At 41.2% G+C, this 57,013-nt stretch carries 57 protein-coding genes, 3 tRNA genes and 2 pseudogenes (1 of these 62 cut by a window edge); 31 read left to right on the top strand and 31 right to left on the bottom strand.

Annotated elements, in window-relative coordinates:
* On the bottom strand, positions 1-751 hold the 5' portion of the coding sequence (gene thiL / locus V7K45_RS28550) for a thiamine-phosphate kinase (RefSeq protein ID WP_335008667.1). It extends 272 nt beyond the left edge of the window; only the first 751 of its 1,023 coding nucleotides appear in the window; it begins with the start codon at positions 749-751; the stop codon falls past the left edge of the window.
* An 89-nt stretch (positions 752-840) separates the two neighbouring features.
* Between thiL and V7K45_RS28545 the strand changes: the two genes are divergently transcribed.
* Positions 841-1,422 (top strand): Uma2 family endonuclease, encoded by a 582-nt coding sequence (locus V7K45_RS28545; protein WP_335008665.1) that lies wholly within the window; start codon positions 841-843, stop codon positions 1,420-1,422.
* A gap of 80 nt (positions 1,423-1,502) precedes the next feature.
* Here the strand turns inward: V7K45_RS28545 and V7K45_RS28540 are convergent, their stop codons facing one another.
* The gene (locus V7K45_RS28540; protein WP_335008663.1) at positions 1,503-2,609 is read right to left on the bottom strand and encodes a peptidylprolyl isomerase; all 1,107 of its coding nucleotides are present in this window, start codon (positions 2,607-2,609) and stop codon (positions 1,503-1,505) included.
* A 232-nt stretch (positions 2,610-2,841) separates the two neighbouring features.
* Here V7K45_RS28540 and efp point away from each other — a divergent pair, with 232 nt between their 5' ends.
* From efp to V7K45_RS28525, 3 genes are all read left to right on the top strand, one after another.
* A complete protein-coding gene (efp, locus tag V7K45_RS28535; RefSeq protein WP_194042039.1) occupies positions 2,842-3,399 on the top strand; it encodes an elongation factor P in 558 nt (185 codons plus the stop codon).
* Positions 3,400-3,507: 108 nt separating this feature from the next.
* On the top strand, positions 3,508-4,065 hold the full coding sequence (gene accB, locus V7K45_RS28530; RefSeq protein WP_335008661.1) for an acetyl-CoA carboxylase biotin carboxyl carrier protein: 558 nt from the start codon (positions 3,508-3,510) through the stop codon (positions 4,063-4,065).
* A 62-nt stretch (positions 4,066-4,127) separates the two neighbouring features.
* Positions 4,128-4,475, top strand: coding sequence for an ArsR/SmtB family transcription factor (locus V7K45_RS28525; protein ID WP_094349905.1), 348 nt, complete (start codon positions 4,128-4,130; stop codon positions 4,473-4,475).
* A gap of 64 nt (positions 4,476-4,539) precedes the next feature.
* On the opposite strand, the gene V7K45_RS28520 is transcribed toward V7K45_RS28525, so the two are convergent.
* Entirely contained in the window at positions 4,540-5,151 is a 612-nt protein-coding gene (locus V7K45_RS28520) for a GerMN domain-containing protein (RefSeq protein WP_335008659.1), read from the bottom strand.
* 463 nt (positions 5,152-5,614) lie between these two features.
* Positions 5,615-7,429, bottom strand: coding sequence for a proline--tRNA ligase (locus V7K45_RS28515; RefSeq protein WP_335008657.1), 1,815 nt, complete (start codon positions 7,427-7,429; stop codon positions 5,615-5,617).
* 182 nt (positions 7,430-7,611) lie between these two features.
* On the opposite strand from V7K45_RS28515, the gene V7K45_RS28510 reads away from it, so the two are divergent.
* From V7K45_RS28510 to V7K45_RS28500, 3 genes are all read left to right on the top strand, one after another.
* On the top strand, positions 7,612-8,181 hold the full coding sequence (locus V7K45_RS28510) for a Uma2 family endonuclease (RefSeq protein WP_335008655.1): 570 nt from the start codon (positions 7,612-7,614) through the stop codon (positions 8,179-8,181).
* 186 nt (positions 8,182-8,367) lie between these two features.
* Positions 8,368-9,750, top strand: coding sequence for a 1-acyl-sn-glycerol-3-phosphate acyltransferase (locus V7K45_RS28505; protein ID WP_335008653.1), 1,383 nt, complete (start codon positions 8,368-8,370; stop codon positions 9,748-9,750).
* A 495-nt stretch (positions 9,751-10,245) separates the two neighbouring features.
* Entirely contained in the window at positions 10,246-11,175 is a 930-nt protein-coding gene (locus V7K45_RS28500; RefSeq protein ID WP_335008651.1) for an XDD3 family exosortase-dependent surface protein, read from the top strand.
* A 227-nt stretch (positions 11,176-11,402) separates the two neighbouring features.
* Here V7K45_RS28500 and V7K45_RS28495 read toward each other — a convergent pair.
* The 12 genes and pseudogenes from V7K45_RS28495 to V7K45_RS28440 all read right to left on the bottom strand — a co-directional run.
* Positions 11,403-11,597: pseudogene (locus tag V7K45_RS28495) on the bottom strand (Uma2 family endonuclease); the annotation flags it as partial.
* A 51-nt stretch (positions 11,598-11,648) separates the two neighbouring features.
* Positions 11,649-12,806, bottom strand: a complete 1,158-nt coding sequence (locus V7K45_RS28490) for a PD-(D/E)XK nuclease family protein (protein WP_335008649.1) — start codon at positions 12,804-12,806, stop codon at positions 11,649-11,651.
* A gap of 253 nt (positions 12,807-13,059) precedes the next feature.
* Complete coding sequence (locus V7K45_RS28485) at positions 13,060-13,605, bottom strand: (2Fe-2S) ferredoxin domain-containing protein (RefSeq protein WP_335008648.1); 546 nt, start codon at positions 13,603-13,605, stop codon at positions 13,060-13,062.
* Positions 13,606-13,707: 102 nt separating this feature from the next.
* Complete coding sequence (gene nifT / locus V7K45_RS28480; protein ID WP_069070440.1) at positions 13,708-13,911, bottom strand: putative nitrogen fixation protein NifT; 204 nt, start codon at positions 13,909-13,911, stop codon at positions 13,708-13,710.
* A complete protein-coding gene (locus V7K45_RS28475; RefSeq protein ID WP_069070441.1) occupies positions 13,886-14,173 on the bottom strand; it encodes a nitrogen fixation protein NifZ in 288 nt (95 codons plus the stop codon). The genes nifT and V7K45_RS28475 overlap by 26 nt, the downstream gene beginning before the upstream one ends.
* Positions 14,160-15,293 carry a homocitrate synthase gene (gene nifV, locus V7K45_RS28470; RefSeq protein ID WP_292816154.1) on the bottom strand — a complete coding sequence of 378 codons (1,134 nt, stop codon included), beginning with the start codon at positions 15,291-15,293 and terminating at the stop codon, positions 14,160-14,162. Before nifV ends, V7K45_RS28475 begins: the two co-directional genes overlap by 14 nt.
* Before the next feature lie 371 nt (positions 15,294-15,664).
* Positions 15,665-15,862 carry a DUF2949 domain-containing protein gene (locus V7K45_RS28465; RefSeq protein WP_094349915.1) on the bottom strand — a complete coding sequence of 66 codons (198 nt, stop codon included), beginning with the start codon at positions 15,860-15,862 and terminating at the stop codon, positions 15,665-15,667.
* Positions 15,863-16,158: 296 nt separating this feature from the next.
* Positions 16,159-16,404: an Asr1405/Asl0597 family protein gene (locus V7K45_RS28460; protein WP_335008646.1), complete on the bottom strand. Its 246-nt coding sequence runs from the start codon at positions 16,402-16,404 to the stop codon at positions 16,159-16,161.
* 104 nt (positions 16,405-16,508) lie between these two features.
* Positions 16,509-17,249, bottom strand: coding sequence for a serine O-acetyltransferase (gene cysE / locus V7K45_RS28455; protein WP_335008644.1), 741 nt, complete (start codon positions 17,247-17,249; stop codon positions 16,509-16,511).
* 1,050 nt (positions 17,250-18,299) lie between these two features.
* Positions 18,300-18,776 carry a hypothetical protein gene (locus tag V7K45_RS28450; protein ID WP_335008642.1) on the bottom strand — a complete coding sequence of 159 codons (477 nt, stop codon included), beginning with the start codon at positions 18,774-18,776 and terminating at the stop codon, positions 18,300-18,302.
* 90 nt (positions 18,777-18,866) lie between these two features.
* Positions 18,867-19,307: an HNH endonuclease gene (locus V7K45_RS28445; protein WP_335008640.1), complete on the bottom strand. Its 441-nt coding sequence runs from the start codon at positions 19,305-19,307 to the stop codon at positions 18,867-18,869.
* Positions 19,308-19,316: 9 nt separating this feature from the next.
* Positions 19,317-19,571 (bottom strand): hypothetical protein, encoded by a 255-nt coding sequence (locus V7K45_RS28440; protein WP_335008638.1) that lies wholly within the window; start codon positions 19,569-19,571, stop codon positions 19,317-19,319.
* A gap of 223 nt (positions 19,572-19,794) precedes the next feature.
* Between V7K45_RS28440 and V7K45_RS28435 the strand changes: the two genes are divergently transcribed.
* Both V7K45_RS28435 and V7K45_RS28430 read left to right on the top strand, forming a co-directional pair.
* Positions 19,795-20,022: a type II toxin-antitoxin system Phd/YefM family antitoxin gene (locus V7K45_RS28435; protein WP_335008636.1), complete on the top strand. Its 228-nt coding sequence runs from the start codon at positions 19,795-19,797 to the stop codon at positions 20,020-20,022.
* Positions 20,022-20,408: a type II toxin-antitoxin system VapC family toxin gene (locus tag V7K45_RS28430; protein WP_335008634.1), complete on the top strand. Its 387-nt coding sequence runs from the start codon at positions 20,022-20,024 to the stop codon at positions 20,406-20,408. The genes V7K45_RS28435 and V7K45_RS28430 overlap by 1 nt, the downstream gene beginning before the upstream one ends.
* A gap of 52 nt (positions 20,409-20,460) precedes the next feature.
* On the opposite strand, the gene V7K45_RS28425 is transcribed toward V7K45_RS28430, so the two are convergent.
* Together V7K45_RS28425 and V7K45_RS28420 are read right to left on the bottom strand one after the other, a co-directional pair.
* Positions 20,461-20,661: a hypothetical protein gene (locus tag V7K45_RS28425; protein ID WP_335008632.1), complete on the bottom strand. Its 201-nt coding sequence runs from the start codon at positions 20,659-20,661 to the stop codon at positions 20,461-20,463.
* A gap of 15 nt (positions 20,662-20,676) precedes the next feature.
* The gene (locus V7K45_RS28420; RefSeq protein WP_335008630.1) at positions 20,677-23,679 is read right to left on the bottom strand and encodes a HEAT repeat domain-containing protein; all 3,003 of its coding nucleotides are present in this window, start codon (positions 23,677-23,679) and stop codon (positions 20,677-20,679) included.
* A gap of 651 nt (positions 23,680-24,330) precedes the next feature.
* Here V7K45_RS28420 and V7K45_RS28415 point away from each other — a divergent pair.
* A complete protein-coding gene (locus V7K45_RS28415; protein WP_335008628.1) occupies positions 24,331-25,941 on the top strand; it encodes a PQQ-dependent sugar dehydrogenase in 1,611 nt (536 codons plus the stop codon).
* A gap of 291 nt (positions 25,942-26,232) precedes the next feature.
* On the opposite strand, the gene V7K45_RS28410 is transcribed toward V7K45_RS28415, so the two are convergent.
* Entirely contained in the window at positions 26,233-27,177 is a 945-nt protein-coding gene (locus tag V7K45_RS28410) for an NAD(P)-dependent alcohol dehydrogenase (RefSeq protein WP_335008626.1), read from the bottom strand.
* Positions 27,178-27,349: 172 nt separating this feature from the next.
* Here V7K45_RS28410 and V7K45_RS28405 point away from each other — a divergent pair, with 172 nt between their 5' ends.
* Positions 27,350-27,772 (top strand): XisH family protein, encoded by a 423-nt coding sequence (locus V7K45_RS28405; RefSeq protein WP_335008624.1) that lies wholly within the window; start codon positions 27,350-27,352, stop codon positions 27,770-27,772.
* Positions 27,754-28,095, top strand: coding sequence for a XisI protein (locus tag V7K45_RS28400; protein WP_335008622.1), 342 nt, complete (start codon positions 27,754-27,756; stop codon positions 28,093-28,095). The genes V7K45_RS28405 and V7K45_RS28400 overlap by 19 nt, the downstream gene beginning before the upstream one ends.
* Positions 28,096-28,156: 61 nt before the next feature.
* Here V7K45_RS28400 and V7K45_RS28395 read toward each other — a convergent pair whose 3' ends face one another.
* The gene (locus V7K45_RS28395) at positions 28,157-28,753 is read right to left on the bottom strand and encodes a Uma2 family endonuclease (protein WP_335008620.1); all 597 of its coding nucleotides are present in this window, start codon (positions 28,751-28,753) and stop codon (positions 28,157-28,159) included.
* A 1,117-nt stretch (positions 28,754-29,870) separates the two neighbouring features.
* Here V7K45_RS28395 and nifB point away from each other — a divergent pair.
* The 7 genes from nifB (at position 29,871) to nifD (ending at position 37,564) form a co-directional block, all read left to right on the top strand.
* The gene (gene nifB, locus V7K45_RS28390) at positions 29,871-31,322 is read left to right on the top strand and encodes a nitrogenase cofactor biosynthesis protein NifB (protein ID WP_335008618.1); all 1,452 of its coding nucleotides are present in this window, start codon (positions 29,871-29,873) and stop codon (positions 31,320-31,322) included.
* 140 nt (positions 31,323-31,462) lie between these two features.
* Positions 31,463-31,819, top strand: coding sequence for a 4Fe-4S binding protein (locus tag V7K45_RS28385; protein ID WP_335008616.1), 357 nt, complete (start codon positions 31,463-31,465; stop codon positions 31,817-31,819).
* Between the two features lie 34 nt (positions 31,820-31,853).
* Entirely contained in the window at positions 31,854-33,062 is a 1,209-nt protein-coding gene (gene nifS, locus V7K45_RS28380) for a cysteine desulfurase NifS (RefSeq protein ID WP_335008614.1), read from the top strand.
* A gap of 169 nt (positions 33,063-33,231) precedes the next feature.
* Positions 33,232-34,131: a Fe-S cluster assembly protein NifU gene (nifU, locus tag V7K45_RS28375; protein WP_335008612.1), complete on the top strand. Its 900-nt coding sequence runs from the start codon at positions 33,232-33,234 to the stop codon at positions 34,129-34,131.
* A gap of 223 nt (positions 34,132-34,354) precedes the next feature.
* Positions 34,355-34,711, top strand: coding sequence for a globin domain-containing protein (locus V7K45_RS28370; RefSeq protein ID WP_335008610.1), 357 nt, complete (start codon positions 34,355-34,357; stop codon positions 34,709-34,711).
* A gap of 348 nt (positions 34,712-35,059) precedes the next feature.
* Positions 35,060-35,953 (top strand): nitrogenase iron protein, encoded by an 894-nt coding sequence (gene nifH / locus V7K45_RS28365; protein WP_322639553.1) that lies wholly within the window; start codon positions 35,060-35,062, stop codon positions 35,951-35,953.
* 150 nt (positions 35,954-36,103) lie between these two features.
* On the top strand, positions 36,104-37,564 hold the full coding sequence (gene nifD / locus V7K45_RS28360; RefSeq protein WP_335008607.1) for a nitrogenase molybdenum-iron protein alpha chain: 1,461 nt from the start codon (positions 36,104-36,106) through the stop codon (positions 37,562-37,564).
* Between the two features lie 445 nt (positions 37,565-38,009).
* Here nifD and V7K45_RS28355 read toward each other — a convergent pair whose 3' ends face one another.
* Genes V7K45_RS28355 through V7K45_RS28345 form a run of 3 tightly spaced genes read right to left on the bottom strand, consistent with a single transcriptional unit; the run spans position 38,010 to position 39,692 of the window.
* Positions 38,010-38,924, bottom strand: coding sequence for a caspase family protein (locus V7K45_RS28355; protein WP_335008605.1), 915 nt, complete (start codon positions 38,922-38,924; stop codon positions 38,010-38,012).
* 37 nt (positions 38,925-38,961) lie between these two features.
* Positions 38,962-39,312 (bottom strand): caspase family protein, encoded by a 351-nt coding sequence (locus V7K45_RS28350; protein ID WP_335008603.1) that lies wholly within the window; start codon positions 39,310-39,312, stop codon positions 38,962-38,964.
* The gene (locus V7K45_RS28345) at positions 39,309-39,692 is read right to left on the bottom strand and encodes a sugar ABC transporter permease (RefSeq protein WP_335008601.1); all 384 of its coding nucleotides are present in this window, start codon (positions 39,690-39,692) and stop codon (positions 39,309-39,311) included. Before V7K45_RS28345 ends, V7K45_RS28350 begins: the two co-directional genes overlap by 4 nt.
* A gap of 189 nt (positions 39,693-39,881) precedes the next feature.
* Between V7K45_RS28345 and V7K45_RS28340 the strand changes: the two genes are divergently transcribed.
* From V7K45_RS28340 to V7K45_RS28330, 3 genes are all read left to right on the top strand, one after another.
* Positions 39,882-40,088 carry a hypothetical protein gene (locus tag V7K45_RS28340; protein ID WP_335008599.1) on the top strand — a complete coding sequence of 69 codons (207 nt, stop codon included), beginning with the start codon at positions 39,882-39,884 and terminating at the stop codon, positions 40,086-40,088.
* Between the two features lie 90 nt (positions 40,089-40,178).
* Positions 40,179-40,430 carry a DUF433 domain-containing protein gene (locus V7K45_RS28335; RefSeq protein ID WP_094349937.1) on the top strand — a complete coding sequence of 84 codons (252 nt, stop codon included), beginning with the start codon at positions 40,179-40,181 and terminating at the stop codon, positions 40,428-40,430.
* The gene (locus tag V7K45_RS28330; RefSeq protein WP_335008597.1) at positions 40,427-40,759 is read left to right on the top strand and encodes a DUF5615 family PIN-like protein; all 333 of its coding nucleotides are present in this window, start codon (positions 40,427-40,429) and stop codon (positions 40,757-40,759) included. The genes V7K45_RS28335 and V7K45_RS28330 overlap by 4 nt, the downstream gene beginning before the upstream one ends.
* 203 nt (positions 40,760-40,962) lie before the next feature.
* Here V7K45_RS28330 and ppk2 read toward each other — a convergent pair whose 3' ends face one another.
* Complete coding sequence (gene ppk2 / locus V7K45_RS28325) at positions 40,963-41,916, bottom strand: polyphosphate kinase 2 (RefSeq protein ID WP_335008595.1); 954 nt, start codon at positions 41,914-41,916, stop codon at positions 40,963-40,965.
* A 43-nt stretch (positions 41,917-41,959) separates the two neighbouring features.
* Here ppk2 and V7K45_RS28320 point away from each other — a divergent pair, with 43 nt between their 5' ends.
* Positions 41,960-42,106 carry a hypothetical protein gene (locus V7K45_RS28320; protein WP_335008593.1) on the top strand — a complete coding sequence of 49 codons (147 nt, stop codon included), beginning with the start codon at positions 41,960-41,962 and terminating at the stop codon, positions 42,104-42,106.
* Positions 42,107-42,287: 181 nt separating this feature from the next.
* Here the strand turns inward: V7K45_RS28320 and V7K45_RS28315 are convergent, their stop codons facing one another.
* The 6 genes and pseudogenes from V7K45_RS28315 to V7K45_RS28290 all read right to left on the bottom strand — a co-directional run bounded on the left by V7K45_RS28315 (position 42,288) and on the right by V7K45_RS28290 (position 47,425).
* A complete protein-coding gene (locus V7K45_RS28315) occupies positions 42,288-43,664 on the bottom strand; it encodes a DUF4041 domain-containing protein (protein ID WP_335008591.1) in 1,377 nt (458 codons plus the stop codon).
* Between the two features lie 162 nt (positions 43,665-43,826).
* Positions 43,827-44,840, bottom strand: a pseudogene (locus tag V7K45_RS28310) (slipin family protein); the annotation flags it as partial.
* Between the two features lie 642 nt (positions 44,841-45,482).
* Positions 45,483-45,555: transfer RNA gene (locus V7K45_RS28305), tRNA-Ile, on the bottom strand.
* A 216-nt stretch (positions 45,556-45,771) separates the two neighbouring features.
* The gene (locus V7K45_RS28300) at positions 45,772-46,980 is read right to left on the bottom strand and encodes a reverse transcriptase family protein (RefSeq protein ID WP_335008589.1); all 1,209 of its coding nucleotides are present in this window, start codon (positions 46,978-46,980) and stop codon (positions 45,772-45,774) included.
* Between the two features lie 295 nt (positions 46,981-47,275).
* Positions 47,276-47,350, bottom strand: a tRNA-Met gene (locus V7K45_RS28295).
* Positions 47,350-47,425, bottom strand: a tRNA-Met gene (locus V7K45_RS28290). The genes V7K45_RS28295 and V7K45_RS28290 overlap by 1 nt, the downstream gene beginning before the upstream one ends.
* A 791-nt stretch (positions 47,426-48,216) precedes the next feature.
* Between V7K45_RS28290 and V7K45_RS28285 the strand changes: the two genes are divergently transcribed.
* From V7K45_RS28285 to V7K45_RS28265, 5 genes are all read left to right on the top strand, one after another.
* On the top strand, positions 48,217-48,720 hold the full coding sequence (locus tag V7K45_RS28285) for a hypothetical protein (protein WP_335008588.1): 504 nt from the start codon (positions 48,217-48,219) through the stop codon (positions 48,718-48,720).
* Positions 48,721-49,122: 402 nt separating this feature from the next.
* Entirely contained in the window at positions 49,123-49,584 is a 462-nt protein-coding gene (locus tag V7K45_RS28280; RefSeq protein WP_335008586.1) for a hypothetical protein, read from the top strand.
* A 360-nt stretch (positions 49,585-49,944) separates the two neighbouring features.
* Entirely contained in the window at positions 49,945-50,706 is a 762-nt protein-coding gene (locus V7K45_RS28275) for a fimbrial biogenesis chaperone (RefSeq protein WP_335008584.1), read from the top strand.
* Between the two features lie 44 nt (positions 50,707-50,750).
* A complete protein-coding gene (locus tag V7K45_RS28270) occupies positions 50,751-53,270 on the top strand; it encodes a fimbria/pilus outer membrane usher protein (RefSeq protein WP_335008582.1) in 2,520 nt (839 codons plus the stop codon).
* A 10-nt stretch (positions 53,271-53,280) separates the two neighbouring features.
* Positions 53,281-53,559, top strand: a complete 279-nt coding sequence (locus V7K45_RS28265; RefSeq protein WP_335008580.1) for a hypothetical protein — start codon at positions 53,281-53,283, stop codon at positions 53,557-53,559.
* Positions 53,560-53,713: 154 nt separating this feature from the next.
* On the opposite strand, the gene V7K45_RS28260 is transcribed toward V7K45_RS28265, so the two are convergent.
* Positions 53,714-54,292 carry a hypothetical protein gene (locus V7K45_RS28260; RefSeq protein ID WP_335008578.1) on the bottom strand — a complete coding sequence of 193 codons (579 nt, stop codon included), beginning with the start codon at positions 54,290-54,292 and terminating at the stop codon, positions 53,714-53,716.
* Positions 54,293-54,506: 214 nt separating this feature from the next.
* On the opposite strand from V7K45_RS28260, the gene V7K45_RS33105 reads away from it, so the two are divergent.
* From V7K45_RS33105 to V7K45_RS28250, 3 genes are all read left to right on the top strand, one after another.
* Entirely contained in the window at positions 54,507-54,674 is a 168-nt protein-coding gene (locus V7K45_RS33105) for a TraX family protein (RefSeq protein ID WP_442942063.1), read from the top strand.
* A gap of 564 nt (positions 54,675-55,238) precedes the next feature.
* Positions 55,239-56,198, top strand: coding sequence for an orange carotenoid protein N-terminal domain-containing protein (locus tag V7K45_RS28255; protein ID WP_335008576.1), 960 nt, complete (start codon positions 55,239-55,241; stop codon positions 56,196-56,198).
* A gap of 486 nt (positions 56,199-56,684) precedes the next feature.
* Entirely contained in the window at positions 56,685-56,816 is a 132-nt protein-coding gene (locus V7K45_RS28250; protein WP_335008574.1) for a hypothetical protein, read from the top strand.
* The last annotated feature ends 197 nt before the right edge of the window (positions 56,817-57,013 follow it).

Raw genomic sequence — 57,013 nt, 5'->3', positions numbered from 1 at the left:
CTAAGACAGCGCCAACGCCACTGGCGCGGCAAATTTGGACAATCGCATCTGCCAAACCATCGCTGCTATCCATACCAGCAATGGGCAGGGGACATTGGGATGCTAAAATTTTCCAAAGGATTGGTAAGACATCTAATCGTGGCTGTGGGCGTTGGTGTGCGCGGATTAGAGCCGTCTTTTCTTCGTTGTTGAGGTTTTGTCCTAATTCGGGCTGTAAGAGCAGTTCTAAGCCAGCGTGGGAGGCTCCATGAACGCCTGTTACGACGATCGCATCTCCTACAACAGCAGCAGAACGGCGGATAATTTGATTAGGGTTAACTTGACCAAAAGCGGTAATTGCCAGAGTAGTAACAGGCGATCGCACCACATCACCGCCGACAATTGAGGTATTGTATTTTTGCAAGCATTCTGTCATTCCCTGGTATAGTCGCTCTACCCAACTAACTCTAAGTTCACCGGGTAGTCCCAACCCGACAGTGATTCCCAATGGAGAAGCACCCATTGCTGCTAAATCTGATAGATTTGCAGCAGTTGCTCGCCAACCAGCATCTTCTGGGGAAGTGGTGATGTTGCTAAAATGTACGCCATCAACCAGTACATCTGTAGTTACTACCAAAGATTGCCCTGGTGCAGTTTCAAGTACTGCGGCATCATCGCCGATCATTTCTGGAGGACAGAAGCGCTGTAATTTTTCTAAAAGACCTTGTTCGCCAATGTCTTTTATTTGTTGAGAAGATAACTCACTGTTCACAATCGGTTTTCCGTGTTGCAAAATTACGAAGAAAACTGATGATTTACTTTACTGTTTAAGATAAGGGTATCGTCTAGGAGTCAGTTGGGATGGTAACAACACCAGTAACCAGCATCACATTTGAGGAGTACTTAACCTATGATGATGGCAACGGTTTCCATTATGAACTGGTGGATGGCAAGCTAGAGCTAATGAATCCACCGACTATTGAACATTTCCTGATTGCCAAATTTCTTGAGCAATTACTAGATACAGAAATCAAACGTTGTAACTTTACTTGGCTGTGTTTTCGGGAAAGTGGGGTGAGAACGGGTAGAAATAAATCTAGATTGACTGATTTGTGTGTAGTGACACTGGAGCAAGCTAGAGAATTGTTGAATGCTTCAGCAGTGTTTGAGTCACCACCGTTACTAATTGTCGAGGTGGTTAGTCCAGAGTCGGTGAAACGGGACTATCGTTATAAACGCTCAGAATATGCCGCCTTAGAGGTTCCTGAATATTGGATTGTAGACCCACTGGCAACAAAAGTTTCAGTGTTACTACTGGAAGATGGATTTTACGAAGAAACAGTTTTTACAGCTAATCAGCAAATTGTATCACGAACTTTTCCCGAATTAGCGATCGCAGTTGATCGGATATTCACCGCCGGAAATCTAAATCAGGGGAGTTAGAAGTTAAGAGTTAGGAGTTAGGAGTTAGTAATTAATTATCTCCCTCTGCTCCTCTGCTTCCCCTGCTCCCCTGCCCTATGTTATGCAGCTTGCGGCTCAACCAGATTTTCTATTCCCCGAACCACAGTTGCTGATTCAATTTTGTCACCAGCTTTCAATTTATCCAAAACTTCTTTTCCTTCGGTGAGATAGCCAAAAACGGCATAGCGACCATCCAATAGGTTGCGTCCGGCGGGGGTGAGTTCTGGTTCAAACAAAAAGAAGAAAAATTGTGATGAACCACCATTTACTTCACTTTCAGGACGAGCCATCACTACTGCACCAAAGGCAGAAAAAGGTAGAACTGGCATATCAACGTAACGTCCAGCTTCTTCTAGAGTAATGCCATAAGTAGGTGCTTTATCGCCTTTAACTAAGATTTCTAAAGGAATAGCCCGATATTTGCCCGTTTTTGGGTCAATGAAACCCACATCTTTCCCAACAGGATCTCCAGTTTGGAGAAAGTAAGATTCTTCAGAACGGGTAAATTCTAAACCATTATAAAAACCCCTCTGTACCAAATCTACAAAATTACCAGCAGTCACAGGAGCGCTATAACCATCTACAACAAAGGTCAAATCGCCTTTGTTGGTTTTAATTTCTACAGTGGCGCGACCTTTAAGTTGTGGCAGGTTACTGTACTCTGTAGGCACTTCAAAGGGGAATTGTTTCACCATTGACTCTTCTAGCTGAGTAACAAGATTTAAAAGTTTGCTTTTCTCTTGCAGTATTTGTTCTTTATCTTTGCTGTTCGCCAATTCTTGCAATTTACCCACCCCAGATTTCAACTCGGTAATCCAAGCTTCGGCTTGGGGTTGGCGTTCTGCGGGAACGCTTGTTAAGATTTGGGAAGGTTTATCGAGAATGCGGGATGCTTGGCTAATGTCTTTGGAAATAGCACCCCAACGCCGATTCGCCCGCAGTTGGGCAGAGATGTCCTCTAAACTGGCTTGTAGTTGCCGCACAGGTTTGTTATCTATCGGGAGTGCATACCGCAACAAAGCTGTGCCATCGGTAATTGCATTGCCGGATGGCAGTGCGGCGCTACTGGAGGGAGTCCACCCAGCTGTAGTTATGCCTAAAAATATTGTTATCAGCAGTATTGCCATTAGGCTGTTCTTCAGCCAGGATTTTAATAAGTTAAGCATGGGATAACTCAAATGCAGCATTAGATTGTTGACTGGACGTAACCCATCAATAATCTTCCCACGTTAAGGGCGGAGGATAAATGACAAATGACTAATACTTCTCTACCAGAGGCTACGCCAACGACTACGCTCAGTACACGTGACAAATGATAACTAACTAATGACAAATGCCCAATGACGACCCTAGAAGGGTACAATAAATGCCGATTGTCTTCCAAAATTTGAAAGTTTCATGATCTCTAGTAACGACTTTCGACCCGGTGTTTCAATTGTATTGGATGGGTCTGTATGGCGAGTGCTTGAATTCTTGCACGTCAAACCAGGCAAAGGTTCTGCCTTTGTACGAACTAAGCTAAAAAATGTCCAGAGTGGGAGCGTGATGGAAAAAACGTTCCGCGCAGGGGAAACAGTGCCGCAAGCCACTCTAGAAAAAAGTACGATGCAACATACCTATAAAGAAGGCGATGAGTTCGTCTTTATGGATATGGAAACCTACGAAGAAGGTAGATTGACTCGCGAACAAATTGGCGATCGCGTCAAGTACCTGAAGGAAGGTATGGAAGCTGAAGTTATTAAATGGGGCGAACAGGTACTGGGAGTTGAATTGCCTAAGTCTGTGGTTCTGGAAATTGTCCAAACAGATCCAGGTTTAAAAGGTGACACTGCCACAGGTGGCTCAAAACCAGCAACTCTGGAAACTGGTGCAGTTGTGATGGTTCCTTTGTTTATTTCCCAAGGAGAACGCATCAAAGTTGATACTCAGGAAGATAAATATATCAGCAGGGAATAACTTTCATCTCTACGGAGATGCAAGTCCCGATTTAAATCCCTGCATAGGGATTCATTCCCTGCCACACTTAAAATGCTAATTTACGGATAGGTCGAGGTAATAAAAACTGTGCCATTGGACTTTAATGAAATCCGCCAATTACTGGCAACTATCGCACAAACAGATATTGCAGAAGTCACGCTCAAAAGCGATGATTTTGAGTTAACAGTCCGTAAGGCTGTGAGCCTTAGCAATCAGATGTTGTCGGTAGGTCAAGGGACTTTAGGCGGTGTGGTAGGTTCAGGCTTGACATCGAGTTCATCTGGGGGAAACCAGATGAGTGGAAGTCAGGTAACGGAGGTGTCGACATCTCGCGTGTTTGAGAATACTGGAACTAGCACACAAATGCAGTTATCAGTAAATCCTCCCTCAACCATTGACCAGAGATTAGTAGAAGTGCCTTCCCCAATGGTAGGAACGTTTTATCGCGCTCCTGCGCCAGGGGAAGCCGCATTTGTGGAAGTGGGCGATCGCGTCCGCAAGGGTCAAACAGTCTGTATCATTGAAGCCATGAAGCTGATGAATGAAATCGAAGCCGAAGTCTCTGGACAGGTGATGGAAATTCTCCTCCAAAATGGCGACGCTGTAGAATATGGTCAACCTTTGATGCGAATTAACCCTGATTAAGTATTAATGTATATATGATGTGAGTCATTGTTAAAACTTTCAGTCCTTGCGGGTCAACCCTGATGAAACAAACGTTGCCTTTACCACCAGAAGTGGTGCAACAAGTAGCTGAATACTTCAGCCTATTAAGTGAGCCAATGCGCCTACGGCTGCTACACTTATTACGGGATGAAGAAAAATGCGTGCAAGAGTTGGTAGAGGCAACACAGACTTCTCAGGCAAATGTGTCAAAACACCTGAAGGTAATGTGGCAAGCAGGTATCCTTAGCCGCCGCAGTGAAGGAACTTGCGCCTATTACCGGGTGGAAGATCAAATGATTTTTGAGTTGTGTAATCGGGTTTGCGATCGCCTCGCCACAAGGTTGGAGCAGCAAGCCCGTAATTTTCGCGTGTTAAATAGCAAACGTTAGGTCTTTTGTCATTTGTCAGTTGTCATTTGTGAAAAACTAATGACTAATGACTAATGACCAATGACTAAAGTGGATAATCTTTCTGAAACTGTTCGCGAGTGAGTGGTTGTTGTAACTCTATACCCTCGCCGCCTAAAACATCCAAAGGTTTGCCGTTCACGTCAATGTACACTTTGGCTTTGGGATTTAAAGTTGTGGCAGTGTAAACAACTTGTCCCACGCGGCCCATCATTGAAGTGCTACCACCACCACTGGTAAAATCTTCAGATAAATTAACGTGAACTTCATCTTTTTCCGCCTTCAGCCCCAACAGTTTGGTTCCTTTGGGGATGGTTGTAGAATCTGTTCCTTCTGTTGGGCCTGCTAACAAACTTTGAAAAGCTGCTTCTAAAGCCTGGTTGGGTAGTACAGAAGCTACTTTAACAGGCTGGGGAACCAAAGCAACATTTTTGTCTTTTGGTCTTAGCCAGTAAACATTGGGGGTTTGCTCGTTACCTGGCTGCCTAGTTGATGGCTGTGCTGGCTGTTCAATGCGGCCAGAAGGGTTTGATGGTGTGGGAGGATTGCTGGATTGTGTGGTAAACCAAGCTACACCGCCACCCACCGCTACAACCGCAGCTGACACGGCTGCAATTACGCCTGAAGAAATACGATTAGATCCTTGTTGGTCTTTCATGTTCAAAACCTTCCTAACTGAGGGCTGATATGGTAGTTATGTGAGGAGCAGCCTGGTTAAAGACGATACTTATAAGTAGAGAGTTTCCCACAATCTAAAGGAGACTTAAATGCTTCTTAATTCTGAAAGTCCCTAATTCAATTTTAGAATTTTTATTTCTAATCCGTCACCTACCAAATTATGTAAATTTTGGAGAGTCGAGAGTGAAAAGTTAAGAGTTAGGATTTAGGAGTTAGAAGTTTTGGATAAGAGGACAAGGGAGACAAGGGGGAATTATTAGACTTCTTGCATAAGTCGGGAAAAGGGGATGGTGGGGCCCCCTTTGGGGATAAGGGGAAGGGGGAAGGGGAAAAGGTTCTGTATTGTCCCCTTCCCCTTTAACCAAAACCTTTTCCCCCTCTTGCAAAAAGCACTGTTGCAAGAGGTCTATTGAACAAGTCTCTCCTTGTCTCTTTTCCATACCCTATGCTCTATGCCCTATTGCTTCTGTAATCCACTGTTTGAGTGTTGTTGTTACTTCATCAATGGCAATTTCTTGAGAGTTACGCGTGGCTCTTTCTACAACTTCAACTTTGCCATTAGCGATCGCCCGCCCGGTTACAATTCTATAAGGTATGCCAATCAAGTCCGCATCTTTAAATTTAACTCCCGCCCGTTCGTCGCGGTCATCTAGTAAAGTTTCAATTCCCGCTTGATTGAGTTCTGTGTAAAGTTTTTGAGCGATTTCGATTTGTTGAGCATCCTTTATGTTCGGAATTGTGACGATCGCGTGATAAGGTGCGATCGCAACTGGCCAAATAATCCCGTCTTTATCGTAAGATTGCTCTACGGCGGCTTGTGCTAGTCGTGATACGCCTACGCCAAAACAACCCATAAATAGCGGTTTTTCTTCACCCTGTTCATTGGTATAAGTTGCACCCATCGCTTGGGAGTATTTAGTACCTAATTGAAAAATGTGACCTGCTTCAATTCCACGGGCGCTTTGTAAGGTTTGTTCTGGGTTGTGGATGGCGCGATCGCCTGGTCTTGACTTACGAATATCTACTACTCGTTCTGGTAACTTAAATTGCTCACCCCAATTAGCACCAACTACGTGATAGCCACCTTCATTTGCGCCTGTAACAAAGTTTTTTAAATCAACTGCTGTTTGATCCACCAAGCGTAAAAACTTGGGATGGATCTGTTTATTAGCAGTAATATACTCATCTGCGATATCTGGCGCAATGTAGCCTAAAGGCAGAGATTTAGTTGTCCATGCTTGCTGGGCTTCTACATTTGGTACATTCAAACTAATAATAGTTTTAGCGCCATATTCCGAAGCTAATTTAGTCAGTTCATTTTGCAATTTGACTTCATTAACTTCCTGATCGCCTCGAATGCTCACTAGAACTAACACCGTTATACCATTATCATAAACTGTCTGATAAAGGACATTTTTCACTAATTGAGTGGGAGAACAGTTGAGGAGTTGACAGACCTTTTCAATGGTTTCTGTTCCAGGTGTATCGCGTTTCTCGTAGGTTGTAAACCGTGAGGTTTCGGCGTCAATTGGTAAAGAAACAGCCTTTTCTACGTTAGCGGCGTATTTACCATCCTCAGTGTAGAGAACTTCGTCTTCGCCAGCTTCCGCCAAAATCATAAATTCTGTGGAACCAGAACCACCAATTGCCCCAGAATCAGCTTCCACTGCCCGAAAAGCTAAACCAGAACGCCGCAGGATATTGCTGTACGCTTTATACATATCCTGGTAAGTTTCTTTAAGGCTAGCTTCATCGGTATGGAAGGAATAGGCGTCCTTCATGATAAACTCCCGTCCGCGCATTAAACCAAAACGGGGACGAATTTCATCGCGGAATTTGGTTTGAATTTGGTAGAGATTTAGTGGTAGTTGGCGATAAGAGCGAATCATATCACGAGCGATCGCTGTGATTACTTCTTCATGAGTTGGGCCTAATCCTAATTGTTGCTCGCGGCGGTCAATTAGGGAAAACATGATCCCCTCAGCTTTCGTGTAAGTGTCCCAGCGTCCCGATTCCTTCCATAAATCAGCTGGTTGTAATTGTGGCAAAAGACATTCTTGTGCGCCTGTAGCGTTCATTTCTTCCCGCACAATCTGGGAAACTTTTTGCAGTACCCGCCACATCAGAGGCAAATAAGCATAAAGACCACTACCGATGCGACGAATGTAGCCTGCACGGAGTAATAATTTATGGCTGGGAATCTCAGCATCAGCTGGATCGTCCCGCAGTGTAGCAAATAACATTTGTGAAAGTCGCATCGTTTACTCCCTTTCCAGAATCTTTAATTTGTTTATAAACCAATACGCTTGGGTTAAGGTCTACCTACTGGCAACAATTTTGGGTTTTCGAGACGCGATAAATCGCCGTCTCTACAAGTGTTTTGTCGCTCATTCTGAACTGTATTGTGATATAATCTTTCCTACTAATATAGGTCTAGGTTATGAGTCCTTTGACATTAAAACTAGACACCGTTCACTTTAGTGACGAACAATTTTATCACTTATGTCAAAATAACCGCGAATTGAAATTTGAACGCACTACCAAGGGAGAATTAATCATCATGTCCCCCGTTGGAGGTGAAAGCGGTAATCGAGAAGCAGATTTAATTATTGATCTAGGTATCTGGAATCGGCAAACTGGACTTGGTTTTACCTTCAGTTCTTCTACTATATTCAAATTACCTAATGGTGCTGACCGTTCGCCAGATGCCGCTTGGATTCAACGAGAACGTTGGCAAGCACTTACACCTGAACAAAGACGCAAATTCCCCCCCATTGCACCCGATTTTGTCATTGAATTAAGGTCAGCAACGGATGATTTGGAAATGTTGCATTCTAAAATGCACGAATATATAGGTGCAGGGGTGCAATTGGCGTGGTTGATAAATCCCCAACAGCAGCAAGTGGAAATTTATCGCCAAAACCAAGATGTAGAAGTGCGAAATCTGCCTACACAATTATCGGGTGAAAATGTATTACCAGGATTTAGCTTGAGTCTATCCTGTTATTAAAATTTACAAGTGCTGCTAAATCTCCATTATCTGCCCATACTTTACATCGCAGTAAAAAATACTCTATAAGTCTGCGTAGGTACACTTCATTTTTTGTCGTGTGTGACTGCAACTTCAATCGTCAGGGTATCTTACAGCAGCTAAGATAGCTTAAAAGAAATCACGGCATCTTTAGGAGAAACTACCTTGGCAGATGTAATTTATCAAGCACAAGCACCCTTAGAATTTATTCCTCCAGCGTTTAACCCCTTATTTCTACGAGTCGTCCATCTGTTGCTACCCAGTTGGATAAAGTGGCAAACACCTATTAGCCAAATTGAAGCAGACAATGTAGAGGTGCTGGTGGATCTTTATCGCCAGTTTCAGGAGGGTAAGATCCGTTTTATGCTGGCATTTCGCCATCCTAAAACAGACGATCCGTTTTGTTTGACCTATTTGCTGTCTCAACTCGTGCCAAAGGTAGCACGATCGCAAGGTACAGCGCTACAACTTCCGATTCACGCTCATTTTATCTACGATCGCGGCATTCCTCTCTGGGCAGGTTCCTACGTCGGCTGGATTGCTTCTCGTTTAGGTGGGACTCCGATTCAGCGAGGTAAGGCTGACTGGACGGGGTTACGTTCGGCGCGTGAATTGTTTGCCAATGGAAAATTCCCGATGGCAGCTGCGCCAGAGGGTGCAACTAATGGTTTATCGGAGAATATTAGTCCCCTAGAACCTGGCATTGCCCAATTAGGCTTTTGGTGTGCTGAAGATTTGCACAAAGCGGGAAGCGACCAACAGGTTCTAATTGTACCAGTTGGGATTAAATATAGTTACGTTGATGCTCCTTGGGATGCGATCGCAAATCTTTTAAGTGAATTGGAAGCGGCTAGTGGTTTACCTGTGAATCCAGCAGAAAATGCTTCTATAGAGTCGCTTTATCCCCGGTTGTTGACTTTGGCAGAACATTTACTTTTGCTCATGGAAGAATTTTACACCCGGTTTTATCATCAAAAACTGCCAGATCCCAAGATTGTCATTGGACAAATTCCAGATAGAAATGAAGCGTTAGCAGTTCGTTTACAAGCTTTATTAAATGCAGCGCTGCTAATCTCAGAACAGTATTTTAATTTGCAGTCAAAAGGTAGTTTGAGCGATCGTTGTCGGCGAGTAGAACAAGCAGGTTGGAATTATATCTTTAGAGAAGAATTTAAGGATGTCAAAGGAGTATCTGCGGTTGAAAGAGCTTTAGGCGATCGCATTGCTGAAGAAGCGAATGCCCGGATGTGGCACATGCGTTTAGTAGAAAGTTTTGTGGCAGTTTCTGGTAATTATATTCGTGAAAATCCAACAGTAGAAAGGTTTGCTGAGACGACTTTAATTTTATGGCAAATGATTGCTAAAATCAAAGGCAATAAAACTGTGCAGCGTCCGCAATTAGGTAAGCAAAAGGTAAAAATAACTGTGGGTGAACCCATATCTATTTCTGAGCGTTACCCAACGTATAAGGAAAATCGTTTGGGTGCTAGACAAGCTGTTGCTGATGTCACAAACGATTTGCAACACGCATTGGAAGGTTTGATTTGATTAAAAAGGTTGCATTTTTTGCTAGGAACCAAAATAAAGGTGTCAGTCGTCAGGAGGCTTATTCATTTCGACCCCTGCCTCTTGACTCCCTTAAATAGCAAGTTGCAATGTAAATGCCCAAGAGTTCTCCGAATCGGATATTACTTTCTAAAGGAGATCGCGGGTTTAGATGCCCTGTACGGAGATGCTGGCGGGATATGGTTTATTAAGCTTACACAAACCCAAAAGTTTTTAAAACTATCTAATTAAATGGGTGCAGATAATCGTAGGCTACTACACCTACTTGGCTTTGCTGCTATTTCACTTTAAAACAATTGGGTTAGATCAAGGAAATTGTAAATAAATATGTCAATCTTTATTTGAGTTTTATAAAATTAACGTTAAGTTATCCAAATTATCTTTTCCGAAAAATCACGCTTTTATATTTTTACAATTCCAATTACAAATAGAGGAGTCCAACAAATTGTGATTCTCTAAATCAATCAATTATAAATAATGAAAACTCAAAACTTATTCAATTTACTGAAGGTTGGTATTGCTACTTTTGGAATCTTCTTTGTGGCTGGTCAAGGAGCCTATGCCTCAGACTTAAAGGGAACAGCATTTAGCATCTCTTTGGAGTGTATGAACGACACTACTGGTCTTTTGATGGGTCAAAACTCCACTGATGCTAGCGGGTGGCAGTATGCATTTGATTCCAACAAAGATGGGATGAACGGGAATTACTGGGTTGGTGCCGCGCCAGGGAAAGTAAACCCCTACGATATCTCTGGTATGGCTATCAAAGAAACTGCTACCAGCGTCATTGTGGCAATCAATGGCAATATGAAGTTAACAGGAGAGGCTGAACAGGGTGCTGCCGGTGGTCAGATTGGATATGGTGATTTGTTCTTCAATATGGCCGGTAAGACCTTTGGCAATGCTATGAACAGCGGAGATTTGTTTGGTATTCATTTCGCTTCAGCGAATGCTTCAGGGGTACAACAACTAGGTGTTTATAGTGGTGTTCAGGCAAAGACAGTTACTAATATCAAAGAAGGCTACACTGTTGCTACATATGGTGGTTTAGCAGGAGGAGGGAATTCTTACGAAAGTCAGGTAAAACAAGGTGGTGGTAGTGTCGGTTATGGTGATTTGACCAATAGTTATTTTACTAATAACGGCAAGGACAATACATTTAATCTCAATGTCATCAACTCTGGAAATTATCTGAGTGGAATCTCGTTCTTAGCACAAGGTAATATAACCCAGCAGTTGCTAACCACTGGTTATGATGCCAGCAAATTCAATGGCACACAAACCATTGCATTTGAATTCAAGAAATCTTCTATTGTCCAATCGACTCCTGAGCCTGCTAGTCTCGCTGGTTTAGGAATCGTCGGTCTGGCTTTGGCTGGTAGCAAGCTACGCAAGAAATTAGCGTAGCAATTGGGTAGGGAATATTCGCAATACGGCTTGATTTCTCTTTAGTGATTATAGACAACATAAAAGACTATTTTATCTCATGTAAATGATTGCTGGAGTAATGAAATTTTGGATGAAGCTTAAGCGAAAAGTATCCCAAGCTGTATAGATTTACTCACTAAATATTAAATAGGTAAACTTTAATGTCCTTACTTTCTAGCAAGGGCATTTTTTTTCAGATAGTTATCAGCGCGATCGCCTACTAGCTTATATAATTCTCGCTCTAGGCGTGTTTCACAAACAGAGTGCGGTGTACCTTTTGCTGCCATCTGGATTATTTCACCCTTAATTAGCTCAACTCGGTCATTTTCCTCAAAGAAGCCGAGTTCAGCTAGACGGTGATATTCAGATATAGTAAAGCGTTTAGCAGTGGTAAGGCTCATAAAAGCTACAAGAATGCAGAGTTATTTTTATCTTAATATAGCTGTAACTGATTAAACTTCTGCGATGGAAGATGGTGAGGTGTCTAGGTCTTCTTCTTTATCAGTTTCTGTAACTGTTTCTATACTTACACCTTTCCAAGGAAAATCAAAATATTGTTCCTGAACAGTTTTCAATTCTTTTATTGACTCTTGGAAAAATAATTTAATAGCAGATAGTTGGTCTTTTTCAGATAAAAATTCTTGTAGATTTTTTAGATAAAATATACTTGACCAAGCTGGTGTAATAGTTAAAGTATCTGAAGTCCATATATTAGGTTTTTCGTTAACTACATTCTGCATAGATTTAATAATTTTTGGGCGTTCTACAAAAGTAGGAGAAACCTGTAAACATATACCTAGATATGGATATTCCATAAAATTATCTGGATTTAAATGAAAGTATCCAAGACCACACCAAAAATTCCAGCTAGAAAAGTGAGTATAGATAATATATCTACTACCCCATGTCCATTGAGTCATACTTGCTGTCCTTCCTACGACACTTCCAAAAGCTAACTTGAATTCCTCTTTCACTTCATCGCTCAGGGTTGATTGCATCAAAATGAGAGTTTTATTAAAATTCACCATTGTCAATAAGTCAATCGATGAAAATTGATTTGTATGAGACATTCCATTTCTCCTCATAAAAATTAAGATTTCTTGGGCTAAGATATCAGTCGCGTGTTGTTGTAAGCGGGCATAAAATTGATGCCACCTCAATTGATAAAAACTTATTTTTGGCTTTAAATTAAATGCTGGAGTTTTGATTTCTTCTTTTGGATCATAATCACGGGTGATGTAAATTAAAATTCGATGTCTGACATTGGGTAAATTACTCAAAATCTCAGCATATTTTTTTAAAGCATTATTTCCATCCTTCGCGCTAATTTTTGATTCAATAAATATTACATCTGTATTTAAACCAGTTGAGAGTTCAACCACAATATCAAGTCTACTATCCTCTGTATGGCTTTCAAGTCCTTTGTGCTCTTGTTGAGTTGAAATATTGATGCTGGTATAATTATCATCATTAATGATTGAGTGATGTTTTAGCCAATCAATTAAAATATCGTTATTCAAGGATAAAAAATAAGCAACAATCTCAGTAAAAAAATCCTCACGCGGTTTGTTTCCTGAATGCAGATTGAGTAAATTCGTGAACAAAGACATTTATTTTTAAGTATTTAAGGTAATTCCAAACAAGTTACACACAATAATTAAGCTTGTAATCCTGATGGAACAAGACTACTGGAAATTTTTATAAGTTCTGTTTGTATTCGATATTACGAGCGTTGCAGCAGTTATAACTTAGCCATCGCAGTTTGACAAGAGTGCTATACAGACTATACTTACAACAAATAGGGGTAAAATTTTACCCCCTAAAAACTTGTGTATTAATTTTAAGAAAAGCTAGAAAAGCTTATTATTCTGAAGTTAAGTGACTTTCTAACAAAGTTGCGATCGCTTCAGGGTGAATATTCTTGTATTTCTTTTTACCAAGCTGTAAAACACAGTTGGGAGCGCTGCCACAGCATTTTTGGCAACTTGTGTGTTCAATGGTAACTTTGTCTAACAAACCGCGATCGCACAAAGTTTTTTCTAAATCTGATAATAAACCTTTACCACCACGTTTCAGGCAACCGCCCTTTTGACATACCATAATCCTCGCTCTGGGTTGAGGTGGTAAATCTTGCTTTGGACACACATCAATTGGTGTCACTCGATAGGCTTTGATTTTGATTTTACTTGTGCGTGAGTCTATCTCACTATGACCACAAATGCGAAGTTGCTGCCCAGGAACTAAGGATGAACTTAGTAAACGACGCAACTCTTTAGGCAGTTTAATTTCCACATTTCCAGATGGAACTGCTAATTGCAAGTATTTATATTTTCCTGGTTCACCACCAACAAAACCTAGTAACTGTCCCTCAAGGTTCAATTCTGATAACGTCAAATACTTGTTACCCATGATTGATAAAAATTTAGGAGTGGGGAGTTAAAAGCGAAGAGTTAGGAGTGAGGAGTTAGGAGTTAAAATTTATAACTCATAACTCTTAACTCCTAACTGTTTTTAAGCTAGGCGTTTAGCTTCTACTGTTTGAGGTAAATTTGCTGTGTCTGGCAATTCACGAAACTCTAATTCCCAACCATTTGCTAGGGTGAGAATCTTGCCATCATTTCCATCGGTTTGTTTGACGACTTCTTCTTCCAGGTCTTTTTTAGCAACGTAAACTACTAAAGTGCCGGCATCATTCATCCGTAGCATTACTTTCATGAGATTCCTCAACCGATTCTAGTTCTTTTTTCTTGCAGCCGACAACAAACCCTGTTTCTAAGAAATGCACAGCATATATATAGGAAGTCTGCAAATATGTGCCTATACTCGCTATGTAACCGATATCTCCCTTGTTAACTAAAACTTGGCCGACTTCCTTACCGGGAAAGGTACCATCGTTTTTTAGCAGTTTACGAACTCTGACTTTTTCACCGATTTCAAAAGCGGGTGGCAAGTTCAGTTCTAATTCATCGCGTTGCATGAGAGTACCTCTGTTCTCTGACCAAATTCAACAATTCTTCTGTCGTCAAACTGCGTTTTTTCTGTACCGATTGATGGCGTACTGCATCTAAAACAGATTGGGTTTCTTGGGAGTTCAAGAAAATTCCATGCTGTTCTAGCAAGTTAGCAACTAAATGCCGTCCAGAATGTTTACCTACTACTAAACGCCGTTCCCAACCCACCTCTTCGGGTGCAAATGGTTCGTAGGTAATAGGATTTTGCAATACCCCGTGAGCATGGATGCCAGATTCGTGAGCAAAGGTGTTTTCGCCAACGATCGCTTTCCAAGGTGGTACATCGGCTCCTGATGCGGCTGCAACTAGTTGAGACAGTTCCAGCAAACTGGGTGTATCAATGCCCAAATCAACGCCATAGATGCGTTTGATTGCCATGACAACTTCTTCTAATGCTGCATTTCCCGCCCGTTCACCCAATCCGTTGACTGTGGTATTCACTGATGAGGCTCCGGCTTTGATACCCGCAAGGGCGTTGGCAGTTGCCAGACCAAAATCATTATGCGTGTGGATTTCTAGGGGAATCGTCAACGCTGAAACCAGTCTTTGGACTTTAGTGTAGGTGGTGAAGGGGTCGAGAACTCCAACAGTGTCGCAGAAACGGAAACGGGATGCACCCCATTCTTGGGCATAAAGTGCTACATCTAAGAGGAAGTTTTCATCAGCCCTGGAAGAATCTTCTCCGCCGACTGCTACCCAAAGACCCTGATCGAGGGCGAAGTGGATTGAGTCTTTGAGTTTTTGCAAACTTACTCGCCACTGACCATGAAATTTAGTGGCAATTTGGATACCAGAGACGGGAATGGCAATATGCACCCGGTTCAAACCACAGGCGATGGAAGCTTTGATATCTGAGATGACAGCACGGTTCCAGCCCAAGAGTTTTGCTTGTAAACCCAAGTTAGAGATTGCGGCGATCGCACGGGTTTCTTCGTCACCCATTGCCGGTATACCCACTTCTAATTCGGGTATACCAATGGCATCGAGAAACTTCGCGATCGCTACTTTTTCTTGTAGAGTAAAGGCAACACCTGCTGCTTGTTCGCCATCACGTAATGTAGTGTCATTAATTATGATTTGATTCATTGCAAATATCCCTCTCTTGGAAGTATTCTTAATATCCTTTCCCTCTACAATCCCTCGTGATGGTAAATGCTAAAAATATCACAATTCATAATGTAGGATACATGATCCTTAATTATTGCCCCATTATTAGCATCACATCTGTATGGCAGGGAACTAAATCAATGTATAATTTACTAATCGTTTTTACCGATGTCAGTTGAAATGTCTTCGAGTAGCAATGAACTAATATAGCTATTAGCAAATCCCGAACAAAGTAATACACAAAATCCAGCAATTAAGGATGTAATCATCTTCGTAACCTCGTATTTTCTAGTGCATGTGGATGTAATTTAGGCAGGTAATGGTACTCAACGTTAAGAGGTGCAAATTCGCTAACTTTGGTCTGCTAGCCAATCAAAAATTTTTCCTAGCTGCTCCAAGTCAACGAAACCATACTGCCAGAGGAGCATCGGTAGCGGGCCATTTTCTAATTCACGGTGTCGCAGAGCTACAGCAATATCAGCATTTGAAAGTTCAAGTTCATTGTGCAAAAAATTGAGTAGTTTTATATCTCTGTTCCGAGTCGCCATAATTGATTGAACTTTCAATTTCTTAATTTGGGAAAAAGTTAAAAATTAGAAATTCCAATTTATATTTAGGAATTTCGCCTTTTTAATTGTTGCTATATGTCAGGGAAATTTTAGATTAAGTAGACCCAACAAAATCTAAACCCCATCTAATCCATCTCAGTCTGCAATAAATTCTGCTAGCGGACAGTAGCTTCAAACTCTAAACCTATTTGAGCTTTGTGCATCTATGAACAAAAAGGATAAAGTCCAGTACTTGCGTCATGAATTCAAGATTAATCATCTCTGAATTGAAATAATCATGACTCATCACTGTAACGCCAGCAACGCTCTAGCCATTCTAATAATTCGTGACGAGAAGCAAGAAGTTGCATAACTGTACTACGAATTAGAATTACTTCAAGCAAATTGTTCACTTGCACTCGTAAAGAACCATCAGGGGGACAAGAGCAATTAATTTTTAACTCTTGCAAACGGTGATAGATTCGCCAGCGATCGCTCAAAGGAATCTGCAAAACTTGATCGCCTAAAGTGTCATTTGTCATTTGTCAGTTGTCCTTTGTCATTTGTAAGTCGTTCTTTCTCATTTGTCTGTTGTCATTTGCAAATGACCAATGACCAATACTTCGGCTTCGCTCAGTACAAGTGACTAATGACTCTTGACTTTTAAAGTTTGCAGTTGTTTTTCGAGTTCTTCAATGCGCGAGAGCAAAGAACGAATCACGGTTGCTTCCATATCGGGTAGCTTTCCATGTTCTAAAGGAGAAAGGCTGGCGCTTTCGTTGCGAGAAATAATTCTGCCGGGAATTCCCACAACAGTGCGATCGCTGGGGACATTCTGCAAGACAACGGAACCTGCACCAATACGGACGCGATCGCCAATTTGCAAATTACCTAAAACTTTCGCACCCGCCCCAATCACTGCATTTTTGCCGACTGTAGGATGACGCTTACCAGTTTCTTTACCAGTTCCGCCAAGGGTGACGCCCTGATAAATCAGTGTATAGTCGCCCACGATCGCAGTTTCGCCAATGACTACTCCCATTCCGTGGTCGATAAACACGCCCTCACCAATCTCTGCACCTGGGTGAATTTCAATTCCGGTCAAAAATCGCCCTAAGTGAGAAATTAAGCGGGGGATAAAACCCACTCCTCGACCATGTAACCAGTGAGCAAGACGATGCAAACATAGCGCGTGCAATCCAGGGTAGCAAAACACCACTTCTAGCCAATTACGTGCTGCGGGATCGCGCTCAAAAATAATGCGAAAATCACTCAATAATGGCTCAAAAAAAACGCCAGAGAGAAGATTTTTCAGCATGGATGTACGGGCAGAATCCTGCGTTTTGGTACTTGGGCGATCGCTAATACTGTCTAAAGACTGTTGCATCGGTAATGTCTATCTGGTAAAAGAGTCATCTGCTATTTTTATGCTTATATCAGGTGACATCCGACTCGATAGAAAACCCAATGCTGATTGGATTTATTGGATTGATTGAGGTTGTACTCAAACGCTAAAACCCCGACTCTAGATAAACTTAAAATTTATCTTGGGGTAGGGGCACTAGTATTTAATGATGGGGGTACTAGTATTTTTGGGGCAGGGGTTAAGAATTTCTGTTCACGCTACAAGAAACTTTACCCGTAAGCATTTGCTAAGATTTTATCAAGATATTTTGCAATATATTAAGCTGTACTCAGATGCACTCAAATATGAATTTGGTAATGCTATAAATCTATTTTCTGTATATCCTATTACTATTAGTATCTTATTATTGGGTAAGGCAAAAGACAGCTTTCTTTATTTTCTTTTAGGATTTGCTGTCTGTATGTATGTATACGTTTCAAAATATAGTTATCGCTCATCGTAACTGTTTTCTTATTATATAGATGTGTGGGGATAGCGATCGCAAAATCTTGAACAGCAGAATAGGTAAATGTTCTCATAGCAATTAGACTTATTGCATGAATCAATGAGCTTTCACCCTAAATCCCTCTCCCAAGCTTGGGAGAGGGACTTTGAATTTGTCTCCCCTTCTCCCAAAATTGGGAGAAGGGGTTGGGGGATGAGGGCTAGTTTTGTATTCGTGCAAGAGTCTATTAAATAATTACTGATTGCTGTATGGTAGGGCAGGTATGTTACACTACACACAAAACCTGTAGAGACTTGTTAATGGAGTTCAAAGCCTCTTTAATGAGTATCAAAGACTCATTAATGGAGATCAAAGCCTCTTTAATGGAGTTCAAAGCCTCTTTAATGGAGTTCAAAGCCTCTTTAATGGAGATCAAAGCCTCTTTAATGGAGATCAAAGCCTCTTTAATGGAGTTCAAAGACTCATTAATGGAGTTCAAAGACTCATTAATGGAGATCAAAGCCTCTTTAATGGAGTTCAAAGACTCATTAATGGAGTTCAAAGACTTATTAATGAGTATCAACGATTCAAGAACCAGATGTAGTTTTAGCTGGTCTACCTTTGATAGCTTTAAAGCGTTCGCCTAACTGTTCAGCAACAGTTTTTAAGCCTGGAGTCTTTTTTGATGCAGTCTTCACGTAATCATAAACGGTCAAACTGCTAGTCATAGCTTCACTACCGACTGCCATTAAAGTATCATCTACCTGTTCGGCGAGTTGCTGTACTGAGATTAAAAGTTCGGTAAGCGCACTGGCTAATTGGTAATCCCGAATCAGTTCCTCAACGTCAAAACTGGCTGGAAGGATTTCGCGGTTTGACTGAGCAGCAGTAACGCTATTATTTACAAAGGCTAGGCTTTTATCGCCCATTTTTACTAACTTACGCCGTTCTTCAGTGCTGAGAGTAATTAGAAAGGGCATCTTTCTTTGGACTGTCTGTAGCGCGGCTTTAATTTCTTGGATATCTTGTGGCGAAAGGGTGGCTGCAATATTTTGATAGGCCATCGTATATCTACCTTGGGAATTTTAATGGTGAGGTAGCAATAGTTGCTAAGTATATAATTCCCATTAGTGGATGCGATCGCACATCATAACCTATTTATTTATCTGTTTTAGCGCTGATGCTGAGGGATACTGACCAGATGCAATCAAAGCTTGTCGTTCTACAATCCTTTCATCGCCGTTAAAATCTAGAATGCGTGCAGTTACTTCACCGATATCTGTTTGATGCTGAATTACAGCCTCATCTAGTCGAAAATGATCGCCCCAAAAGTCTCTGCGTGGGTTAAAGAACCGCACAAGTTCGCCAGTTTGCCAATTAATTGAGCCTAAATCCGTTCCTTTTTGCAGGTTACAGAAAATACAGGCATAGCAGAGATTATCTGCTGTTGTAGCGCCGCCGTGTTTGATGTCGATTATATGGTTAACTTGAAAGCCTAAGCTGTCTGCTTCTGGATATAAACAATACTCGCATATATGGGCGGCGCGATCGCTAACTAAACGCCGCAGTTCTGCATTAATATATAACCGAGACATTTTGAATACTTACTTAGGGTTAATGTACTGAGTAGCTCTTGCTTTTGCCAACCTCATAATATGCTCTAGCGTGAGGAAATGATCTAACTCTCGCTCGTCGCTTCCTGTAAGACCCTCAGTTTTTGCGCGGTAAACGAGATCCTCTAAACGGTCTTTGGCTGCATCGGAGAGTTTGAAATCGATAACGCTTTGGGGAGTGGTTCCAGCAGCAATAAACTCTATAATTTCGTCGTAGACTTTGGCTGTATTTACAGATGTAGTCATAAGATTACCTATTTTTATTTAATTTTACTGATTTACAACGCCACTTTTATAATGAAAATAACCTGCTACTAAATCTGAAAAAGTATGGTTAACAATATCAGCCACGAGATGGGAGACGTATTTTTTGCCGAAATTGAACATACTCCCAATCGTATTGAAGAGTTTACTCGAAGCGTGGACTTGTGAAAACTGCTGTAAAATAATTAATTAAATGGTGATAGTTATGCAACACATTACGATTGACGCGGCATCACAACACTTACATGAATTAATCGCAGCAGCAATCAATGGCGAGGAAATTATTATTACCAAAGATGAACAGCCGATGGTTAAGCTAACTCCGGTGATTCCAGACAAAAAACGCTCTCCTTTATTTGGTAGTGCCAAAGATTTGATTACAATATCAGATGACTTTGATGAGCCATTAGAAGAATTCCAGGATTATATGTAATGCAGGTGTTATTAGATACTCATACTTTGATTTGGTTTTTCCAAGGAAATAAAAATTTTAGTGAGAAGATGAGACTCTTAATAGAAGACGAGAATAACGAAAAGCTCATCAGCATTGTTAGCGTGTGGGAAATGTCAATTAAACAAAGCATTGGTAAACTAAAATTCAGTTTACCAATTAAGACTTTTATCGAGCAAAAACTAGCATTGAATGATTTTAATTTACTCAATATCAATCTCGACCATATTGATGTAATTACTACTCTACCCTTACAACATCGCGATCCCTTTGATAGAATTTTAATTGCCCAAGCAATGGTAGAAAAAATTCCAATTATTAGTGTAGATACAGTATTTGATGCTTATTCAATTACGCGACTTTGGTAATACTAACAATGTTCTGCCTGTTGAGGCAGGGGAATTAAATCCCTAAACTTTGTTAACTACTATTGGTAGAGCTACTATTGTTTGCTTTTTCAAAAGATTCAATAAATCCAGGGATATCAAGTAACTCTTGGGTAGCATCTTCACTCTCCTTATCTGCTAGATATGCTAAAAAATCAGCAACCAGTTGTAAGCGTTCTGAAGATAATACATCTGAATATTGGTTGATTTGCTGACGAACTTCTGTGTTGTTCATGTTTTTGCAACTCTTTTACTTCTCTAATTGTGCCAACTTCTTCTGAGCAAATTCCCGCACTTGCTCATCTGGGTCATTTTGTGTGCGATCGCGCAACAGTGGTAAAGTCTGGGGATGCTGAGGAAATTGCTTGATAATTATCTCTAGTGCAATACGCCGAGGATTAGTTTCATGCTCTTCCTTGCGCTCAAAGGAATCATTAACAGCGCAGTTGTGGTATATGTCAAACAACTCAGGCTGATATTTAAAGTATTTAGCTAATTCTCGGACTGCTGCACCTCGCACATAGTTGTCATCATCATGGATAGCGAGTTCTTTGAGGAAGAATTTGGTGTCGGGGTCATCTTTGAAGTTCTTCGCTAATTCTTGGACTGCTACACGTTGCACATAGTTGTCATCATCATAGGTAGCGCGTTCTTTGAGGAAGAATTTGGTGTCGGGGTCATCTTTGAAGTTCTTCGCTAATTCTCGAACTGCTACACATCGCACGTCGTTTTCATCATCATGGGTAGCGCGTTCTTTGAGGAAGAATTTGGTGTCGGGGTCATCTTTGAAGTTCTTCGCTAATTCTCGAACTGCTGCACCTCGTACATCGTTGTCATCATCCTGGGTAGCACGTTCTTTGAGAAAGAATTTGGTGTCGGGGTCATCTTTGAAATTCTTCGCTAATTCTTCGACTGCTGTATGTCGCACATCCCAGTTATCATCCTGGGTAGCACGTTCTTGCAGCCAGGCTTTGGTGTCGGAAGATTCTTGCCAGGTCGTTGCAATTGCTGTGACTGCTTGAGTGCAAATTTCATGAAATACTTTAGCTTCTTCATCTTGATGGGGGACGTAATAGTACCAGAGGTCATACTTAGTTAAGTTTTTCAACTTGTCAAGTAATAGAGTAGCTGTTGACGCGATCGCCGAGCGATTTCTTACCTCTACAAGACACTTAGCCGCTAAAAAAAGATTGACAAACTTTTCCTCTTCGCCATCTTGCGCCATTAAATAATCAAGAATTTTGCCAACAAATCTTGGCTCAATCATTCCGGCAATTAGCAGCAAGACTTCATGCCAACTTTCATCTTGCCAGTGTTTGCCAAAAACTTCATTCTTAAGTTGCTCAATAGTCAGCGTTTGCGTTTCTTTAAACTGCCAGACAAACTCCGATGCACAGAAATATTCTAAAAATGTCCGATGCACAAAAGCATAATAATCTGCACCCAGGAAACATAACATAAAGTTGCGAGTCCGCAGTTGATTAATCATCATCCGCGCTACTTGTCTGGGTTTATCAAATTCTATGGTTTTGAGATAATCAGTCAGAACTTTGACTAAATCATTTTCATTAATCAAATTACCTGCCAAACCTTTATTAGCAGTTTGCATAAAATAAGCAACCTGACGCAGCATCGCTTGCTTCTCTTTATAATGAATAGTCTTAGAGTCTAACCTCTGATCTTCTGTCAAAGCGCGTTCCACATCCCATTGATGTAGTAGTACCCGCGATGCTTGATCGTAAAGTGTAGCTCTATCTCTTGGTAGCTCTTGATTCCGATTTAGAATTGCCATCATCGTCAACAGTAGAGGATTTCCCGCCAATTCTGCAATAGATTTGGAAGCTGCAATTCCTCTTTGTAGCCGTTCGCGTTTTCTCACCTTATCTACTGCATCGATAAAAGTTAACTCATGCCAACGGTAGATAAAATCCTGAATTAGTTCTGAGTCTAAATCTTGTAAAATAAAGTGGCGAAACTCAGCATTAAGCAATCGTTGTGGTTTATAGCCAATAATCCGAGAAGTGACAATTACCTGCACATCAGGATAGTCATTAGTAAAGCGATGAATATCAGTAATTACATCCTCTCTATCACCAGGATCAAATACCTCATCCAAACCATCAAACATCACTAAAGCATTACCAGCTTTTAATTGTTTATCTAGTTCAAGCTGATTGAGATGATGAACAGCACCACTACATTGATGAAAAAATTCTAGAAAATTATTGCACTCTTTATCTTCCCGTCGTCGCATATAAGTGCGTAATTCAATTAGCAACGGAATTGGTAATGATACCACATTATCCAGTGGTGACTCTGCCCAATTCAAAGCCAGAAATTGCAACAATGTAGACTTACCTGAACCAGGATCGCCCAAAATCACAAGATATTTATAATCTTGCTTTTTATTGACAACATCTAATACTGAACGGATCGGCTGTTCAAAATAAACCCGTTTGTGGCGTTCTAATTCTTCTAATTCAACAACTTCTACTTGACCACTTTCTCGCAGCCGTCTAAGATGTTCTTTAGGCAGTTCGTGAACTTGTGGTAAAACTTGATGAGCTTCCCGGACATTTTGAGCAGTAAAAATCCGCCATAATTTAAGTTCGTTATAGGCATAGCCGCTAGTATCTAAGCTATCTAATTTGAGATTGCCATAACGCTCGCGGATTCCTTCTTGATATTTAACTAAATTAAAATCTACAATAAGACCAGCAATTTCTTTTGTATTTATTTCAATATCAGATAACTTTTGTAATTCTAGGATATGGTGTAATTCTTTTGAATCTAAAAGAAGTTCTTGGACTTGTGTAAAATACTGTTCTGTAATTGATTGCCAGTTAAACTTAGCTGACAGAGGTTTTAATTGCAGTCTATTCCAACTATCTTCTAGGGTTTTAGCGTCTAGAGATTCACAATTAATATCAAAAGCCTTACCAAGAATTTCTGCAACTGACTTATCGCTGATAAATTTCTGGATGTCTGTGGTATAGTCTTTAATCTCAGTTTCAGCAAGTTTGCAACGAACCTTTAACTGCTGCTGCATGAGTTGCAAAAATTCCTTTAAGGCTTTACCAGCAGCAATTTCTATATCTTCCTTCTTAAGTTTCTGCAAAATTTTGCTAGGGATGCCTTTTAATAAATCTTTAGCCCAATCTTTAGCAGCATCCTTGGCTAAGTCTTCCAGAATGGGTTTAAAAATCAACCCGGCGGCCTGAGTTACACCCCACATAGCTAACCAGTCCAGCATAATACTCGCTTCTGTTGAGATTTTGATTACGAGTATATCCACTAGCTGGAGTAATGTTTCCAGATTTCAGGGTGATTGCAGAAATATCACAGGTATCTGAAGAACCTCTCTCCTTTGAGGCTACGGTGTACATACAAGTCTTAAAATTCACCCTAGTAGTCTGCCAACCCAAAAATGCTAAGTGAGGACTGGGGAAAGGGAAAAGGGTAAGGGATTTAAACCCTTTCCCCCTTCCCCCTTCCCCTTTACCCCGCCAAGTGAACTTGGCGAACTACTAGTACTTGGTTTAATCATCTAGCTTGGTTGTGCGATCGCTCTGGAAGCCTGTCATTGCGAGGAGGAACGACGAAGCAATCGCTTTAACCACGGGATTATGTGATTACTTCGCTCCGTTATCACTGCGCTCGTAATGACAATTTATTGGGTCTAGAAAGCTTGAAACACTTGCATATAACACTTGTGTGTACACCGTTTTATAACTCTCGGTTGATGAGTTTTTTGATAAGTTAGAAAAATAGCAGTAGATAAAGATATTTTAAGTATTTCCAAAAAATGACACCTCTGAGTTAGTTTGTTCAAATTCTCGGTCAAGTCGGCTAGTCGAGAATGATGTGTAACATAAATCACTACCAAGCTAGAGGTAAGTTCAAAATGGTTGCATCTACTCTAAAACCAACACAGATACTTGGACGCATACTATCCGCATCGTTAGTTAGCTTGATGTCCTTAGAGGTTCTTAGCACCGCAGCGATCGGCCAACCGCCCCCTGCCTCTGTTCAAACCAAGCTGAAAGTGCCTAGTACAATGACCTCTTGGCCTTTTAATATTCCCCGTTATTTGAAAGTGCCGCCCAATTTCTCCATCTCTGTTTATGCTCGCATTAACAAGGCTCGCTTTTTGGCAGTTGCTCCCAATGGGGATCTTCTAGTATCACAGCCCAGTTCCGGTAAAGTGTTAATTGTCCGGTCAAATGGCAGCAAAGACCCGATTATTTCTGACTTCGTAACGGGTCTACGCAAACCACATGACATTGTGTTTCATAAAATTGATAACACCACATACGTTTATATCTCTGAGAGTCATCAAATTAACCGCTTCATCTACAACTCTGGAGACTTAATCGCAAAAAATCGTCAAATCGTTGTAGTTGGCTTACCAGACAGCAGCACACGGGAACTCAAAGGCGCTTATGGTCACGAACTGAAAAATATCGCACTTGATGCCAACCACAAACTGTACGTGTCGATCGCCTCTACATGCAATGCTTGTAAGGAAGATACCGTCAGTACTCCAAAGCGTGGTGCAATTTACCAGTACAACGCTAATGGAACCAATCAGCGGCTTTTTGCTCAAGGTTTACGTAATGCCGAAGGGTTAGCATTCTTACCTGGAACAAACGATCTTTGGGTAGTCGTTAATAATCGAGATAACATTGCCTATCCCTTCAACGATAGCAGTGGCAATTACGGTAAGATTATCCCCTCTTACGTAGACAACCACCCACCAGAGGAGTTCACGAAAGTTCGAGATGGCGGTAACTACGGTTGGCCATTCTGCAATCCCAATCCTGACACCTCAAACGACCTTAACAATATGCCATTTGACCGCGACTATCAGTTCAATGCTAATGGAAGTGTTAATTGCAATGCAATGGACAGGATTAGCAAAGGTATCCAAGCCCATTCAGCTCCCTTGGGACTAACATTCTTACAAAATACCAACTTTCCCAGCCTATACTCAAATGGAGTAGTGGCAGGGCTGCATGGTTCATGGAATCGGCAGAAGAAAACGGGCTACAAAATAGCTTACTTTCCCTGGAACAGTACGACAAAGACCCCAGGAGAGGAGATAAATTTAGTCACCGATTGGGTAGTTCCAGCAACGCAAGAAACCTGGGGGCGACCCGTGGATACGGTAGTAGACCTACAAGGTAATTTGTTAATTTCGGATGACTACAGCGGCACTATCTATAAGCTTTCCTACACGCCCACGCCGTCACAACAGGTTAAGGTCTACAAAGACCCTAACTTTGGTGGAATTTCCCAATCTTTTCCTACGACTCCAGGAGTATACAAAGCCAACCAAGGTGACTTAAATATTGTTGGTAATGACAGTATTAGTTCATTAAGTGTACCACCAGATACAAAGGTACGTGTCTGCCAACATGAAACTGGTGGTTTATGCCGTGACTATACTGCTGGTGATTATAAATCTCTTGGAAATGACCTTGATAATATCATCTCGTTTATAGAAGTCAAGTAGCACGACTCACCGAATTATTGATTTTAAATTTTGGATTGAATACTTTAAAAGTTTTCTACTGAACGCTGACGCCGTACCCCTCCGGGGAAGCAAGCTACGCGTAGCGTTCCGCAGGAAAGTCCAAAATTTAAAAAGGTCTGATATCAAGTCCGGTTAATCACTTATGATTACCGGATCTGTGCAAAAATCGGAAACGTCTTTTTCCCCCTGCTCTCTGCGGTCTAAATTATAAGTCTTTAGCCGAACACGAGATGAGACGATGTTTGGAAAGTCAACTAGAAACTGCAATGTCTACGACGGCAGCGCGATCGCAATTTTCCCCACTGCACGACCCGTTTCGCTATAAGCATGAGCCGCCGCTAGTTCTTGTAAGGGATATGTGCGATCGATTACCACACGAATTTTACCCACTTCAATCAATTCTTTGAGAAAAAGCAAGTCTTTAACGTTAGGTTTCTCAAAGAGAAATTTCGCTTTTTGACCGGGAAGGAATGCTGTTAAGACGCTTTCTAGCAAGACTTCGGGGCTGGGTAGTGTGGTGATATAAATTCCGTTTGGTTTAAGAACTCTTTTGGTTTGTGAGAGCGATCGCTTACCCACTGCATCAAAGATAATGTCATACTGTGCTGTATCTGCGGTGAAATCTTGCTGCGTATAATCAATCACGCGGTCTGCTCCCAAAGATTTCACCAAATCCAAGTTTTTAGTACTGCTAACTCCCGCCACCACTGCCCCTAAAGCCTTGGCAATTTGCACTGCAAAAATCCCCACACCGCCAGCAGCACCATTAATCAAGACACTTTGTCCGGTTTGAATATTTCCCCGATCTCGCAACGCTTGCAAAGCCGTGAGCGCTGCTAGAGGTACAGCCGCAGCTTCTTCATAAGATAAGTTCGTTGGTTTGAGAGCCACCACATTTTCTGGAACAGCTGCAAATTCGGCATAACCTCCTCCAGGAAAGCTAGTACTCCCATAAATAGCATCTCCTGGTTTAAAGCGCGTAACTTGGGAGCCAACCTCTACAACTTCTCCCGCCACATCAAACCCCAGAATCTTCGGAAATTTACTGCCGACAATCAAACTCAACATTCCTTGGCGAATTTTCCAATCAATGGGATTAACGCTACTAGCACGAACTTTCACAAGTAACTGCGTTGGCTCAATTTTCGGTTGCTCCACATCTTCATATTGCAACACTTCAGTGCCGCCATACCGACGGATAACCACTGCTTTCATCGCATTCCTCCTGGTTGCTACTCTGTTTTGCTGAATCACACAGCCTGTTTTTCCTAACAAATCTAGTGTAACGATGTCTACGACGGGCTACGCTTACGTATGGTATTTAACGAAGATGGTGCACAATCAGAGATTCCCTAAAATAGAAATATCAGTCTAAAATTACACCTGTATGCCAGCTAGAGACCTTTATCACAACAATGTTAAAAATGCTTTGATTAAAGACAAATGGACAATTACTCATGATCCACTGACTCTAAAGTTTGGTAAAAAAGATTTGTATATTGATTTAGGTGCTAAACAGTTGTTGGCGGCTGAAAAAGCAGAATCCAAAATTGCAGTTGAAATTAAAAGTTTTACCGGGAGATCGGATGTTGACGATCTAGAAAAAGCGTTGGGTCAGTATATTTTATATCAGGATATCTTAATTGAATTGGAGCCAGAGCGAGTACTATATCTTGCAGTACCTAACAGTATTTTTGATGATTTATTTGAAGAACCTATCGGCAAACTATTACTGAGAAATCATCGTTTAAAGCTGATTACATTCGATCCAAAACAGGAGGTTATTAAAGAATGGATTATACCAAGTTAGACCACTATCGCCAGGTGATTGAAACTATCCTTACTGAATATGCTTCACTACCCTATTCTTATGCCAATATTCAATCAGAAGTGGTGTTCGATCGAAACCGCGATCGCTATTTGTGGATGGATATAGGTTGGGATGGCGATCGCCGCATTCATGGCTGTCTGGTTCATATTGACCTGATTGATGGCAAAATCTGGATTCAACGCGATGGCACTGAAGAAGGCATTGCCGCCGATTTAGAACGGGCTGGAATTCCTAAAGAACATATTGTCCTTGGCTTTCGTCCACCAGAGTTAAGACCCTACACTGGCTATGCAGTCGCTTAAGGTGCGTAGGCGCAGCCCGTCGTAGACATCGTTCTTTAAAAGTTAACATGGAACATTCTGTTTATTCTTCGGTGGTAAATACAACACCTTCATAGAGCAATTCAATCGGGCATTTAAATTCAATGCTCGATAGAGTGACGATATCTCCGACCGTATAGAGATAGTAAAGCCACATCCTACCCTCACCCCGGCAGTAACGCTCAACGGAGATTTGTTCCGAGTCAATCAAGATATACTCTTGCAAACTAGGAATTCTCAGGTAATAAATAAATTTTTCACCCCGATCTTTAGCGCTTGTACCTGGCGAAAGAACTTCGGCAATCAGCTTGGGATGTTGAATAAAGTTGCGGGCGTTGAGGTCTTCAGGGTCGCAACTGACAATAACATCAGGATAATAGTAGCGACTCTGGCCAGTAAGTTGCATTTTCACACCTGACACATTCACTCGACAACCTCTGGAATGCAAATGAGGGTGTAAGGCAGTGTACAAGTTAAGTGCAATGTCATTATGGGGAATTGTACTGCCTGTTATAGCAAATACTTCGCCATTGGCATATTCGTAGCGAAGGTCTTGCTGAGGTTCCCATTCGAGATATTCCTCAACGGTCATTTTTGGCGGCTGTTGGGAAATGGCGATCGTAACTTCAGATTTTTTCATGCTTGGTTTGATTTTAGCTAAATAGTATCAGCAACAAAGAGCGGTATCTGAAAATCCTCTCTCTTAAAAGAAGAAAGACTTTAAACTTTTCTTCTTTCTGACGCAGGAAGGGAGTGAGGTTTTTTGTTAAGGTTTGTAGTGAGCAATTCAGAAAAATCATTGCGATCGCTCAATCATGTTAGATTATAGTTTGTTGTTTCTCTTAAACACAAAATTCGAGACTTTCCTACCCATCTCCTCATTCTGGGAATGAAAAAAAAGAACTAAAAAGTTAAGTTTTTTGAAAATTATGTGCAGTAATACATCTATTCCTACTAGCTTATATGGCTTACCAGACAAGGCTTAAAGGCATAATTGAACATCATTATCAAAGAAAACTTAAAATAATATGAAGTGCATTTTTACCCTCAAAAAAATGATATGTTAGATACAGAATTCAATTTTGCACGTTTATGGAGTAGAACAATATAGATTACTTCAGTTTTTCACCCTCAAACCCTTGGTATTTCTTGCTTTTGACGCAAATTGAGGGGAATGTGAGTACACATTTAAATAACTAAAATCCTGTTGCAAATAGATTAAATTCTTTGCTGGGATTGGGTTGTGGCTGAGTACAAAGAAATCCTGAACCCCTATCTATAAACACTAGAACCCTAACCAAAAAATACTAGAACCCCTACCTGAAAAAAATTTTTTTAATTCTTGTAATGCTTGAAGAATTAGGGTTTTTAGTATTTGAGTACAAATGTAATAAATCCAATAAATTCTATCCTAGAGAGACGCAACATCTGGCTGGGAGACGGCTGCTATAAATCTTATATCGCCAATCACCTAACGCTCTGAAACAAAGCGAAGGGTGAGTGGAGGGATGACATAGCACCATGCCTGAAGTGAAGAGAAGTCGCGGCTGTAAGCACAAATTCTACCCAAGAACCGAACGTTGACACACACCAGCCGAACATCAGATATCTATCGCCTGCTTTACTTGAAAACAAGTCGCCCGAACCCAAGGGTTTGCAGGCAGTGTGAAAGACGCGACTTCAATTCTGGGCATGAAAGAGTAGCAACAGCATCTCCCACAGTGGCAGCCAAGTCCACCGACCTTTTGCGAAACTCAATGACATCACCGTCTACACGACTCCTCAACTCCAACGCTACGGAATCGCCAACCCAAGCAAAATCAGGTGGTTGCGGCTGCGATAGCACCACCAGCACCACCGTGGAAAGGGACGAAAAGCTCCAAGAACGCATTGCGAAACATCCCTGCTACAGCGAAGACGCTCATCACCACTACGCCCGGATGCACGTTGCAGTTGCACCAGCTTGCAACATCCAATGCAACTATTGCAACCGCAAATATGATTGCGCTAACGAAAGCCGTCCTGGAGTAGTTAGCGAATTGCTAACACCAGAAGAAGCAGCACACAAAGCTTTGGTCATTGGTGGTAAGATTCCCCAAATGACAGTTGTGGGAATTGCCGGTCCTGGCGACCCATTGGCGAACCCAGAAAAGACTTTCCGCACATTTGAGTTGATTGCAGAGCAAGCACCAGACATCAAGCTGTGTTTATCAACCAATGGTTTAATGCTGCCCGACTACATCGATCGCATTAAACAATTAAATATAGATCACGTAACGATCACCATTAACATGGTAGATCCAGAGATCGGTGCTAAGATTTATCCTTGGGTTCACTACAGACGCAAGCGTTACAGAGGTCTTGAAGGTGCAAAAATTCTCCACGAAAGACAGATGGAAGGATTGCAAGCCCTGAAAGATGCTGACATCTTGTGCAAAGTTAACTCCGTGATGATTCCCGGAATTAATGACCATCACTTAGTCGAAGTGAATCGAGTCATCCGTGAGAAAGGTGCATTCTTGCACAACATCATGCCATTGATTTCTGCACCAGAACATGGCACACACTTCGGTTTAACCGGTCAACGCGGCCCCACACCCAAAGAACTCAAAGAAGTTCAAGACAACTGCTCTGGTAACATGAAAATGATGCGTCACTGTCGCCAGTGTCGTGCCGATGCAGTCGGATTGTTGGGAGAAGACCGCAGCCAAGAGTTTTCTAAAGAGAAATTCTTGGAAATGGCTCCCGAATATGACATGGAACAACGCGCTACTGTTCACGAAGGTATTGAGAAGTTTAAAGAAGAACTTAAAGTAGCCAAAGACAAGGCGTTAGCTGGTAAGAAAATTGCCAACAGTCCGAAAATCCTTGTTGCAGTAGCAACCAAAGGCGGCGGATTAGTTAACCAACACTTCGGTCATGCGAAAGAATTCCAAATTTACGAAGTGGGTGGAAACGAAGTTCGCTTTGTCAGCCATCGCAAAATTGACCAATACTGCCAAGGTGGATACGGCGAAGAAGCTTCCTTTGAGCATATTATGAAAGCGATCGCAGATTGCAAAGCAGTTCTAGTCTCCAAGATTGGTAACTGTCCTCAAGAAAAATTGCAAGAAGCTGGAATCAAGACTGTTGAAGCTTACGACGTGATTGAAAAGGTTGCTTTAGAGTTTTACGAGCAATACGTTAAGGAATTAGGGAATAACGAATAGGGCATGGGGCATGGGGCACTTGTACTGAGCGAAGTCAAAGTATGGGGCATGGGATAAGAATTATCCTCAATGCCCTCCCCTAAACCCAATCCTCAATGCCCAATGCCCACTGCCCCATTTCCAAAAAAGGAGAATAAATCATGGCTTACAAAATTCTTACTAGCCAGTGTATTTCCTGCAATCTCTGTCTATCTGTATGTCCCACAAATGCAGTTAAAGTGGTTGACGGACAGCACTGGATTGACCCTGAACTTTGTACAAACTGTATTGGTAGTATTCATACCGTGCCTCAGTGTAAAGCTGGTTGTCCCACCTGCGACGGTTGCGTTAAGCAGCCTAGCGATTATTGGGAAGGCTGGTTTACCAATTACAACCGCGTAGTCGCTAAATTAACAAATAAACAAGATTACTGGGAACGTTGGTTTAACTGCTATTCCCAGAAATACTCTGAGCAATTGCAAAAGCGTCAATCCCAATCGGTGGGTTCTGAAGCTTAATTAAATAATTTGTAATTCTTAATTGAAGACAACAATGCAAAATAACTGCATCTATCTCGATAATAATGCCACCACTAAGGTAGACCCAGAAGTTATAGAGGTAATGCTACCTTACCTGACAGATTATTACGGCAATCCCTCCAGTATGCATACCTTTGGTGGGCAAGTCGGTAAAGCAGTGAGAACAGCAAGAGAACAACTTGCAGCCATCCTGGGAGCCGATGAGTCAGAAATTGTCTACACAAGTTGTGGAACTGAGGGAGATAACGCCGCGATTCGAGCCGCACTGTTGGCACAACCAGAAAAGCGACATATCGTCACTACCCAGGTTGAACATCCAGCAGTACTCAATGTCTGCAAACAATTAGAAACCCAAGGTTATAGTGTTACCTATCTATCAGTAAATAATCAAGGGCAGCTAGATCTAGATGAACTAGAAGCTTCCTTGACGGGTAACACCGCCTTGGTGACAATTATGTATGCGAATAATGAAACCGGCACGGTTTTCCCGATTGAACAAATTGGGTTGCGCGTCAAAGAATATGGTGCTATCTTCCATGTAGATGCAGTGCAAGCAGTGGGAAAAATCCCCTTGAATATGAAGACTAGCACGGTAGATATGTTAACCCTGTCTGGTCACAAGCTGCACGGGCCTAAAGGAATTGGTGCTTTATATATTCGGCGCGGAGTTCGGTTCCGTCCCTTCATGATTGGGGGACACCAAGAACGCGGACGTAGAGCGGGAACAGAGAATGTTCCAGGAATTATTGCCTTGGGCAAAGCTGCGGAACTAGAACTGTTACACTTAGAAGAAGCGATCGCCAGAGAAAGAAAACTGCGCGATCGCCTTGAACAAACTTTACTAGCTAAAATTCCCGATTGTGTCGTTAACGGTGACGTTACGCAGAGATTGCCAAACACCACCAATATCGGCTTCAAGTACATCGAAGGTGAAGCAATTCTACTGTTATTGAACAAATACGGTATCTGTGCATCATCTGGTTCTGCTTGTACCTCCGGTTCTCTCGAACCTTCCCACGTCCTGCGGGCAATGGGTTTACCCTATACAACTTTGCACGGTTCAATTCGCTTCAGTCTTTGTCGCTACACCACCGAAGCCGAAATCGATCGAGTAATAGAGGTAATGCCCAGTATTGTAGAACGTTTACGCGCCCTCTCACCCTTCAAAAATGATGATGCAGGTTGGTTGCAAGGACAAGAACAAGCACTAGCGCATCGTTAGGGACTGGGAAAAAATGGGAAAAGGTTAAAGGGTAAAGGTTAAAGGAATGATTTTTCCCCTTCCCCCCGCCCCTTATCCCCAGAGGGGGCCCCACCTTCCCCATTACCCCTTCCCCAATCCCCCCACTCCCCACTCATTACTCAGCACTCACCACTCAGAACTTAATAATATGTGGGACTACACTGATAAAGTATTAGAACTGTTTTACGATCCCAAGAATCAGGGAGAAATTGAAGAAACGGGCGAAGTTGGAGTTAAGGTTGCAACGGGTGAAATCGGCAGCATTGCTTGCGGCGATGCTCTGAGATTGCACCTGAAAGTGGAAGTAGAATCTGATAAGATTCTAGATGCTCGCTTTCAAACCTTTGGTTGTACTAGTGCGATCGCATCTTCTAGTGCATTAACCGAAATGGTTAAAGGTTTAACTTTAGATGAAGCTCTGAAAGTGTCCAATAAAGACATTGCAGATTACCTGGGTGGTTTGCCAGAAGCAAAGATGCACTGCTCTGTCATGGGACAAGAAGCCCTAGAAGCCGCTATCTATAACTATCGTGGCATACCTCTAGCTACCCACGATGATGATGATGAAGGTGCATTAGTTTGCAGTTGCTTTGGCATCAGCGAATCTAAAATTCGTCGTGTGATTCTAGAAAATCATCTCACGGATGCCGAGCAAGTAACAAATTATGTAAAAGCTGGTGGCGGATGCGGTTCCTGTCTAGCTAATATCGATGATATTATTAGATCAGTTCAACAGGAATACGCCTCACCTGCTCTCAACAATTACGGCGTAAAAGTTGCCACAGAAATTGTTACATCTAAGCAACGAGCGCTAACAAACGTGCAAAAGATTGCTCTAATTCAAAAAGTTCTTGATGAAGAAGTCAGACCCGTACTCATTGCAGACGGGGGAGATGTAGAACTCTATGATGTAGAAGGCGATCGCGTTAAAGTTGTACTGCAAGGTGCTTGCGGTTCCTGTTCTAGTAGTACAGCAACTCTGAAAATTGCGATCGAAGCCAGATTACAAGATCGTGTCAGCAAGAGCCTTGTAGTCGAAGCAGTTTAGGAATTGCTGTAGGACTTAACGTAATCTACAAATACGCTCTAATATGCATTCAGCCAGGAACAGAAAGTAGGATTTGAACCATATAATTGTCTCCACATCAATGCTTCAATCCTACCGACAACCAATAGCTAAATTAGCTATCACGGCTAACAGCATATAGGCTTCATACATTAAGCGCCTACTTGCAAATTTCATCATCCAACTCGCTTCAAAGGAACAGGATATGAGCACATTGTACGACAACATTGGTGGACAACCAGCTATTGAACAAGTAGTAGATGAACTCCACAAACGCATTGCCACAGACAGCCTCCTCGCTCCCATTTTTGCTGGTACAGACATGGTGAAGCAACGCAATCATCTAGTTGCTTTCTTAGGTCAAATATTTGAGGGGCCAAAGCAATACGGCGGTCGTCCAATGGACAAAACCCACGCAGGATTGAATTTACAGCAACAACACTTCGATGCGATCGCCAAGCATCTCGGTGAAGCAATGGCTGTGCGTGGAGTGTCAGCAGAAGACACCAAAGCTGCACTAGATCGCGTCACAAATATGAAAGGCGCTATTTTGAACAAGTAATAGGACTATGCATTGATTGTTGACAAATAGCAACATCAAGTCCTATTGAATCTTGCAAGCTGAAACACATTATGACGTATTTGTAAATTGCGTAATTTTCTTTGTTCTTTGTCAAAACAAATGACAAAGGACAAAGGACAAAAAATCAAAAGAAAAAAATTTTAACGAGGAAGATCGATGTACATACTTTCAATAATTTTAGCTGTGGAGCGATCGCCCCCAGCAGGCATTTATGCCAACGCTACCAACGATGCTCTACACGCGCTCACTACTGTCGCTCAACTGGCGTGAACGCAACTGACAAACGCAAAGACCCACCAACCAACCAATTGCAGGGAAACACGAACAATGACAGAAGAAAACATTAGACAGATAGCTTTCTACGGTAAAGGCGGTATCGGTAAATCTACCACCTCTCAAAATACCTTGGCAGCTATGGCAGAAATGGGTCAACGCATCCTTATCGTCGGTTGCGACCCTAAAGCTGACTCCACCCGTTTGATGCTACACAGCAAAGCTCAAACAACCGTTCTTCACCTCGCCGCAGAACGTGGTGCAGTAGAAGATATCGAAATCGAAGAAGTAATGCTGACCGGTTTCCGTAACGTTCGTTGCGTAGAATCTGGTGGTCCAGAACCCGGTGTTGGTTGCGCCGGTCGTGGTATCATCACCGCCATTAACTTCTTAGAAGAAAATGGTGCTTACCAAGACCTAGACTTCGTATCTTACGACGTATTAGGTGACGTTGTGTGTGGTGGTTTCGCAATGCCTATCCGCGAAGGTAAGGCACAAGAAATCTACATCGTTACATCAGGTGAAATGATGGCGATGTATGCTGCTAACAACATCGCTCGTGGTGTTCTTAAGTATGCTCACACCGGTGGCGTGCGCTTGGGTGGTTTGATTTGTAACAGCCGTAACACAGACCGAGAAATCGAATTGATCGAAACCTTGGCAAAACGGTTGAACACCCAAATGATTCACTACGTACCTCGTGACAACATTGTTCAACACGCAGAATTGCGCCGGATGACTGTTAACGAGTACGCACCTGAAAGTAACCAAGCTAACGAATATCGGATTTTGGCTCAAAAAATTATCGACAACAAAAACCTGGCTATTCCTACACCCATCGAAATGGAAGAACTAGAAGAATTGTTGATTGAATTCGGTATTCTCGAAAGCGACGAAAATGCTGCCAAGTTGGTTGGTAAGACTGCTGCTGAAGCTCCCGTAGTCTAAGTCGCCGCTAAGAAATAACGCTTTAGCATAAGGAAAAAGGAAGAGTTCCATATCTTACCTTTTCCTCTCTCTCTTGCATCTCCCCCCTAACCTTAGAGGGGACTCCTAGTCCCCCTATGCCCCGATCCTTACGAGTCACAGAGGCTAAATATGACACCTCCAGAAAATCAAAACATCATCGAAGAAAGAAAAGAACTAATTAAAGAAGTTCTCAGTGCTTACCCAGACAAAGCTGCTAAAAAGCGCGAAAAGCACTTAGGCGTATACGAAGAAGGTAAGTCCGATTGCGGCGTTAAGTCTAACATCAAATCCCTTCCTGGGGTAATGACCGCTCGTGGTTGTGCTTATGCAGGTTCTAAGGGTGTGGTTTGGGGTCCTATTAAGGACATGATCCACATCAGCCACGGACCTGTAGGTTGCGGTTACTGGTCTTGGTCTGGTCGTCGTAACTACTACATTGGCACCACAGGTATTGATACCTTTGGTACCATGCACTTCACCTCTGACTTCCAAGAAAGAGATATCGTGTTCGGTGGTGACAAGAAACTTGTCAAGCTAATCCAAGAACTTGATGTACTTTTCCCTCTCAACCGTGGTGTTTCCATTCAATCTGAATGCCCCATCGGTCTAATTGGAGATGACATCGAAGCAGTAGCTCGTAAGACATCGAAAGAAATCGGCAAGCCAGTTGTACCTGTACGTTGCGAAGGCTTCCGGGGTGTTTCCCAATCTTTGGGACACCACATCGCTAACGACATGGTTCGTGACTGGGTTTTCACCAGAGCAGACCAAGCGAAAAAAGACGGTACACTTCAGTTTGAAGGTACTCCTTATGATGTAGCCATCATTGGTGACTACAACATCGGTGGTGATGCTTGGGCTAGCCGCATCCTGTTAGAAGAAATCGGCTTGCGCGTAGTCGCTCAGTGGTCAGGTGATGGCACCATCAACGAAATGTTGATGACCCCCAATGTGAAGATGAACCTCATCCACTGTTACCGGTCGATGAACTACATCAGCCGTCACATGGAAGAAGCTTATGGTATACCCTGGTTGGAATACAACTTCTTCGGCCCCACCAAGATTGCTGAATCTTTACGGGAAATCGCTTCCAAATTTGACGAAACAATCCAAGCAAACGCTGAGAAAGTTATCGCCAAGTATCAACCAACAATGGATGCGGTAGTTGCTAAGTACCGCCCCCGCTTGGAAGGTAAGACCGTTGCCATCATGGTTGGTGGTCTACGTCCTCGCCACGTTGTCCCAGCTTTCCAAGACTTGGGCATGAAGATGATTGGTACAGGTTATGAGTTCGCTCATAATGACGATTACAAACGTACCACTCACTACATCGAAAACGGCACCATCGTTTATGACGACGTTACCGCTTACGAATTCGAGGAATTTATCAAGGCGTTGAAGCCTGACCTAGTAGCTTCTGGTGTGAAAGAGAAGTACGTCTTCCAAAAGATGGGTCTTCCTTTCCGTCAAATGCACTCTTGGGATTACTCCGAACCTAGCGATGCCTACGGCGGGCTACGCGCCAACGCACTTCAACATCATATAATGCAAGGTTTTTTAGCGGCGGGAGAAAAAAGAGCCTATTTCTAGCCTAAATGCCAGTTGCAGAGTTATATAGGAACAATCTGTTTTGATGTTTTAGATAGTATAACTCTTATGGAGTCTGGTTTTAGATTTTTATTGCATTTTGCTTAAAGAAAAACTGTAAAATAAAAGACTATTTTAAATGACGATTTTTTAGATTAAATGGTGCGATTATCTTCACTTAATAAGATGATTGAGCGATGGAAAGCGTGATTAGCAAAAGTGAGAATAATTCATCTGAAGTATGTCAAACTTAAATTTGCTTTAACGTTCCGGTTGAACTACTGCCAATAACCTCTGTTACATCTCCGACCAACTTTATCAGTCCGCTCCAATCGGATTGTTAGATTAGGCTTTCGCCGTAAGTTTACAACTCCTCTACCGCTTTCATCCTGTTTTCTTTGTATAGGATTCATTTGAGCCTGAGTATAAAAACATTAGGAGAATATTCTTAAACTTCATCTTTTGAATTATCAAAAACTACAACTTGCGTAATGGGACTGTAGTTCAGGCTCCCGATCTCTAACTTTCTATCTGGAGTTACACGTAGAACCACACTTAAGGTTCCAGTACCTACAATGTCCCGTCGCCCATCTCCAGAGCCAAAGCCATCGAAAGAAGATCCCTTCTCGTAATAACTACAGTTTGTTGAAATTGTGGCATATCCTGTCTGCACAAGAGCTGATGCTGCTCGAATGGCTTCTCTCTTATCAAAAATGTATGTACGGTGAAATTCATCCCAAAGAGAGAGACTTAGCTCAACCGTGGTGAAGACTTTCAAAACTCCACTTGAATCTGAAAGATTAATCTCGAACGAGTCTCCGATAGCTCCTATCCTCACAGCATGTTTTGTACGAGAATTGCTATTGACGAGGTTTAAGAAGTCAATGATTTGTTTTAATCCTTCGTTGTCAGCAAAAACATTACATGGCAGGTATATTTTGTATCCCTGTTCTGTTGTGAAAAATTGAGGTGTCATCTTTGGAAATCTTTCTCTAACTTGGTTACTGACATAAGTGTGCAATTCATCAGTTGAAACCAAGCCATCATTATCTAAATCGGCTGCTCCTGTTCTTAGCCCTTCTACAAAGAAATGTGTGTAAACTGACAACTTGTAGTCATGTTCAACAAAGGAATACTCAATCGAATTTGAAGATGTGAAAATTGCCCGTCCTTTGCCACCAAGTTGAGCGCGAATATCAATGCTTTCATCATCTTTAATTGAAAATCTTTTGGCAAAAGCACCGCTAAAGCAACAGTCTAGCACCAATACTTGACAACAAGATCGACTGTCATTCATATTTTCATGCAATACTGCCGCAGGTACAGCAGTATGCTTTATCAAGCTACCATTTTGATTAGACATCTCCGAAAAAGAATTGTTTTGACGTAGCAGTGCTACGTCAAAACAAGGGTTCTGGGTAACGCATATTTAATTTCTGGAGATGTCTATTCTTACAAGTTGTTGGAAGTGAGAAATACAGTTTGCCCGTTTCATCTTTGATACCGTGTCCTGAAAAATAGAACAGCAATAGATCCTCTTTCTGTCGATTAGCAAATAGCCGATAAATTGCCTCTTCCACTTCATATTTCTGAGGATTTGTTAATGCAGTAATATTCTTGGTGGTAAACTCACTAGATTGTAACAACACGTGCTGCATTGCTTGTACGTCTTGAACAGCAGCAGGTAGTGGCTTTAAGTGCGATTCACTATTGTAGTCACTTACCCCAATTAGTAATGCTGCCTTGTTCATGGTTGAGCTTGTTCCCGTCGTTGGTAAAATTCTTCTGCTTGTTGCAGTAGATACTCCAAATCATCCCGATTCTTAGCTTCGCCGCTAAACTCACTACCATCAGGAGCTTTCACTGTCATTTTCAAGATTTTGTTGCCTAGTAGAGCATTGCTCAAACCTATCAACCCTTGAATAATTTTCGAGTTGTCTGCAACAAATTTGAGTGAACCCAGAACAAATCCACCACCTGTCTTAGAGCCGTTGGGCAGTATCTCTACTCCTATTAAGTCGGCTTGTTCTACACCATCAAGCTCTCGAATCTGTGGCAGAAGACGTTCCACTTCAGATTGCAGTTCTTCGCTATCAAGTTCTGGAGCCTGAAAGGTCAAAGTGATATCCATAAGAGTATTGATCTGTCCAGAAAAGTTATTTATGAGTATAAATTATCTATCGCGACCATCGCTAGGGCTTATAGAGTTTGTCATGCAACTAGCATTAGCTTTATATTTTGTCTACGACGGGCTGCGCCTACGCATTAAACCGTCCAATCCTCAATTAACAATCCAGGTACTTTGCTGAAATCCTGATGATTGCGCTTTAATAAAACTAATTTACGAGATAGTGCGACGGGCTATTCGGCGTCGCTCTCACTCGACAATAAACTAGGCGATGTCTACGACGGGCTGCGCCTACGCATTAAACCGTGCAATCCTCAATTAACAATCTGGGTACTTTGCCCAAATCCCGATGATTGCGTGTTAATAAAAGTACTTTACGAGATAGTGCGATCGCAGTAAAAGAAGTAGACTGTTGTTGCGATCGCCTCGTTGCAACACGATGTAAAGCTGTTCTAGACTTAGAAAGATGCTATGCAGTTTATAATCACCATGAGCTATCACGATATTATTACAATTGAACCGGACAAGCGAGGTGGTAAGCCTTGTATTAGACGGATGCGAATCACCGTGTACGATGTTCTAGGCTGGTTGGCAGCTGGTATGTCTCATGGAGAGATATTAGACGATTTCCCTGAATTAACAGAAGAAGATATTAGGGCAAGTCTAGAGTTTGCTGCTGACCGTGAACATCGTTTAGTTGCCTCTCTACCAAACGTTACGCGGACGGCAGGTGGTATTTGAAGCTGCTTTTTGATCAAAATTTGAGTCGTAAGTTAGTAACTCAATTAGCGGATGTTTTCCCTGATTCCAGTCATGTTCAGTTTCATGGACTGGAAGTGAAGACTGATACAGAAATATGGGAATTTGCTAAAACCAATGACTTTTGCATCGTAACTCAAGATGTAGACTTTGCCGAAAGAAGCCGTTTGTACGGTTCTCCACCTAAAGTTGTATGGCTACGCTGCGGAAATGCACCAACAAAACAAGTTGAATCTCTACTTCGCTCTGGGGTGGAGGTAATTCAGGAGCTTTTGAATAATCCAAGTCTGCATTGCTTAGAATTGTACTAAAGCTTTGCGAGGGATTGTCTGTGAAATTCAGAAGAACTAAGCCGTTGTAGCGATTTCTGCGACGGGCTACGCCCTTACTCGACAATAAACTAGGCGATGTCTACGAAATTGAAGGACATAACAATTAGGTGTATGGCTTCAAATAGCAACGCTCACGCCTACTCAAATGATCAGCTAGTTCAGTGAGCCTATAATGATGTTGCTTAATAGACTTGAGGCACAAAAAATTGCTCATTGCGAGGAGCGCGAACATAATCCTCAGCCACAGGTCTAGACGGAAGCTCTAACGGAGGAGGTGTCATATCTTCGTAAGGAACTTTGCTCAACAAATGATGAATGCAGTTGAGCCGCGCCCGTCTTTTATCATCTGCTTCAATGGTAAACCAGGGGGCTTCTGGAATATTTGTGTAAGCAAACATGGTATCTTTTGCTTTGGAATATTCTACCCAGCGATCGCGTGATTCCAAATCCATTGGGCTGAGTTTCCAGCGTCTTGCTGGATCGTGACTGCGAGACAGAAAGCGTTTTTCTTGTTCTTCATCGCTGACGGAGAACCAGTACTTGATTAAAACAATGCCCGATCGCACCAGCATTCGTTCAAATTCCGGGCAAGATTGCATGAATTCTTGATATTCTGCTTCAGTGCAAAAACCCATCACCCGTTCAACTCCGGCTCGGTTGTACCAACTGCGATCGAACAGAACAATTTCGCCTGCTGTGGGAAGATGTTGCACGTAACGCTGAAAATACCACTGAGTTTTCTCGCGATCGGAAGGAGTTCCCAGAGCAACTACACGACAGCCACGAGGATTGAGTGGATCGGCAATGCGTTTAATTACTCCTCCTTTGCCGGCAGCATCGCGCCCTTCAAATATGACGACAACCCGATAGCCGACGTGCTTAATCCAGTATTGCATTTTGACTAGCTCAATCTGGAGTTGCTCTAGTTCAGTTTCAAAAGTCTTTTTGGGAATTTTTTTGGCAAAAGTTTCTGTGCTACCATCAAAAATCCGTTTTGATTTTTTAGCTTTTTTCTTGTCTTTTGCCTTCACTAGCTTTTCTACTAAGTCTGTTGCGGTTTGAACTAGATCGTTATTTTGTTGGTTTTCAACTTCATCAATTGACATTGCTGTTACCCCATGCCATTGAATCGGCATAATTAAAGTTTATGTATAAAGTATATATTTTAACGAAGACTAAGTGTATATACACCTTTGGAAGTATGGCAATACCAAAGATGTAAAGTTTTTATTTTTTAGTTTAATCGCAGAACACAGCAAGACCTATCGAAAAGCGATCGCACACCGGACAAACCTTTTAGCTATTTATTTTGTTGTAGTTGTTTAATTTTTTCTATCAACAGACGAACTTGAACAGGTTTGTTACGAAACCAATCTGTTGACCAAATGCGGTGAATTCTCCAACCTAGCCTTTCAAGCACTTATTATAGGTTTTAATCCTTGATTTATAGAGCTTTGAGGTTAATTGGCTGATATGTCTATTGTTAGATTGCTGACGCTGCTCTATTTTATTGACGCTCACGTTCTTGAGCTAGAGTCTTTCGGTAATCAGCAGCCTCAGCAACTTTTGTAAAAGTTATCTCCGACCTACAGATTTTAAGTTCTGCATCTGTTTCTCGTACAACTTTGACTATTTCTTCTAACGAAACTCGGAAAAACTCTTTTCTCTTATTCTCTTTGTTCATTCTTCTAGTGTGAAAACACCTGTGTAAGCGAGATTCAAGCTCTGGAGCATTTTCACAAAAGATCATAGCGTGAACATCAAAAGGGAAAGGAACAGAAGCATCACTTAGCTCTTTAACTCGTTCCATTGGTTCAAGCCTGCGTGTCATACCGATCTTATAGACATCTTCACCAAAGGAACCAATATTTGAAATGATGTAGATGTGTCCAGATTTAGTCAGTTGAGCTTGAGAGATAGCCCTCTCTTTATTTGCTTCTGCCTCTGCAAGCCGCTTTTGTAACTCTTCGATTTGGCTAAAGAGTTTCTGCTGAACCTTTCCTGTCGCTGATTCTATGTCTCTACGGGCTTTTTCCAGCGCCTCTTCATAACGACACTCCTCACGTTCAGCCTCCTGTTTAGCTTTCTCAAGATCGCGTAATGCTTTTTCCTCTTCACGCATTTGTTCACGAATAGTACGCTGTTCTTCCTGTTCCTGATATTTTTTCTCTTGATATTCGTGGGTTAACCAAAGTTCTTCTAATTTGATATCTAAGTACCGTGGTGCAACCTCACAGTGTGTAGTTTGAGACAGCTTATTCAAGTCTCCATAGGTTTTTCTAATGCGATTTTCCATTGTTTCGATATTGCTGTACTTGACTTTTGCTACAGAGGCATCACATTCGCCATTGAAAGCGCGAAGAACCAATTTGAGAAAATTATCGGTCATTTTTTTGCCTTCTTTCACACTGCCGCCAACCGACCATTCCGTATGACAGACAGCAGCTTGCTTATCCTTAATCATCTGTTTCTGCTGGGCACGAATCTTGTCCAAGCGTTGCTTGTACTCTTCAGCCTCTTGAAAATCATACTTGGATTCGTAAAACCCGAAAGCTTCAAAAATTTCTTGCTCTTCAAGTCCTTTAAGTTGTGCCCTAAGCCCTGAGATTTTAACAGATAGTTCTCGCTCGTCCGTCTCTGCCTGTTTGTCAAGTTGTTTAATTCGATCTGTCAGGACAGTGATTTGCGTGTCTAGTTGCCTAGCAGTATCTTCTCTGGATATAAGTCCTCCATATTTCCGATCTGCTTCTTGTAATCGCTTGTCTGTTTCCTTTAATCTCTGTTGAGCTACTGTATAATCGTTTTTGCGTTGCTGTAGCTGTTTAGCCACCAAAGTAAGTGCAGTTGCTAATCCAATGGACACGAAAAATAATAGATATGTCATTTATTTTTTTATAGATTTATGGAAGTATATATACTGAAGGGTTCAGCTAACCGGAGACAAGCAACTTTTTACAAGTTTGATTAGGCGCGATCGCAAACATTTTTTCACAATTAAATTCATCAATATGCGACCTAACCCAACTCTCAATCTTTAATAACTAAATCATTGCGGATTCATCCGAATCAAGTCTGTCAAAATACTATCCAAACTGCCGTTAACTTGAATCCGATCGATCTTCTCTGCAATGCGTTCTAATACTTCGAGTTCTTTTAAACGCAATGCAACGGGGTTATCCTCCATCACTTTGGCTGTGTTTAGCATACTGCGGGTAGCAGCAGTTTCTTCTCTACGTCTGACTACGTTTGCTTGAGCGGCTTTTTCTGCCTCGACTACCTTGCTCAAGATAGTCTTAATCTCGCCAGGTAAAATAATATCTTTGACACCTACAGAATCAACTTCAATTCCATAGTCTGCTGCTTTTTGGCGAATATATTCAGAGATGCTTCTATCAATTGCACCTTTATCTTCTAATAAAGCGTCTAAGTTGCGTTCGCCAACCGCACCACGCAAAGCAAACTGTAATTCTTTGTATAAGAACCCGGAAATATCTGATAAGCCGTTTTTTGCCCTCAGTGGGTCTTGGATGCGGAAGCCTGCCGTCAAATTCAACCGCAGAGGTACTTTATCTTTGGAGAGGATATCTTGACCGGATACTTCCATATTTTGTAGTCGCAGGTCAATGGTTTCGGTTTGAAAAGAGCGGCCAAATAACCACCAAGCGTGTGTACCTGGCGATCGCAGTCCTTGAAACTCTTGATTAATGTATACTAGTCCCACGTGTTGTGCTGGCACTTGGCAAATATGCAAACAGTTACGACTGAGCAATTTCACTTCTGTTGAACCTTCAACTAACTCAGCCACTAAGTTAGGCTGTAACTGAGCATCAGCGCTGATGTCAAGAATTTCCACTGCAACACCCTGCCAAAATAGCTTGCGGCTGGTAGGTGGCAAAATAGAAATCACTTTTCCTCTATATCGCACAATTGCAACTTGCGAAGCCAGTAATTGCACGGTTTCACAGTAAGCAGCAATAAAGTCGGGATGTTTTTCAATGAGTACATCTTCCAGGGGAAAGTCTGGGTTAGGGATAATCCGGCTGAGAATTCGGACTGTAATACCGATTTCGTTAGGTTTGATATAAAACGTTTCCCACATAGTGATTTGCATAAAGAATTTGTGTGATAGCTTAAGTAAGCTAGGCGATTACAACTAGCTAAGAAGATTAGAACAACACATTTATAACCTTGCTTGAACTCAAATACCACCGATGTCTCACGGCTTAACTACTGGAGTATACAGAATTTATCTAGAGGTTCTTTAGGCTTTACAACCCTTTAAACAAAGGCTAAAAAATTAGTTTTAGCAGCTTGTACTACTATATACTACAAAAGATTTGTTTACTCTGCCAGTGCAGGTTTTTACAGTTCCGGTGCGGGCAAAAGCTTCTCCAAAGCTGGATTAAGATTGCTGTTACTTTTCCCAAATTGCTCAATGGCAATCTAAAAAAAGAGAATCGCGCTCAAATATGCCGTTCGCTTTGCCAATTCAGAATCCCCAAAGGAAAACCAGATGTAGGAAAAGGAAGGAACATACTCAAGTTAGGGAGAGATACAGTTGCGCTAGCTCTTTTACTGTTATAAATACCTGCATGACAGAGTAGAAAAAACAAGAAGTTTTTTGATTGGGTCTTTTTCAATACCCAATAACTCTGCGGCCTTGTCCCTAACAAGGTGCCCGTACCCAGGGCGAGGGTTTTTGGTGAAAGTATAGGAATCGAACCTATAACCAATCGGCGATACACCGATCGCTCTACCAAATGAGCTAACTTTCATGGTGAAATAGTTGAAAGTACTGGGCGGTATACGCTATTACCAGAGGTTAGCGTACCAGTTGGGTATACAGAACCCAAACTACAGCTTTGCGACTTTGTTACTATCTCGGTTCAAATCTAGCACAGGAAAAAAGTTAAAAGAGTGAATTCCATTCGCGCGGACTATTATTGGCTGAGATACACTTAAATAAGTCTTTTCTAGCTAAACAAGCAGCTTTAAAAACGTACTTCATCTTTTGGGGAGTGACCATATTTCTGCTTGATACGTTCCACGCTTGATTTAAATTCTGCACCTTTGTTCGGGTTAATCATTGCTACATAATTTGCAAACCCGGTAATTGCGGCAATTAAATTAGTTGATTTTCCCCAAGTTTTTCCTGATAAACCTTCTTGTTCTATTTGATATAGAGTTGCGCGAAAGGCTTTTAATGTCTTTTTAGATATATTTAATTGCGTATTTACAATAACACCTGTTACTTCTTGCTGCACTGATTTACCGGAAATCTTAGTTTTACGATCGTTAACGGTAAAATTTTCACTATTAATAATAAATTTAGTATTTTTAATCAAATTAGATATTTTGGACGATGTATCCTCAGAAGCAGAAAATGTTAAATCGTCAGCGTACCGCGTATAGCAAAACCCAAGATTTTCAGCGATCGCAGCAAGACGACTATCGAGATTACGGCAAACTAGATTAGAAATCGCAGGACTTGCAGGCGAACCTTGAGGTAAATAGCGGTTTTCTGAAGCTGTATAGTTAATTTGTCCATTTATTGCTATTTCAGCAGTTGTACAAAGCAAACCGAAAATTGTCGCCGTAGGTTCTGAATAACCAAAACCAGAAAATAATTCTTTGACACGTTTGTAAGAAATTGACTGAAAAAAATTCTGTAAATCAATATTGATTATTACATTTGCACCAACATGGGGTTTAGCATTGGTGACTATCGAACGATTTTTACAAAAACCGTGCGCTGCATTATGAACTTCTAATTTCTCTAAAATATTCTCTAGAATCCACCTTTGAGCAGCTTTAAGTTCGGGCTTTGGTGCAGAAATAATTCTTTCTCCACCTGTCTTTTTTGAAATTCTGAAAGGTAGGTAATGTTTAGTTAGGGATGTACTAGTTGTTAAAGAGTGCAGTTTTTCTAAGCTTATCCCCATTGCAAAGGCTATTTCTTCGGCAGTATTATATTCAGCTAAACCATGCGATGCCTGCGGCGGGCGTAGCCATCGCAAAAGTGCTAAATTATCAGTTTGCAACTTTTCTAGATTACTTTCAGTCGCTAATGAAGTAGTGCTTAGATTTTTGCCGTACATCATACAAAATATTTTTTTACTCTGCAAGTGCAAGTGTTTACAGTTTAGGTGTGGGCCAATGCTTCTCCAAAACTGGATTAAGATTGCTGTTACTTTTCCCAAACTGCTCAATGGCAATCTCGAAAAAAGAACTGCGCTCAAATATACCGTTCAATTTACCAATCCAGAATACCGAAGGAAAACTAGATGTAGAAAACGAAGGGACATACTCAAGTTAGGGAGAGATACAGTTGCGCTTACTCCTTGACTGTGGCTACCGAACATCACCCTTACGAGTAATGACCGACAGCAGAACACTTGCACCGCAGAGTTGAGAAAATGAGGGGTCTCGAATCTGTTAAGATCCGTACCATATTGGCTACCTTGGAAGGGTATTGTCTTTTGACCCGGACAGGGTTGGGTGAAAGTATAGGAATCGAACCTACAACACATCGATTATGAGTCGATTGCTCTACCAGTGAGCTAACTTCCTGGGGTTTGATACAGGACTCGAACCTGTGACCAATCGATTATGAGTCGATCGCTCTGCCAACTGAGCTAATCAAGCAATATAGTTTAAAGTACTCGGCGATATACGCTCATACCAAAGATAGGCGCACCAGTCAGGTAGATAAAACCTGAACCATAGCTTTGTAACTTTGTTACTATCCCGCTCCAAATTTAGCATACCGGGACTGGGAATTGGTTCATAATTGCCTTCTGCTCTCTGCCTTTTTTTGTAAATTGCCGTGCTTCTTAAGGATTGCGTAGGCGCAGCCAATGATAGACATTGCTCATTTTTTGCCCAACTTCACTTTGGAGCATTGCTCACCATAGATTTGAATCAATGCCTGCCTTCATAGAATTTATGAGGGATTTAATCATGGAATTGGGTAGAAGTCAGAAAAAAGTAAGTGAGGAGATTTTTTGACTCTAGCAATTTTACGTAAAAAGCCTCTTAGAGCTTTCGGTAAATTTGCTGCGATGAAAATTCATCCACTAAGAGCTAGACGGGCAGTATCAAAACCTTATATTCTAGAGCATTCAAGCTGAGTTTTTTTAAATCAATCACATTGTACTGGGTGTTTGAGTAACCAACTTAATTAACTTTTGCAGATCCACTTATATTTTTCCTCAACCTTACAGAAGCTATAGAATAGCAGCTAAGTATTTTTCCCCCAATTCAAAATAAAAAAACCAGTAAATACTATCAAATTAATCAAGAAGAAAATTCATCAGTTTCCTCGATTATTTTTTTATTGAAAACATGAATAATAAATTTATTCGCTAGAAGGAACTAACCCAAAAAGCAACTACCTACTAGCTGAGAAGTCCACTTTGAATTTTTTGAGGATTATTATGAAACTACATTTTGCTTTAGCTTCTGCCTTAGTTTTCGGTGCTACTGCTGCTTTCGTACCTGCTGCTTTTGCAGGCACCACAGCTACTGTGCCAATCTCAGGTACAGTTACCTCTACATTGAATATTTCAGCTTTCGCTACCACTGAAGCTAGTAGTCTCGACCTGTCCACTCCCAACGAGGCAATCGTGAAAGTGGCTGACCTCGCTATCGATACCAACAACTCTACAGGTTACACATTAACCGCTAGCTCCGGAAATTTAAGCAACCCCGACTCAGCAACTCCCATCAGCTATCAAGTAAAAGTGATTGACGGTACTGCATCTGCTCCTGTCACAGGAGACTTCACTGTTGCTAGTGGTACTGACTTAAGTTATGGAACCTCTGGAGCTAATGCCAGTAGTACTAATGGTAAGTCTCTATATATCAAATATACCCCAGCTGGTCTTCAAGATCCAGGCGCTTACAATGGAACAATTAACTTAAGTGTTGCTGACAATTAAGAAATAATGGTAAGGGTAGCGTTGTTAGCTACCCCGATCTTCAACTGGCTAAACATCACGAAAGCATAGTTGCAATCTTTAACAATCCCCGTGTTGAAGAACTGTGGGATGAATTTAGACAGAATATTCTTGGGTAGAGAGTACACAGGAGGCAGGGAGAGAAATTTTATCGAGTTGTTATTATCCCTCAATTCGACAACGCCTTACTTAATCCCTATTATGGCTTGGCGTGATGTGCAACTTGGAAAAAAATCTCACTCTGCAATCCCCTTATTTACGCTTTTTTTCTGTTATCGACACAGGTTACTATCTAACTACATTTCTCTAAAAGCGAAGGTGAAAAAAGTTGCACATCAACTAACTTCCGTGCAAACAAATAAAACTCAATAGAGAAAAATGGCTATGAGACTGGCAATTAAGCAGAAGTTAGTTTCTTTATTACTGCTTCTAGCTGGTATGCAACCTGCTTTTGCCCAACCTTCGATTACGGTATCTGCTAACACTAATAATAGCAATCTCAATCTAGCAGGCGAGGGTAATAACTTAGAATATATCGTTAAAGTAGCAACATTAGCGATCGCAGAATTTGGTGTTAATGGTTTTACGTTAACGATTAGTTCAGATAGTTCTGGAAATTTAGCAAAAGCTGACGGTAAAACTCCGATTCCTTTTCAAGTCACCACAGTTCCTGGGGGTTCACCTCCTCCAGGAGTGGCTGCTTTCTCCACTCCATCGGGAAATAACTACACACTCCCCTCAAATTTAGCCTCACTAGATTTATACATCAAATACACACCAGCAGTTTTGCAAGACCCCGGTAATTATAATAGCAGTCTGAATTTAGATGTAGTTGATAACGAGTAGTCTGTCTGATTAATTTTGAATGATTCTAATAAACTAAAAACTTTTGATCGTGCCAATTTTAGATTTTAGATTATTTCAGTTCATGCCCCGCTCCTAGTGGGCAGAACAAATCCAAAATTTAAAATCCTCAAGCCCCATACCCTTACGATCGCGATCAATCCAAAATCCAAAATTTAAAATCTAAAATGAGTTGACTGATTTGCTGTATTAGTTTTCTGCTTGAACGCAGAGATGAAACACCGCATCAATTCAATTCAAAGTTTTGGTTGTGAGTAAGACCATAGTGACTGATAGCTACAGATGATATTGTTCGCTGTTTTAAAAGTGCGATCGCACCAGCATTATTGAGATGTTAATACTATGAAATTTTCATTACGACACATTGTATTTACTTGTTTGTTAATCTTTTTGGGTGTACAACCCGCTTTAGCATTTAAATTACTGCCGATGTCTAGAGTATTTACTCCCAGTGGTTCAGGCGCAACTCAGTCCTATGAAATTGTGAACGATGCCAATGAACCACTAGCGGTAGAAATGTCTGTAGTCAAACGACAAATGGATATACAAGGTACAGAAAGCTACTCTGATGCTGATGATGATTTTCTGATTTATCCACCACAAATTTTGCTGAAAGCTGGCGAAAAACAAACTGTGCGCGTAACGTGGGTAGGTGATTCTAAACCAACATTAGAACTAGCATATCGTCTGGTAGCGCAGCAAATGCCAATCGAATTGCAGCTTAATCAAAACAATAAAACAAGGACTGTAGGCCAAGTAAAAGTATTAATGCGCTACATGGGTTCTGTTTTTATCCGTCCCCAAAATGTACAACAGAAAGTAGTGGTAGATACCGTAAAACTGCAAAAAGGTAATAACGGTGTCAATGAGTTAGCTATTACCTTAAACAATCAAGGTAATGCTCGTGCAATTTTGAAAAAGCCGAGTTTACATCTGACTATTCAACAGCAAGGAACAACACTTGATCTGAACTCCGAACAACTAGCAGCAATAAACAATGCCGTTATTCTTGCTGGAAACAAACGTCGCTTTGTGATTACTTGGCCTGTTGGTTTACCTGTAGGAGATGTATCAGCAACCTTAAATTTTGAGCAACAAAAGTAATAACCTTCTTTCGCTGACAATTTCCAGCCCCAAACTCTGAAAAAATGCAATGTCGATACCTAATTTTATTTATGAGTTGTGCATTGGTGCTATTTACCACACCAATTTCAGCACAAACTCAACCAGAAAAAACTACTAATAAAGAAAACAAAGAAGAACTATTTAGAAAAGTCTTTGGGAGAGCGCCAACGACTGGTATCCAATCAGTAGTAGTTCCTTTTTTTATTGATGGACAACAAAATGGTCAGACTACTATTTTGTTGTCTACTGGTGGTATAGCCGCAATTCGTTTGCAAGCAGCACCAGTCCTAGAAGAAATTGCCAAATTTATCCGTCCTGATCTACAAAAACAACTGACAGCAGGAATTGATAGTGAAGGGAATCTCTCCTTAGATGTGTTGCAACAAAATGGTTTAATAGCAGCCTTTAATGAGCGAACATTAGAATTACAAATCCAGATTCCACCCACACAGCGAAAGACAAATATTTACCAATCTAGACAGCAAGGCATACCTCCAGAAGCAGAAAATGCCCTGCCTCCTAGTACAGTTAGTGGCTATATCAATTTGCGTGGTGGAGAAGAGTTTATTTGGTCAGGGAACCAGGCAACAAGTTTAGAGCGCCAACCACTACAGCTAGATGTAGAGGGAGCTGTGAACGTCAACGGCTGGGTGTTAGAAGGAAGTAGTAATTTTGCAGAAGGAGCAAACACTCCTTTCACAAGAGGTGATTTGCACCTAGTTAAAGATAACCCCGCTAGTTCGCTGCGCTACGTTTTTGGTGATGTTTCTACCCCCGTTACTGGCTATCAAAGAAGCATACAAATGGCAGGAGTTACCGTGGCGAAAAACTTTTCCCTACAGCCGTATCGAGTAACAAGACCCATTAGCCAATTTGAATTCTTTTTAGAAACACCATCAAAGGTTGAAGTATTTGTTAACAATCGTTTAGTAAATACTTTACAATTATCTGCTGGTAAACAAGATATCCGCGACCTACCTCTGGCTGTTGGTGCTAACGATATCCAATTGTTAATTACTGATAATGTAGGACGTGTTTCTCGACTTAACTTTTCTACTGCTCTGGCTAACGATTTACTCGCCCCAGGTTTACAACAATTCGCCTATGGCTTTGGTTTCCCTGCTCGTATAGAAAATGGAATTTATACTTATGATTGGCAACGTCCTACACTTTCATTATCTCATCGTTGGGGTTTATCTAACAATCTGACAATGGGCGGATACTTACAAGGCGATGCTAAACAACAGATAGCAGGTATTGAAGGAATTATGGCAACGTCTTTAGGAAATTTGGGTTGGGATGTTGCTTTTAGTAATGCCAATGATTTTGGTACTGATTATGCTGTTAAATTACGTTACAACTATTTTAAATTTGGTAACAATAATCCTTCCCAGCGGACATTCAATATCGCTATAGAGCATCAGGGTGCGAATTTTATGTCTTGGGCAAATGAGGCTAACAATAAGTATAGCTGGGATATTTATGCTATTTACGGTCAAAAAATATTCGATGAAATTAATACTAATTTAAGTGCCAGATATCAGTTTGGAAATGGCAGTACACCTGACAAGCGAACAATTAATCTTAGCCTGTCAAAAAATTTTAGAAATGGCTTGAGGATTAATTTTAATATCAGCCAAAGTCTTGATAACACTGGACAAGATGAGCAACTTGCTTACATCAGCTTTTCTTGGTCGAGAACCCAGCAACAACAATCAATACGCAACAACATAGAAATTAGCAATTCTGGAATAGATAATCAAATGAGTTGGAACTATAATTCTCCAAAACCTCTTGGTGGAATTATCAGTTCGATAAATGCTTCAAAAAATCCTAATATTTCTCAAAGCACTGGTCAGTTATCTTACACAAATTATCGGGGAAAAATTGATATTTCTCATGCATTATCTACCTTAAATGATGGCAGTAGCAGTAATAAAACCAAGTTAACTTTTGGTACAGCTTTAGTTTTTGCTGACGGCTATTTTGGCTGGTCGCGTCCTGTAGAAAATAGTTTTGCTTTAGTAGTACCTCATCATAACTTAGAAAATCAAACTATTGGAATTAACCCTGCTATAAATGGCTATACTGCACGCATCGATCGCTTAGGCCCAGGAATTGTTACTAATCTCCAACCCTATAACGTTTCTAATATTAAAATTGATAGCTCAAATCTGCCTTTGGGATACGATATAGGCAAAGAATATTATACAGTTTTACCAAGTTATAAAAGTGGTACACTGATTCGTGTTGGTACAGATGCCACAGTTTTCCTCAAAGGCAGGTTGCTATCAGTTGATGGCAAAGCAGTTGCCCTACAATCTGGTAAGATTATTTCGCTTTCAGACCCTAATTGGCAAACATTAACGCTATTTACTAATAAAGCAGGTAAGTTTGCATTACCAGGGTTAAAGCCAGGAAGCTATGAAATGCGTTTGCTTGGCGATTTACAGCAGGTAGCGCGGTTTCAGATTCCTGCCAATCAAGCTGGATTATATGATATTGGAACTTTAACAATCTCTACCCAAACAGCATCAAATTAGCTATCATATCGTGTCTGACAAATTACCCATAATCAAAGAAACCTTCCTCGCTATTTCAGGGAGGTTAGCTCAAGCACAGCTTTGGCTCTTTGGGTTCTCAGGTATTATGCTTGATTACCCAGACATGATATTCAGGGATTTCCAAAGCATAAAATCACCGGACGATCGCTCTCTGGCCAGTTATGCTTTCACTGGGAGCCTAATTACAAACTCAGTACCCTCACCTAAAGCTGAATTGACGGCGATCGCTAACAGGCAAATTGGCAAGAGGCAAAGAATTTACCTTTAGCTTTCTTCAAAAATCTCAATTTATCCCCCAAATATGCAACGCCCAAACAACCTGTGTATACACACCAAGATATCTCAACAGTCCGCTTCAAAAAAGAAAGCATAGCGTTTTTATTGGTATCTTCCAAGCAAGTTTGAGCAATCATTCTTGGGCTTCAGTCTGGAAAAGCTAAACCAGTCATGGGATCACGGATATACAACCCTAATGTGAGACTACGTATTGCTTCATCCCAAACGGGTATTAGTTGTTCTGCTTGATCTGCCCAATAATCGAATGTAATTAAACATTGAACATTCGACCCCAAACCAATGCAAGTCCGTGAAAAAGCTTCGCGTGGTTCTTCTTGAGTGTCAATGAACTTCATCTCTGTCCAGACAATTCTTGCAGTTTGACGCTTGACAGTAATTATTTCTCCCCTCTCAATGACGTTGCGGCTGTCGTCTTCCAGGACTTTCTTCAACGTGGATTTTAGCGGAAACTGGCTCCAGTCGTTAGGTGGCAAACGATTAAAAGATACTTCCAGACAGCAATCATCGTTGGGCGGTTTTTTATCCATGAACTTGAAGGATTTATCTTGTGGCTCAAACACCCAATTTTGGGGAACATTGAAACGAACAGCGCCTCGATCTGCTACAAAAATTTTGTAACCTGATGGAGATTCCCAGCGATGGTCAGGTTTTAGTTCAAGCGTTTCTTTTATCCACTGAAGATTGCTCTTTTTACGCTTTGCCATAGTGTTTCTGCATTTTCTGCTAAAGAGGGCATTACTGATAACGGTTGCGAGTCCAGCGAGCGTCCGCAGGAGCGTCATAGCCCGTCGTAGACATTGCCATTTTTGTTAATGTTACCAAATTGCTATGATTTTGAATAACTCTTATATTAAATAACTCTTATATTAAATAAAATTTTAGAGATTTTATATCAAGGACTAAGGTAAGTGTAACGTTGTGATTAAACTTTCAGCTTTTAACATTAAAATCTTAGCAGCAGTGTTCATGGTTATGGATCATGTGTGCTATTTGCTAATGCCAGAGTTCGTCATCTTGCATTTTATTGGGCGATTGAGCTTTCCCCTTTTTGCATGGCTTTTAGCTAAAGGCGAAAAACACACCTGAAATGTATATCGCTATGGAGGCAGACTATTAATTACAGCGATTATATCTCAGCCAATCTGGCGATCGCAAAAAATTTGCTGCATCTTACTAATAAACGAAGCGAGCGCTTGCATTAGACAGATTTCACTTTGTTTAGCCCAACCTACGGCTAAAGATAAATCTGTTGCAAGACATATAGTAACTAATTTAAGCAATTACCAAATTCTATATTTTATTGCAAAAAAATTAACCCGTATATCTATTTACATAGATAGATGCTAAATAGTTAAAACATCTTACTTTAGAAAGATAGCTTTTCCAGGAATTACTTCTATTTGACCATAAATTGAAAAATAAATAGTAGATATACATTTCCTTCAATGATATTCATCAGATAAATATTCTAAACCTTAGTCTTTTATTAACGTTTACCAGTTATGATGCCAGAGTGAATGATCGTGATTCGGATTTGGATATCTAGAGATAATTGTGTCATCCAAGAAAAATGCTCTAGATTTATTCCCTAAGCTGCAAAATTGTAGCCGAAATCAACTACTGAATAGCTAAATCTTTAAGGTAATAAGCATGAGTTATACTATCGATTCCGCACGCAATATTTTCTCTAGCACTCAAGTGGCAGATGCTGTTCCAGCTACTACAGCAATGTTTGCTAAACTCAACATTGAGGATCAACTAGCATTTCTTTGGTATGCCTACGCTGAAGTAGGTCGTACAATTACTCCAGCTGCTCCCGGAAAAGCAAATCTCCAATTAATGGAAGGTATATTCAACGATATTAAGCGGATGTCTCATGAAGAGCAAACGCAATTAATGAGTGATTTAGCGAGTAATGCTGATACTCCTATTAGCCGTTCTTATGCATACTTTGGTGTCAATGCCAAGCTGGGATTCTGGTGGCAGTTAGGAGAGTGGATGAAAGAGGGTATCGTTGCTCCTATGCCAGTTGGCTATCAAATGTCAACTGAAGTTAAAGCAGTGCTAGAAGCTGTTCAGAAAATCGATCAGAGTCAGCAAATTACTGTACTACGCAATACTGTAGTAAATATGGGGTATGATCCGTCTCTGGCTAATAACAAACAAGCAGAAGTCATAAACTTTAAGTTCCCACGTGCATCTGCCACTCCCCAATTTACTATTGAAGGAGTTACAGAACCAACAGTGCTGAAATACATTGAAGCCATGAATGCAGATAACTTTGAAGCTGCTGTTGCTTTATTTGCTAATAATGGTGCGCTGCAACCACCTTTCCAAAAACCAATTGTTGGTCGAGAAGCGATCACTTCCTACCTACGAGATGAGGGACAAGGGTTAGTAATGAAGCCAACTAAAGGCGTTTCGGAAACTATAGAAGATGGTTACACACAGCATAAAATTACTGGTACGGTCGAAACTCCTTGGTTTGGAGGTAATGTAGGGATGAACATTGCTTGGCGATTTTTACTCGATCCTCAAGGTCAAATTTACTTCGTGGCTATTGACTTACTTGCTTCTCCCAAAGAACTGCTTAACCTAACTCGCAAGTAAAACCTCTTTGTCTGAATACAAAAGCAATTGCGCTTGTCTAAGATGATGTTTTAAAAGGGTTTTTTGCTCTCATAGTTAGCAAAGCATTGTATCTTAATACATAGCTAAAACCTTAATTTGGCGTTGTACTTAACTCAGTGCAGAACTAAAAAATTATCACTTTTGGGACTTTTAAAACATCCTCTAAGCGCCATTACGATCATCAAATAAAATTTCAATCAATGCTCGGTTCTAGGTGAACCGAGCTTTAGTCAAATGTAGGTAAACTATTGTAAGTTGCCTGTTTACCAACTCAGTACTGAGTGCTGTTAGCGGTAGCGGGGCGTTTATCCCGTGCTGAGTGCTGATTAAATTTAAGAAGTACTCAGTACTTCTGATTACGGTAAAAGCCCCGCCAGCAAGGGAGGCGGAGCCTCTAGGACGGCATTCCCAGTCTGAGACTGGGAACGAGATGTTGCGATCGCACTTATACAAGCAACTGGGTTAATGCGATCACAGTTATTTTTCTTCTATCTCAACTTTTTTCACTTGTCAGTGAAGCTTTCAATCTATGATACAGATGAAGCACAAACACAGCATCTTCCCGAATCGTACTACCATTACAACGATCGCAACTAGCCATTGCAGCTTAAAAATATAGATAAGGTCAAATTTAGTTAGCAAAAGCAGCTTTTACTTTCTCAAACCCCAGTTTGCTTTCTCATTTTGGTGTTTTCCGCAAGCAAAAGCAGCTTTTACTTTCTCAAACCCCAGTTTGCTTTCTCATTTTGGTGTTTTCCGCAAGCAAAAGCAGCTTTTACTTTCTCAAACCCCAG

Origin of the sequence: Nostoc sp., from assembly GCF_036917375.1 — a bacterium.
In the GTDB taxonomy this organism is placed as follows: domain Bacteria; phylum Cyanobacteriota; class Cyanobacteriia; order Cyanobacteriales; family Nostocaceae; genus Nostoc.
The sequence above is the reverse complement of the archived record's forward strand: the minus strand, read 5'-3'. Positions and strand labels throughout refer to the sequence as shown.

What these genes read in the sequence shown, in the direction of transcription:
- V7K45_RS28430 (WP_335008634.1), top strand. Translation starts at nt 20,022, where the DNA reads ATGCAGGTGTTATTAGATACTCATACTTTGATTTGGTTTTTCCAAGGA.
- V7K45_RS28405 (WP_335008624.1), top strand. Translation starts at nt 27,350, where the DNA reads ATGCCAGCTAGAGACCTTTATCACAACAATGTTAAAAATGCTTTGATT.
- V7K45_RS28475 (WP_069070441.1), bottom strand. Translation starts at nt 14,173, where the DNA reads ATGCAACGCGATGAATTAGAACTGAACTTGCCACCCGCTTTTGAAATC.
- V7K45_RS28410 (WP_335008626.1), bottom strand. Translation starts at nt 27,177, where the DNA reads ATGAAAGCAGTGGTTATCCGTCGGTATGGCGGCACTGAAGTGTTGCAA.
- V7K45_RS28270 (WP_335008582.1), top strand. Translation starts at nt 50,751, where the DNA reads ATGCAATGTCGATACCTAATTTTATTTATGAGTTGTGCATTGGTGCTA.
- V7K45_RS28255 (WP_335008576.1), top strand. Translation starts at nt 55,239, where the DNA reads ATGAGTTATACTATCGATTCCGCACGCAATATTTTCTCTAGCACTCAA.
- V7K45_RS28460 (WP_335008646.1), bottom strand. Translation starts at nt 16,404, where the DNA reads ATGACAAATGACACTTTAGGCGATCAAGTTTTGCAGATTCCTTTGAGC.
- V7K45_RS28335 (WP_094349937.1), top strand. Translation starts at nt 40,179, where the DNA reads ATGAGCTATCACGATATTATTACAATTGAACCGGACAAGCGAGGTGGT.
- V7K45_RS28280 (WP_335008586.1), top strand. Translation starts at nt 49,123, where the DNA reads ATGAGACTGGCAATTAAGCAGAAGTTAGTTTCTTTATTACTGCTTCTA.
- V7K45_RS28355 (WP_335008605.1), bottom strand. Translation starts at nt 38,924, where the DNA reads ATGTCTAATCAAAATGGTAGCTTGATAAAGCATACTGCTGTACCTGCG.
- V7K45_RS28445 (WP_335008640.1), bottom strand. Translation starts at nt 19,307, where the DNA reads ATGTCTCGGTTATATATTAATGCAGAACTGCGGCGTTTAGTTAGCGAT.
- V7K45_RS28385 (WP_335008616.1), top strand. Translation starts at nt 31,463, where the DNA reads ATGGCTTACAAAATTCTTACTAGCCAGTGTATTTCCTGCAATCTCTGT.
- V7K45_RS28510 (WP_335008655.1), top strand. Translation starts at nt 7,612, where the DNA reads ATGAGTCCTTTGACATTAAAACTAGACACCGTTCACTTTAGTGACGAA.
- nifU (WP_335008612.1), top strand. Translation starts at nt 33,232, where the DNA reads ATGTGGGACTACACTGATAAAGTATTAGAACTGTTTTACGATCCCAAG.
- V7K45_RS28490 (WP_335008649.1), bottom strand. Translation starts at nt 12,806, where the DNA reads ATGTCTTTGTTCACGAATTTACTCAATCTGCATTCAGGAAACAAACCG.
- V7K45_RS28395 (WP_335008620.1), bottom strand. Translation starts at nt 28,753, where the DNA reads ATGAAAAAATCTGAAGTTACGATCGCCATTTCCCAACAGCCGCCAAAA.
- V7K45_RS28450 (WP_335008642.1), bottom strand. Translation starts at nt 18,776, where the DNA reads ATGGCCTATCAAAATATTGCAGCCACCCTTTCGCCACAAGATATCCAA.
- V7K45_RS28315 (WP_335008591.1), bottom strand. Translation starts at nt 43,664, where the DNA reads ATGACATATCTATTATTTTTCGTGTCCATTGGATTAGCAACTGCACTT.
- V7K45_RS28520 (WP_335008659.1), bottom strand. Translation starts at nt 5,151, where the DNA reads ATGAAAGACCAACAAGGATCTAATCGTATTTCTTCAGGCGTAATTGCA.
- V7K45_RS28545 (WP_335008665.1), top strand. Translation starts at nt 841, where the DNA reads ATGGTAACAACACCAGTAACCAGCATCACATTTGAGGAGTACTTAACC.
- V7K45_RS28515 (WP_335008657.1), bottom strand. Translation starts at nt 7,429, where the DNA reads ATGCGACTTTCACAAATGTTATTTGCTACACTGCGGGACGATCCAGCT.
- V7K45_RS28400 (WP_335008622.1), top strand. Translation starts at nt 27,754, where the DNA reads ATGGATTATACCAAGTTAGACCACTATCGCCAGGTGATTGAAACTATC.
- V7K45_RS28500 (WP_335008651.1), top strand. Translation starts at nt 10,246, where the DNA reads ATGAAAACTCAAAACTTATTCAATTTACTGAAGGTTGGTATTGCTACT.
- V7K45_RS28275 (WP_335008584.1), top strand. Translation starts at nt 49,945, where the DNA reads ATGAAATTTTCATTACGACACATTGTATTTACTTGTTTGTTAATCTTT.
- V7K45_RS28540 (WP_335008663.1), bottom strand. Translation starts at nt 2,609, where the DNA reads ATGCTTAACTTATTAAAATCCTGGCTGAAGAACAGCCTAATGGCAATA.
- V7K45_RS28285 (WP_335008588.1), top strand. Translation starts at nt 48,217, where the DNA reads ATGAAACTACATTTTGCTTTAGCTTCTGCCTTAGTTTTCGGTGCTACT.
- nifD (WP_335008607.1), top strand. Translation starts at nt 36,104, where the DNA reads ATGACACCTCCAGAAAATCAAAACATCATCGAAGAAAGAAAAGAACTA.
- cysE (WP_335008644.1), bottom strand. Translation starts at nt 17,249, where the DNA reads ATGCAACAGTCTTTAGACAGTATTAGCGATCGCCCAAGTACCAAAACG.
- V7K45_RS28485 (WP_335008648.1), bottom strand. Translation starts at nt 13,605, where the DNA reads ATGGGTAACAAGTATTTGACGTTATCAGAATTGAACCTTGAGGGACAG.
- ppk2 (WP_335008595.1), bottom strand. Translation starts at nt 41,916, where the DNA reads ATGCCGATTCAATGGCATGGGGTAACAGCAATGTCAATTGATGAAGTT.
- V7K45_RS28415 (WP_335008628.1), top strand. Translation starts at nt 24,331, where the DNA reads ATGGTTGCATCTACTCTAAAACCAACACAGATACTTGGACGCATACTA.
- V7K45_RS28420 (WP_335008630.1), bottom strand. Translation starts at nt 23,679, where the DNA reads ATGCTGGACTGGTTAGCTATGTGGGGTGTAACTCAGGCCGCCGGGTTG.
- nifV (WP_292816154.1), bottom strand. Translation starts at nt 15,293, where the DNA reads ATGAATCAAATCATAATTAATGACACTACATTACGTGATGGCGAACAA.
- V7K45_RS28440 (WP_335008638.1), bottom strand. Translation starts at nt 19,571, where the DNA reads ATGACTACATCTGTAAATACAGCCAAAGTCTACGACGAAATTATAGAG.
- V7K45_RS28250 (WP_335008574.1), top strand. Translation starts at nt 56,685, where the DNA reads ATGCGATCACAGTTATTTTTCTTCTATCTCAACTTTTTTCACTTGTCA.
- V7K45_RS28425 (WP_335008632.1), bottom strand. Translation starts at nt 20,661, where the DNA reads ATGAACAACACAGAAGTTCGTCAGCAAATCAACCAATATTCAGATGTA.
- V7K45_RS28370 (WP_335008610.1), top strand. Translation starts at nt 34,355, where the DNA reads ATGAGCACATTGTACGACAACATTGGTGGACAACCAGCTATTGAACAA.
- V7K45_RS28260 (WP_335008578.1), bottom strand. Translation starts at nt 54,292, where the DNA reads ATGGCAAAGCGTAAAAAGAGCAATCTTCAGTGGATAAAAGAAACGCTT.
- nifS (WP_335008614.1), top strand. Translation starts at nt 31,854, where the DNA reads ATGCAAAATAACTGCATCTATCTCGATAATAATGCCACCACTAAGGTA.
- V7K45_RS28345 (WP_335008601.1), bottom strand. Translation starts at nt 39,692, where the DNA reads ATGGATATCACTTTGACCTTTCAGGCTCCAGAACTTGATAGCGAAGAA.
- V7K45_RS28435 (WP_335008636.1), top strand. Translation starts at nt 19,795, where the DNA reads ATGCAACACATTACGATTGACGCGGCATCACAACACTTACATGAATTA.
- V7K45_RS28525 (WP_094349905.1), top strand. Translation starts at nt 4,128, where the DNA reads ATGAAACAAACGTTGCCTTTACCACCAGAAGTGGTGCAACAAGTAGCT.
- nifB (WP_335008618.1), top strand. Translation starts at nt 29,871, where the DNA reads ATGACATCACCGTCTACACGACTCCTCAACTCCAACGCTACGGAATCG.
- V7K45_RS28465 (WP_094349915.1), bottom strand. Translation starts at nt 15,862, where the DNA reads ATGGCGACTCGGAACAGAGATATAAAACTACTCAATTTTTTGCACAAT.
- nifT (WP_069070440.1), bottom strand. Translation starts at nt 13,911, where the DNA reads ATGAAAGTAATGCTACGGATGAATGATGCCGGCACTTTAGTAGTTTAC.
- nifH (WP_322639553.1), top strand. Translation starts at nt 35,060, where the DNA reads ATGACAGAAGAAAACATTAGACAGATAGCTTTCTACGGTAAAGGCGGT.
- V7K45_RS28350 (WP_335008603.1), bottom strand. Translation starts at nt 39,312, where the DNA reads ATGAACAAGGCAGCATTACTAATTGGGGTAAGTGACTACAATAGTGAA.
- efp (WP_194042039.1), top strand. Translation starts at nt 2,842, where the DNA reads ATGATCTCTAGTAACGACTTTCGACCCGGTGTTTCAATTGTATTGGAT.